Origin of the sequence: Paraburkholderia silviterrae (assembly GCF_004353915.1) — a bacterium.
Lineage (GTDB): Bacteria > Pseudomonadota > Gammaproteobacteria > Burkholderiales > Burkholderiaceae > Paraburkholderia > Paraburkholderia silviterrae.
In genome coordinates this window covers 57672-115342 of sequence record NZ_SMRP01000012.1, presented here as the reverse complement: position 1 = coordinate 115342, position 57671 = coordinate 57672, and the positions used below count along the sequence as shown (strand labels likewise).

The following is a 57671-nucleotide window of genomic DNA, read 5'->3' as shown; positions in this document are numbered from 1 at the left end:
CCTGCCGGTAACGCGAGGTCAGGTCGAAGTTCTCGCCCTTTACGTCGAGACACGCAACCGAGTCCGGAAAGGTGAGCAGATTCGGGATCACGATGGCCACGCCCTTGCGTGAGCGTGTGCGTGCGGCCACCATCACGAACTCCGTGCCACGAAAGGTCAGATACCTGCCCTTGTACCTGCCGACGATGATCGAGGGATCGCGGTCATCGTCCCGGCGGCTCCCCCCGCGGTTTCCCCTGTGGCGCCTGCGGCCGTTCGCCTCGTCGAGCAGGCCGTAGCGTCGAATCTCGTAGCCGTAGGCGAAGCGTGCATCGCCGTGCAGCTCGCGCTTCGGTTTCGTGACCAGCGCCGCGACGATCGCCGCAACCGGCAGCAGCGGCACGATCACCGATACCACGGTGGCCATCTGCAGCGAACGTTTCACCGCCTTCACGTCGCCCCAGGCATGCCAGTAGTCCCGCAGCGTCCAGAGGCCGATCGCGGAGTCCGGCAGCTTTTCCAGCTTTGCGAACACCAGCGCGCCCACGAACTGGCCCGCGACCGCGAGACCGGCCACGATCACGAGCGCAAGCAGGGCAGCCGCGATGATGCGCTCAGCGAGCGTCGCGGTTTTCAGCAGCACTGCGCTCGCGCATACGCCCCACAGCAGGCACGCGACGACGACGAGGCCGGCCACTGCGCCGATCTCTCCCGGATCGGTGATCGCGTCGAGATGAAGCAGGCGGGCGGCACCGGACACCACTGCGCCGGACAGCACGCCCAGCACGCCGGCTATGAGAAGACGGGCCTTCATGCTGACGCCCCCACAGATCCCCGATGAACATACGTATTGCCCGCCCGTGGCAGATCCCAGCCGTTCAGGCGTTCAACGCCCTCGTGGGCGGCCACCGGATTGCCGTTACGGATGGCCGCCTCGAGGAGTGCGAGCGCCTGGCGCTCACCGTCGGCCATCTCCGGCGCGCCAGGATCCGGATCCACCGTCTCCCCCAGCGGCGGCACAAGGCACGTCAGCTGCTGCAAGAACTGGTTGGGGCTCGCGGCAAGGATCGCCACATGCAGTTCGCGACGTGCGGCGGCGTAGCCGGCCAGCGAGGTCGACACCAGCCGCGCGGCGCTGGCCACCATGATCCGCGCGCGTTGCCGCGGGCTCGCATGTCGCGCCACCTCAGCTGCAGCAACCGGCTCAAGCACGCGCAGAATCTCGGCGAGGTCCACCACGAAGGACGGATCCGTTGCGCGGGCGAGGCGCCAGGCCACCACATGCCGGTCGACGATCTGCCACTGCCGCTCATCGAGCACGCGTGAACCCACCCTCGTACGCACATCGACCACGCCGCGCGCGACGAGCTGGTTGACCGCCTCGCGCAGCAGGGTCCGGCTCACGCCCAGTTCCTGGGCGAGTATTCCCTGCGGTGGCAGCGCGCCGTTCGCATCGCACATGGCCGGAATCTGCCGCGCCAGGCGATCCGCTGCGGCGTGCGTCTGCCGCTCCAGGGCTTCGAGGCCGGCGTGTGCGTCGCCGTTCATGATGACGGGATCGTTTGCGACAGCTTTCATGCATCCCCCCGCAGCAGCTTCATTTTCGTGACCGGATCGAACCAGATTTCCGTCAGGTCCCGGTTCTCCATGAATAGCACGACGTCGACCGTCGTGCGGATCTCGCGCATCAGGTAGTCAAACGGCAGCGTCTGTCCCACCGGACTTTGCTTCACGAGCGTGGCGATGCGTGCCAGCGCCGCGATCGAGTCGTTCGCGTGCACCGTCGTCAAGCCGCCCTGGTGGCCGGTGTTGAGCAGGGTCAGGTAGTCCCACGTTTCGTCACCGCGCAGCTCGGCCAGCAACACGCGATCGAACTTCATTCGCAGCGTCGCCTTTACAATGCGCCGCGCGGAAATCGCCTCGCTGTAGAACAGATGCACGTGGTTTCGATGCAGCGGCAACGGCAGTTCGTGGGTATCCTCGATCGTCGCGAGGCGCGCCTCGTGCGGAATGATCGGAATCAGGTCGGCCAGTGCCTTCATCAGCGTGGTCTTGCCGGAGCCAGTACCGCCCACGAGCACGATGTTCAGCCGGTTCAGGACGGCGAGCGTCAGAAACCGCACCACGTCGCGCTGCGCAAGCGCGTCGAGCATGTCCTGCTGGAACTGCGCGAGTCCATACGCATTCAGCGCGCGGGCCGGATCGAAAACCGCGGTGGCCCGGCCAACATCGATGCCCTCCGAGCCAGCCCGTGCCGTCGCCGCCTCGATGTCGCCCTCCGTCAGTGCCCCACCGCCGTTCAGTCCACCCCGGACCACATCACGGAACCGGTCAAACCGTCCTGCGTCCGCCCATTCCTGCACCGAATAGCGCGTCGAGCTCGGCACACGGATCGTCATCGACACCGTGCCCGGCTCGCACGCGGGCGGAATCACGATCTGGCCGCGCTCGCCGTCGGGCAGGCGCACCGGCTTTTCCGGCTCGGCCGCCGACAGCGCAGGCTTCGCCTTGTTGTAGATCGCCAGTGCCGGCGCGAACTGCATCAGCATTTCGAGCGACGCGTTCGGCAGCGCATGGCGTTGCCAGCCGTCGCGCGTTTCGGTCCAGCCTTCATACGGCCGGTTGATAGCCAGCTCCGTGACGCCAGGCGTTTCCAGCAATCCGGCGATGCCCAGTGTCCCGAGATGACTGCGTACCGTGACACTGTCGTCATATCGCATGTTCATAAGCACTCCGCATGAAGTTGGATCATGGCGTCGCCAGCTCGTACACACCGGAAAAGTCGACGTCGCGCGCGACGAAAATCGTCGTCATCGATCCGTATTTCGAATAGGCGGTCGGCGGCACGTTGATGGTGTTGCGCAGCGCTTCGGCCGCCACCTCGCCACCGGCATTCGTCGTGTTGTTGAACTGGATGCCGTTGCTGCCGCTGCCCGAGTTCGCTGCAATGGTCGACAGCGCCTGACCGGCGTCGCTGATCAGGCTGACCATCATGGCGCCGCCAAACCGCGTCCAGAAGTGGTTGTCGACGTAGGCGGGCAGGCCACTGCCGCCGAGCGCATCGGCCGCCGGCGAATCGAGCTCCACCTTCACGCCATCGGGCGTCGTCAGGCGCGTCCAGATCACGAAGATCCGCGCCTGACCTTGCATCAGCGCCTGGCGCTGCTCGCCCAGCACCTCCGATCCCCGCTCGATTAGCAGCACCTTGCCGTTCGCCGAGTAGACGTCCTTCGACACGTGACAGGCGGTCATGCCCGGGTAGTCGGTGACGATCTCCGCGCCCTGCACGCACGGAATCGTGGTGCCCGCGATCAGCAAAAAGTCGCGCGACGGCATCAGTTCGGCCTTGACCGTCGCCAGCTTCGACGGCTGCAGCTTGCCGTCCAGGCCATCCTTCGCGAAGTCGGGATGCTGGGCGGTCAAACCGGCGAGACCAGGCAAGCCACCCGCGCCGGCGGCACCCGGCATCTTCTGGTCATTGTTGAAGTTGAGCAGCACGTCCCCGTCGAGCTTGCGCTGCGCGGCCGTCTCGACCGCACTGGCTGCAGTCGCCGCGGCGGCACCGTTTCCGCCCGCGGCCGTCGCCTGCGTCGCGCTTGCGGCATCCGCATGGGCCGGCGTCGAAAGCGCCGCACTGGCAGCGGCCGCCGCCGAGCCCATCGCAGCCTCCTCGGCCCGCTGCTTCTCGATCTTCGCCTGGTCGCGCCCAAAGTCGTGCCGGTCATCCGAGGGCTTTTCCTTTTGCGCTTCGACACGGGCCGCCTCGGACTCCGCATGCTGCTGCGCCGACCAGCGTTTGATCGCGACACCCACCGCAATCGCGCCGAACAGCATGACCAGCACGATCCCGAGGACAATCGGCAGCAGGCGGAACGGGCTTTTGCGCTTCGTGCGGCCAACACCCGGCACGCCGCGCTCGCCGATGCCGGCCGGCTCGACCGGCGACGGGTTCAGGTTGATTTCGTCACTCACCACTCGCCTCCTTCTGTTTCACGAGCCGCACCGTGTCCGGAATCGTCGTGCCTGTCGGGTTCAGCTGGCCGTCGGGCCGGTATGCGTTGTTGCGGATGCCGAGCACGGCATCGCCCACGCGCAGGTTGAAGCCCGGCGCCGTGTCGTGCACGACGAGCACGGGTCCGCGCACGTCGTCGGGATTCACGAGCGCTTCCTTGCCGTCCGCGAACACGCGGTAGATCTGCGGCAGGTCGCGGCTCGTCCTGAACTCGAAGTAGGTAAAGCGGCCGTCATCCCACAGCGCGGTCGGCGCGAGTGTCGTATCGCCGTGCATGTCGTAGTTGAAGTTGCCCGTGCCCGGCGCGCTGACGGTCTGCGCAAGCAGTGCCCGCGCTTCGGCCGAGCGCACGGCAGCGGCTGCCGACTCCTTCGCACGCGTGTCCGGGTAATCGAAGGTCAGCGACCACACCGCCTGCTCGCGCCTGGTGACAGGAACCAGCTTCAGCACGTAGCGCCGCCGGTTCGTGAGCAGGATCAGGTTGGTAGCGGCCTGCGCAGCTTTCGGCTTGAAGAAGAAGCCGTTGCCAGCCGGCCCCGCGGACCAGGCCTTGCCGTCGCCCATGCCACCGCCGTCGATTTTTTCGCCTTTCTCGAAGATGAGGACCGTCGCCTCGCCTGGCCGGTACGCGATCCGGTACGTCTCGGTTGGGTCGTACACCGCGCACGCAACATGGGGGTCGCTCCCGCACGGGCCCGGTATCACTTCAGCCACAGCCGGTCGTGCCAGGGTGGCCAGCACGGCCGCGATCGTCAACACACCCGCCGGCGCGCGGAACGTGTTCTGGAACCGCGCTTTCATTGTCTCGCCCCTCCCTGCACATCCGACGGTGCCGACGGCGCCGACTGGGACGACGTGGCCGCCGACGGCATCGGCGCCACGCCGTCCGTCGTGCTGCTGCGGGTCCAGTCACGATCGACCGAGTAGCTGGTGACACGAAATCCGGTCGGATTGCGCACCTGCTCATCGCTTCTGGTCGGCAGATCGCCCATCTCATAGGTGATCGTCGCGACCCAGTACTCCGTCGTGGGCGGCGTCGGTGTCGAACTCCCCTGCGTCGACAGCGAAATGATCTTCTTCGAGAAGAACACCTGCGCGGTCGAGCCGACAAACGTAATCGCACCGGGTTGTGCCACCACGCGGTATTTGTCGGTCAGCACGTTTTGCGGCGCGTTCTTGCGGCTGTACAGCGCCGCGTACTCCGTCTGCTCGCGCGGGGAGTTCATCAGCGATACGGTGTCGTAGTCGTCCTGGATCGTGTACCAGTCGTACCGCTCGCGCAGTTCGACGTACTTGCGCAGTGCTGCGCGCAACTCGAGTTCACCGAATGTCACGGTCCCGCTGTGCGCGACGTCGATCACCTGCACGTCGCCGGTCGCGGTGTTGTCCTTGATGATCACTGGCGGTGACGGTCTCTTTAGTTGTACTAAAGCTGCTGAGCCAAGAATGGAAGCCAGCGCAACAAGCATGGCGCCACCCGCGACACGCCAGGCGATCTTCGTCATATTCTCCTGCAGCTGCTGCCGGGACTTCTCGAAGGAGAGCGCTTCCCTGAAAAATGTACGCGCCATCTCGCGCGGGTCAGCGTCGGCGAGCTTCGCCGCGAGGTCCTGCAGCGCAGCCGCGGAATTGGCGTCGGTCGCAGTCGCGGCTGGCTCAGCCTGCGCTTTGGCCGTCTTCCCCGGAATCCATTTCATTGCGCACTCCCCTGTGTCGCATGGTTCACGGGCATCCACGGCCCCTCAGGTTGCGTCGGCTTTGGCGCCGACGAGCACGCTGCAAGCAGCGCGGCGCTGCAAAGCACGACGATGAATTTCATTTCAATCTCCGGTTGAGTTGTACCGCCCGCCGTCGCTGGCTGCTCCGGCGGGCCGTCGCTCTTTACTTCGCGCGCACGAACTCTGACCCAGGCGTAACGAGATGGCCGGTCGATTTGTCGATCGTCATTGCATATTGAATCGCGGCACTGACAATCATCTTTCCGTCCACAACGGTGGCTGGCTGTTGACGCGTTATCGTTCCGACCTTGCTGCCGTCGTCGTTGTATTGATCCTCATGGTGCGAGACATAGAAATCGTTGCCGCTACCGTTTTTACTAATGACGATTTCGCTGTAGTCTTGCCCATTAACACGCGTCCATTTCCCAAGGTATTGGTCGCCGTCACTCTTGCCGCAGCCGAACTGCGTTAGAGCCACCACAACCGTGATTGCCGCCGTCACGAACCGGATTAACCTCATCGATTCCTCCTGGTAGTAGTCAAAATCACGCGCGCCCAAGCGAGTTGCCCGACGCACCCGATGATCCACCGCCGGCTCCGCCCGAGAACTTCATCGCCCTCATGACCATGCTGGCCGCATTGCCGATCTTACCGACCATCGAAGAGATGCCCACGCCACCTGCCAGTTGCGAGGCGAGAGACGGCATGCTCAACGACACCACGATGAACACCAGCCCCGCACCGATGATCTTTCCTTCAATCGCATAGGTCAGCATTACGTTATGCACGTCGAATGCCTTGGGCAGCACGGAAGTCATGAAACTCACCTCGATTGCACCAACCGCGCCGAACAGCGCGACGAGCAGGCCATAGTTCAGGCACTGCCCGACCCAGTTCTGGAAAAACTGGCGCGTTGCCGGAAACAGCGCAGCAACGACGAAGGCCGGACCGAGCGCGAGCAGCAACCCCAGTGCGAACTTCGCGAGGATGATGTAGGCGGCCGCAATCGCAAGGAACGGCACGCCGACCAGGAGGATGCAGATTGCGAGCACCGAGACCTCGATATAGAGGCCAATGTCGCTCCATGTCAGCCCCGCGTACATTGTCTTTATCGCGGATATATAGAGGTTCAACAGCGTATCCAGCCCGTTGCTCAGACTGTTGCCCCCCATCAATGCCGTACTCAGATCATCGCCAAGGCCGTTGAAGAACGGCACGACGTACTCGCTGTAGTAGCTGATGTTCATCCCGAGTGTGAGCACAGCAGCCCACCCCGCCGTCTTCAGCAGAAAGTCGGATATCGGGCTGTCGTTGTGGCCACGCCAGTACGACAGCAGGACGAGCAGGACGTAGAGGCTGAAGCACGCGGCGACCAGGGGACTGATCAGCGAGATCATCCGGGCCGAGCCGGTGTTGATCGTGTTCAGCACGTTCTGGTCGAACGAGTTGAACATATCGGTGAAGATCGTCAGTTGCGTGGCCATGTTCGCGCTCCGCGTTATTGATCGGCGTTGTCGTCGTTCAGGCGACTCTGCATGCCGTTATGCGCAGCCTGCTGTGCGAGCTCCTTCTCCGCGTCCTGAAGCCGCCCAGCGAGATCCAGCTGCATCTTTTCCGCGTTAATCGACGAAATCTCCGCCGACCACCGGTTCTGCAGATCGGCCTTTTCGGCCGGGTCCTGCGTCAGGTTCGACTGCTGCATCAGCTGCTGGATGTTGGTCAGCCGGTCGATCGACGCCTGATAGGCGCGCATCACCATCGCCTTGTTGGCAGCCAGCGTATCGTTCAGGCGCTGCTGGCCGGGCGTGTACGCGGTCATCCCCTCCTGGCTCTCGATGGTGCTGGCGAGGCCACTGATGCCGTTCAACTGCCCGCTCTTCACTTCGTCATAAACCGACTGCCATTGATCCGGCAGGAAGTTGCGCAGCGACGCGTCATTGAGAATGTTCCCCAGGCCGCGATTGCCGATCGTCGATGCGTACTGGTTCGAGATCAGGCTGTATTGCTGTTCCAGCTGCTTGACGGTCAGGATCGCCTGCCCGACCGCCTGCAGGTCGAGCACCGGAACACCCTGCGCGTGCGCGGTCTGCGTGGAGCAGAAAGCCGCGAGCACCGCAGCGCCGGTCAGTTTCCGAATGGTTTTCATCGTCATGCTCCGTGGCTGGACTGATGTTGCTGGCGAACCATCGCCAGTACGTCGAGGTCGTGCGGCACGATTGGCCAGTGCTGACGGTGAATCGCATCGAGATACGCCAGCGCCCCCGGGAAATCCGTGTTCTGCTCCTCCAGATCGGCAGGTGTAAGGTCGATGGGTCGATAGGGGTTGACCGGACGGGAACGAGACAGGGCCATTCGATCCACCGTGGCGGTCGCGAACAGGCCTATCGCCACGCCCTCAACCACCAGAGTGCCGAAATCAACATGGCTTCCGTGCCATGTACCGATGCGGGAAATGTGGAGCCTGTACATGCATGCAGCACCCACAAGGGCCGCAATGGCAAAGAGCAGGACTCCGAACCTGATGCGTCGCACACAGTTCTTCCTGTCCCACATCCGGTCGTGCTCATCCGCCCACTGCCTGAGCTGCTCGCGTGTGGCGGGCCCGATAGCCGACGCGAGATGCAGTTCGTCGATCGTCGTCATTCAACCTATATGAACGCGTCCCGTTTGCAACAGTTGTCTTGTGTTTTGATAGACAGGATGGGCTGCAGCTCTATATCCGGCCTTCTTGCAGCCGGTGTTGCCGCTGCTGGCCCCTATGAAATCCGCTGACTCGCGCCTCATTCTCCTCGCGAGCTCGGAGCTCTCGGTTGAATTCAGGTTTAGCAAGTCCCAGGTCCTACCTGCTCGTCATCACACTCGATAGCTGCGCAACCTTTCGACGTTCACCCTGTGTTAAACGTTGATCTTCTACCGCGAATGATCCGCCTAAGCCGGCTTCACGCTCACGTAGCACTTCTGGTACGGCCGGTCATGGGCGAGCACGGCCCAGATCGTCCGCGCGATCTTGTTGGCCAATGCGACGATCACCACATTCTTCGGCCGCCGTTTCTTCATCTGCTCGACCCATTCACCGGGTTCCTTTGCGTTCTCAATCACGCTACGCGCACCGTGGATCAGCAGTGTGCGGAGATACGTGTCGCCGCGCTTCGATATGCCGTGCAGGTTTACCTTGCCACCCGAGCCTGTCTGCTTCGGTACGATCCCGACCCACGCGGCGAACTCCCGCCCAGAACTGAACGCTTTCGGATCACCCATCATTGCAACTGCCGCCGTTGCCGTCAGTAGGCCGACGCCGGGAATCTCGCCAATGGCTTTCACCGACATGTCTTCCTTCTTCCACTCGCGCATGCGGCGCTCGATCTGCGCTACCTGCTCGTCCAGCTTTGCCAGTCCGTTCCACTGCTCGCGAAGCGTATCAATGACCACCGCGGGCAGGCGCTCAGAGATCCGTTCAAGTACCAACGGTATCTCCTTGTCCAGCTTGGCCCGGCCCTTGCTCATCACCTCGCCGTACTCCATCAGCAGTCCTCGCAGATTATTGATCTGCATCGTTCGGAACTTGATCAATTGCTGCCTCATACGGTGTAGCCCCAGCATCGCTTGCTGCATCTCGGTTTTTATCGCGACCGCCTTGCTTGGCTGCTGCACTGCCAGCCAGATCGCCTTGGCATCCGCCGCATCGTTCTTGTTACGTATGTTGAACGCCTTCACGAACTCTGCCGGCATCAGCTTCACCTCGTGACCCATCTTCATCAGTTGCCGGGCCCAGTGGTGCGCTCCACCGCACGCTTCCATCCCGATCACGCAGGGTGCCCGGTTCGCGAAGTGCTCGAGGAACTTTTCCCGCTTGATCGGCTTGTTCACAAGCTCACCCGTTTCCTGATCGACGTAATGCACCTGGAACACGTTTTTCGCGATGTCCACACCGACTGCTGTACGATTCATCACAGGATCCTCCGGTCGCTTTGGAAAATTCCGTATTTTCCACTTTGGGCACATCGATGCCGTTGGCCCGTGAGGATCCACCTTCCTTTGCTCACTCGGTCACGGGGTGGGACGCGTTCATATCAATTCTCCTCTGTGAGTTCCGTCTCGGGCGTGCGATTGCGCTTGCCCTTGCGGCGCGCCTGGAACAGCTGCATGCGCAGATCCGTATCGCCGTGGGCCTCGCGCGTGCACTCCTCCCAGATCGCCACGTTGTCGAGGCTGCTGGACAGCACCGCGATCTCGTCGTTCATGCCGCCCAGATCCAGCGTTGCAAACGCCGACTGGTTGCTCTGCTTGATCAGGAAGGTCCGCGACTCCTTCGAGAGCCGCTTGAGCGTGTCGAACTCGCGATCGGTCAGGTTCAGGAGCTTGTAGCCTTCGCGCGTCGCATCCGGATTCGGCAGATAGATCTTGGTCGCCGTCAGGTCGCGGATCTCGGCGAATACCGGACACTGGATCGCGTCTTCCGGAGACTGCGAATCCAGGATCATGAATTCATCGGCCTTGCGGCCCGTCTTCAGCGACTTGCGGATCAGCTCCTGCGTGGTCGGATAACTCGCCGGCAGCCAGAATTCGGCGATCACCGTCGCGAGCAGCCCGCCCTTCTTCTGCATCTGGTCCTTGAGGTACAGCAGGTGCGCGAGGACCGGCTCCGTGGCGGCATAGTCCTTCTTCAGGAAGTCCGTGACGTCGAAACCGATGCGGCGCACGTCAGCGATGTTCGTCAACGTGTTCGGCACGTTGTCCAGCGCCCAGGCGAATCGACCGTTAGTTGCGCCGCACCACTGGCTCAGGCGCAGCCACAGGCTGTTTTCCTCGCCCGTGTCCGGAATCGACTCCAGCAGGCGACTGAAAGTCCTGTGCTCGATGTTCTGCAGCTTCATCACCGTGTCGACGGCATGCTTGATCTGCCGCTGGTCGTCGGCGCTGAGCTTGCCGTTCTCGTCGCGGCAGCATGCGCCCACCAGGTCATACAGGTGCGCGAGGTTGCGCTTCGTCTCGGGCAGGCCGAACGGCGCAAGACCCGTCGGCTCGCCTTCGCGCAGCGTGTAGTAGAGCGCGCCCATCTCCTCGAGGAAGATCCGCAGGCCCTGATCGAGGTCGAGCGCGAAGATCTTCGGGTCGAAACGCTCGAGGAACGCGAGCAGCATCGTTTCGAGCGTTGTCTTGCCCGTTCCCGTCGAGCCGAGAATCAGCGTGTGGCCGGCCACCTTCTCGCCGACGCTGTCTTCATCCAGGCGTGAAGCGTGGCAGTTCAGGCTGAACAGGCTCTTCGCGACCGTCTGCACGGGCATGAGTGCCGAGCCATCACCGAGCGGATTGCCGCGCGCCTTGCCGGCCGAATAGGTGTGCATCGAGAACGACGACGCGAGACTGCGGGTCGACTTCGGCATCGGCCGTGGCTTCATCCTGAATCCCGGCACTTGGCTCATGTACGTGAACGGCGCCGACGCCGTCGCCTTCACGAACTTGAAGCCGCAGTCGTTCAGCGCACGGCTCGTCACGTACGCACCGTTACTGATCGCCTTCTCCGGCGTGTCGCCATACACGATGAGCGCACCGTGATAGTCGCCGAAGGCGAGGTCGCGCCCGGCGATCAGCGCGACCGCCTGTTTCAGCTCGTCAATCTGGTGCTTCGCCTTGTCTTCGACCGAATTCAGGTTGTTGATCTGGTCTTCGATCGCCTTCATCGCCTCAGCGGTGCTCAGACAGCCGAAGCTCTGCGTGAGGGTGAATTCGACCGGCAGCGACAGCAGCGGATTCGTCTGCCCCCAGCCGGCCTTCGGAAAATCCTTCAGGTCGTAGCAGACCGCGAAGCGCGTCGAGCGGTCGGTGCGGATCTCGACCGTGTCATAGTGGAAATGCAGATGCGACGTCGGGATCAGCTCGCGTCCCGTCGCCTGCGTGACCGGCACACGTTCATCGATGCCGTTCACCAGCTCGCCGATGAACTGGTATGGCTCGGAGAACAGGATGCCGTTGTGCCCGTACGTTTCCAGCAGTTGCGGATCATAGGACACGAGCGCCTTCGTCAGTCCTTCGCCCAGCTCCTCGAGCTCGCGCACCGTTTCGTCCAGGTCATCGCCCTGAAGGATCACGGTGATGTAGAAACTGTTCTCGAAGTGGTCGTGCTTGCGGAATCGCTGCAGGTACTTGTCGACGGCCTGCTGGATGAACGGGTTGTAGAAACGGTACTCGTCTCCGAACGACACGCGCCGCCGGCGGAAAGTGGTCCACAGCGACAGGCGGTTGCCCTTCTCCAGCGTCATCGCGGCCAGTTGACGGTTCCAGCTGTCGTAGCGGGCCTCGATCTCGCCGCGGCTGACCGATTCGAACGGCACGCCGTTCACGCGCAGCACCATCATGGCGCCGCCGCTGTCGATGCTCGTCGCACTGACCGACACCGGGCGACCGAAGCGCGGCAGCTTGTCCTCTGCGGCCGCGACGAGCCGGTTCAGCTCGTTGCTCACGCGCATGGCTCGTCTCCCGCGCCCGGCGCATCGTCTGCCAGGTTGCCGCTGCCGCGCACAATCCGGAACTCCCGCTCCGTCAGGCGAAGCATGTCGTAAAAGACGTTGAAGGTGGTCTTGCCCGCGCCAGGGCGCACGTGAATTATCGTGTTACCCACCTTGGCCGGCCTTGCACCGTCGGCGGCCGGCATGCAATCGCGGTTACTCATCTTCGTCCTCCTGTGCGTGCGAGAGCAGGCTGTGACGCAGCGCCTCGAAGCGCTCCAGGTCCCGGCCGTGCGCAAACGCGCGGGTGTACACGTCCAGATCGCGCCCGTAGCGCATCGGCGCGAGCGTGCAGGTCTTGCCGAACACCGATACGCGCCGGCGGTCGAGCCAGCAGAGGAATTCCAGCCAGGTCAGGCGCAGCGCCTGATCATCGGTCTCGCAGACATGGCGGAAAAACAGGAAGACCGGCACGCCGGCCGAGCCGATCAGCAGGCCGCCGGGGCCCAGCACAAAGCCGCCGGTCATGCTGGCGATCAGCGATGCACAGCCGATGATCAGCGCCGGGAACATCGGCACGCCGCCGATCATCGCGATCCGGTTCAGGCCCGCGTAGGACGGGTAAAGCGTACGGTCGTCTTCCATGACGATCAGCCGAAGAGGCCGAATGCCCAGCCGGCCAGCACGAGTGCCGAACCCACACCGGCCACCTTCGCAATGCCGCCGCCAAAGTCATGGATCCAGTCCGCCTTGTTGGTCCAGCACTGGATCCCGGTCCACAGCAGATACGAACCGGCGCAGATACCGCAAAAGCTGTAGAACCACGTCGTGAAAGTGTTGGCGGCCTGCGTGCCCGCGGCCAGACCGCCACCCGCGCAGGCGGCGCGAGCGACCATCGACATCACCACGCCAGCCCCAATGCGGCGTGCATGCATGCTGCGCATGCGCAGCAAGGCCACGGTTTTGGGAAAGATCTTCTGCATCTGTATGCTCCGTTAAAAATCGCCCAGGGCGTCCCAGGCTGGGTGGTGATAGGCCTGCCGGGCATGGTCTGCCCCGGTGGCGGCACTGGATGAGTCATCGGCCCGGCGCACGCGCGCCGGGTGCGCTGCCGTGCGCGCAACCGGCGCCGCGCCATCCGGCACGACAGCGATCGGTGGGACGACCGTGGCGCTCGCACCGATATCGACCGCATTCGCAGCCACGCGCTGGACGTAACTCGTGCCCCCTTCGTCCGCCCTGAAGCCGCGCGTGAAATTGCCGCTGTAGTAGCAACTGAGCGCTGCACGCACGGCGTCCTGCGGCGCGCGGCCGCCGGCGGCTGCGCGGGTGTAGCAGCCGGAAAGGATGACGCCGCCGGCGCGCAAGTTCGCACACGGGTCGAACACGGTTTCGCTGGTGAGGCCATAAACGCGCAGGTTCGCGCGGTTGACCTGTGCCAGGCCCATGCTGTAGTTCCAGCCAGCCGCCTCGAGCGCACGCGCGGTGGCGATGGCTTCGTCGCGGGTGCGCGGTTGCCGCACCAGTCGGCCGCCGACCACGCCGATTGCAAAGGGATTGAAGCCCGATTCTGTCTTGACCAGCGCCTGCAGGGTGGTGGGATAGACCGCAGGGGCGCACTGCTGCGCGAGCATCGCGAAGTCGACCGGCATCATGACAACCCCCATGCATGCGGGAACGCGAGGTGCGTTTTCATGCGTCACCTCGTCCGCGCCAGGTCCGCTGCGCGGCGCCCTCCGCGAGGGCAACCGCGATCGGGGGAAACTGGAGCGTCACCAGCACTACGGCCGCACCGGCCAGGGCCAGGGCGAGCGCCGCTGGCACCACGGCCAATAGCGATAGCCTCTGCACCCGCTGGGCAGCCCAGGGCACGTAGGACTCCAGAAACCACTGCATGCCACCGCAGCCCCACGCGATGAGCACGCCCAGCTGCATCAGGCCGACTCCGACCTGTTTCGCAAGGGGATGTCTAAATTGGTTGCGCATGGCTCACCAACCCTGGTTATCGCGCGGCCGGCCGCGCTGGTATGCCACATAGCCAATTGCAGCCCAGCCCAGACCCACGAGCGCGACAGCAATCAGATCGCGCAACGACGAGTGCCGCTGGATCACCCAGTACGCGAAGCCAAGGAACGATGTCGACATCAGGAACAACAGCAGCGCGCATACGCCCTTTCGAATCCACCTGAAAACCCTGCCCATAACGGTGTCCTCCGATCTGGTCAGATCCCACCGGCATACAGCCAGCCGGCGGTGCCCCTGCCTGCTACCCATCCTGTCCGGTCTCATACGCGCGGACGAAGCCGCGAGACAGCAACTCATGCTTCGGCTGGTCGAAGAAACAGCGCGTTGCCAACGAATCCGGAGTGTGAAAAGCATGCGGGTAGGCAGCGCGCAGGATCTCGATTTGCGCGTCGATCGCGTCTATACCCGCTAGCGATGCATTTAGTAGTGCTTTCTTTTCCGCGTTATTCAATGACATGTCATTGTCCTCCGGGGAAAATCAATCAGGGACGGCTACCAAAGCCGTACAAGGGGAGCGGCGGGATTGTAGTGGGGTGGCGACGAGGCGATCCCGAAGTATTCGGGGCGGGATTTTGCTTGCTTTTGATGCTCTACCAGACACGCTTATGGGCCTGTCGGCTGAGAGCGCGCGCCGAAGCATCGGACGCGCGAGTAGCGCGGCCGCCACGACAAGCACGCGCAGGTTTGCCTTGGTCGCACAATGGGACCAATGCGCTACAATCCGCGTAGCCATTCCGGTTTTCCTCAACAGTTGCTGCGTAATGGTCAGGTTGATACCGGTGCGTCAACACTGGTATCAACCGCTTCTACCGCGACTCCAGAACAATCGACCCAATTTCCACGCTGATGCTTTTCGCGTCAGTGCAATACGTCAAGGCAGCCTCGATCGCCTTATCCAGCGCAAGCCATGTGCGCGTTGGGCCTCGCTGCGTTTGAATCTGGTGGATCTGCCGGGAATCGGTAAGCAACTCGATCTCCCATGCTTGGCCACTACCCAAAAAAATCCTGACCCGGTACGGCTCATCAAGCAGGCCACGCGCGATCTCTGCGAGCGTCACTCTCATCTCTGTTTCGGTCTGTTCGATCAAAACAGGCTTTTTGCTGGATCGCGCGGAAGACATCAATCTGAAATTATCAAATTCGAATTTTTTTATCAAAATCCATATTTGATTTTTTACACCAGACAGAGGCCGGCGTCAAGTGTCAGACGAATAGACTTGGCCCATTTGCCGATCCTTCTGACAAACTCCGCAACACCGCGCCAATCATCGACGATCGATCGCGGCCCGAAGAATTGGCGCGCGTCTCGGCTTGACTATCGTTCCGCTACTTCCATAGTGCTTGAGTTATCTCCCCCAGGCACCACTCCTCCATTTCGGCCCTTCGAGCACGCAGCTCGACAATCAACTGTGCACTTTTCGACCTTTCCTCCACTTTCGCGCGCGCTGCTAACCATGCGTCCACATCGCTTGGCAGTCGATATTGCGAACAAACGATTCCATCCATCCCAACCTCTTGATGCGCCTCCAATTAACTAACCAGCCAACATGAAGCTGTCGGACCTCATGATCAACCCGAACTCAACCAACTAGGTCGAAGGGCCTTACAACTTTTTCGCGATACCGACAGTCCACGCGAATGGTCTGCGGCCTAGTCCAAAAAACATTAAGTTTGTTGCAAGCAGATTTAAATGTTAAGCGTTGGGCGTGCGTCCTCATCCGGCTCACGTTGAAATAAAGCGCCACGAAGAAGAATTCGCCGTAAAGCCGGTCACGCAAGGCCCGTACTATGCATATGCGATCGAACCAAACACGCATACCCGGCGACGTGTGCTCGACGCACCCTGAAAAATCGATGGCGAAGTTGCGTTACCTGGACGAAGGAACCCATCGATCGGTACAAAGCTGGGAGATCTACTGACCGGCCACCGCGAGTCTTGATTCCCGTGAACACTAGCTGAGTGGTAGTTTAATGGCTCATTGATGGCCAAATCGCCACTCGATTTACCCCTTGTCAACACGGGTGATTTACGGTAAGCAGACGATGAAGTCTTCAAATTACCTATTCTAGCAAGCCTTTTTCTGTCGCTATAGCCAGAGATTTGGTAATACTTGCCGATCCTAATTTTTTATCAATCTGGGCATAAATCCGATACACAGTCTTGGAGGATAGACCTAAGCTTGATGCCACATTTGCAGCTGACCCTCCAGCGCTGACAATGCGAAGCACCTCTATCTCCCGGGGTGTCAGCTTATAAATGGAAGCAGCTTCGTTGCGGATGTTTCGTACCTCCCAGCTCAACAGCTCAGTTGCAAGATCTCGCAACAAGAGCCGCTTTGGCGCCTCCAGCATTGTCTCAACTGCTGCCGCATTTGAACCCGCAATCTGGAGAACTCCGATCAGTCCTTTTCTAAGATGTACCGGGAATACTGCGACGTGGCCAAATCCATACTTCGGCGCATCGATCTGACTCCAATGGAGCTCGCTGACCTCGAGTTGTCTATCGGTGGCAGGAGACACACTACGCTTCGCATATTCGAGTACAGGGTCATTCATGTACCAGACGCGATGAATATATTTGTGCATCCATCCCGGATGACAGCCTAACAGACATCTCTGATTGCTAATATCGTCTGTTTTCTCCTCGACGTGAATCCATCTATACAGAAAACTCGTGCCACCAACATCCTCTATAACAGCGGCGACAAACTCATAGAGTTCGCTTTCATTAGCGCAATCCCGCACTCCATCGATATTCTGACGTCTCGTTACTGCACTTCCGGCTTCACCTCGAGTCACATCGGATTGCCCTAGTACGTTAGCCAATGTGTGGTATTGTGAGCGTAAGTGCTCTCCATAAGGATCGGCTGCGCAAAACTCTGCCAGCCGCGTATTTTTTTCAAATGCAAAGAGTTGGCTAAGTGTCATCCCGCCATACTGAGAAATCTCGTGCTCGAGTAACAGCGCGCTGGATCTTTCGCCGCGACCCCATAACCGAAGATTCACCACATCGCGGGCAATTCTTACGTTTGCTTCGTACAAGACGGGGGCACGAGAGTCATTGGCTCGCGTCATCGATCCTGCTCTAGAGAGGCAGCGGTGATCACTGGCACAACTTCACCTTGCGCACTGATCCCTTGGTACTGACGTAACCAGGATAGCTGATCCACCCCGTCAACCCCGTCGACAACTACTGACATTCCGAGGTTAAGCGCGACGTGGACAATTCCTTCAAAGACGATCAAGGTCGGGCGATCCTTTCGCGCGTCGCGCACCAACTTGCGATCGATCTTGATTCCTGCAAACAATTGACTTGACAGCAGAGAAAGCGACGCAGCACGAGCGCCAAATGCTCCGACGATCACTTGGATACCTTCAGCTCGTAGCGCCTTCAGCCTCGTCTTGAGTAGCTCTCCTCCACCGTGGATTTCACCCTCAGCTAGCTCCATATGCAATGCAGTTGGATCGATATCAAAAACTCGCAGCCAACGCAAAGCCAATGAAGCGATATCTCCTTCTATTAATTGGGATAACGATACCTTAATTAAGAGATATTCGGGCGCGCGGCCGCGCGTGCGCCAAACACTGAATTGCCGAAGCGCTGATTCCATCGCGACCGCGCCTATTTGCGGACCGAAGCCTGTACGCTCAGCGAACGGGAGAAATTCCTCTGCAGTCAGCAATCCTCTCTCTGGGTGTTGCCATTTTAAAATAGCCTCCACACCAGCCTCCCGCTGCGTCGCGGCGTCAACGATCACTTGATAATCAAACAAGAACTCCCCTTCACGAATGGCATATTGCAGTTCCTGTTGCCGTTCGATTTCGTGCATTGCACGAGTCGAGAGGTCCATGGTGAAATGCCTGTAAGCACTGATACTGTCAACGCGGCGTGCGGATTTCGCCGAGTACATTGCCAAATCAGCCTGAGTGAGCAGATCAAACTCTGACGTCGCTTCGTCGTGCAGTGTTGCAATTCCCATGCTCAAGCAAACTACGTAACTATCCCCACGCAACCCAAACGCGATTTTGAATTCCTTAACAACTTCTTCAGCAATTTTTTGTGCAGTGTTCTGAGATTCGTCAGAATCCACGACTATAGCGAACTCGTCCCCGCCAATTCTCGCTATGACGTTCGCAGCACCCGCGATTGCGGATAATCGTCTCGCAACACTCTTTAGCAATTCATCGCCGTAGTTGTGCCCTAATAAATCGTTTATCTTTTTAAAATTGTCTATATCCACGTAAATCAAAGAAAGCGCACCATATCGGTACAACCTTTCGATACGGGCCTTTAGTAGAGACATTAAGTAGTGTCGATTCGGTAGCCTGGTAAGGACATCAATCTCAGCGAGATATTTCATTTCACGCGCTAACCGACGCATCGTGGCCTCACTGGACACTAGCCTCCCAACGATAGCACTTATTACAAACGCGGAACCTACGAGTACACTAGTCAAGATCGATGCAAAGATTACATAGCGGTACGGGAACTGATGTACAGACTCAGTAGACGCCGAATAGGCGGCCTGAATCTGCACGTAAGCGAGCAACCAGGTTGAAATGGTTATGGCAAGAGTAGTCAACCAAATAGCCAACAACGGGCGAAATTGGGCGCCCCTTTCGACGCTGGCCATCAGTGCAAATTACCTTCTGGTTTCGAGTTTTGCTGCGCATTTAGAACGCGCATCAATTCATCAGGTGCCTCATCGTCCTCGTCTTCCGAATCAATTTTTTTCGTGTAGAGACGATCGATACCCAATTGAGTAAATTCTGCTCTGACTGGTGCGTCCAAACAATTTTCTTCGTCAAAATAGGAAATCACTTGCGCCGCCTCGTGAAACGTTCCACAACAAACTACCTGGTCTCCTCCACGAGAGCAGGTAGTCTTAACTATAGTTATGCTATCCAGTGATTTTTTCTGGAATTTGTATGTAATGCGCGCATTTTCTGCGGTCTCGACTGAAACGCTAATTGGGAATTCCATTTTATGCCTCCCAAAAGGAATTTTTCGCACAAAAGCTTTCAGCGCCGCATCAAGAAATGCGCCCGTTTCAGCTTCACACCTTGTCATCGAGCTTACAAGCTTAGTGGTCCGGGCAACTTGGTCGAGGGTAACTCGCTCGTCGCACAACCCTGCGTCGACTGCTGCCCTATATCCGCGCAGTATATTTACCCAGTTATTCGATAGAGCTTGCAGTTCTAACGGGCTTTGTCCTTCGAATAATTCCGTGCAGGCAATCGAATCATTCGATAATGTCGGCGGTTTAACCAAATCAAAATATGTCAAACTGATCGCCAGCATGCATAGACCAAACGCGACGAAAACAACGCCAGGTGGATATATGGCATAGCCATAGTTGACCGCATAATCGATCACGGCCAAACTGAAGAAGCACACGCCAGCCAGACAAAATCCAAACGCTATTCTGCGATTTCCAGTGGCGTAACGTCTACCGTCCGCAAAAAGCACCATCACCCTGATCGCTGCGACCACCGTTTGCGCAATGTGCAAAAAAAGCAAAGGCCCGGCTTTAGGGTATTCACCAAAGAAATATTTATGTGTCCCATATATAACGGTATTCGTGACAAGCAGAAGCGCCAATAAACCGAAACTAAACGCATAACAAAGCCAGACCGCTACCCTCTCACGTTTCCGCTCGGTTACCTCAACAGCAAAATGATAAAATGTTGCTGGAATAAATAGAATGAATGCGTAACCTGTTTTTGCAATAAAAACCGATATGTCTAGTGAACCAGAGACGAAGAGAAACACCCATGCGCACTGCCAAGCAAAAGTGGCAAGGCTTAACAGGAGAAATGGAAGACAAATACGCATGGGCTTTCCAACTGCAACAACGTACAGCCCATAGGATAAAAAAATGGAGGAAACAATTGCAGGCAGCGCAGCGTACACGGTTCTCGCTTATGCATATTTGCTGTGATGGTCTTTTAGACTGCCAACGGCGTAATCTCATGTCAATCGATTCGAACAAAATTTAACATTTATTTAACCCATTTTGCATAGGTATTAAATGCCGAAACTTTTTCAGACGAGAAAATATTGCCGCTATTAATAGATGTGGCACCGCGTAGACCAGGTTGGCATTGCTATTTGAATCGGAGCGTTTACACACACATTGCGTGCGGCCTGTTTCATTCGATATTCGTAGACCACAATGAAACTGTCACCGGTGCGACAATAATTGTTCAGTGCGCCATCTCTTACAACGAGGTCTAGCAAACCACGTTGTTCCCGAATCATGGCCTGTCCACGGAACGCGAATAGGACGCGAAGTCACCGGCGCTGGCGAAACGCTCGATGGTCCGGTTTCCAACAAAATGACCGTGGCAAGGGTGTGGCCAATAGGCACAGTCGCCAGCAGGGCGTAATCCGGGTTCGGTGCAACCTTTCCTGAAGACGCATTTCCGCGATCTCGATCTGGAGAGCGAGCGTCGCGGCGACCGCCTCGTTTTCACGAATCGCGAGCGCCACGTCGTCTTGCAGATGTGCCTGATCGATGCCGATCTGCGTGACCCGTTCATGGTGCTCTCCTCTACCTTGGACCGAACTACCTGTCGTAGAACGGGCGCTGGGATCGGGCTGGCCATTTCATTGTGTCCCACACCCCAAAATGTCTGTGTCCAGCAAATAACTTCTGGATTGGACCGGAAGCCAATGAAGTGCGCGAAGTGCTCCGACGGGGCAAACTCAGCGGCGCCAAGGCCGCGCAGATACTGGACCTCGGTACCGGGGGCGACGCGGCCATTCCCTATGCGAGCTGGGCCATCCTGTGCGCGGTCGCCAGCCTTGGCCGCATCTGGCAGGCGGCCGGTGGTTCACCGCTCGCCGATGCTCCGCCGTCTTCAAGTGGCCCCCCCTCGCCCGACGAGCTCGCGGATGCATTTGGACGGGCCGAGGAATTCATCGAACGAATCTGGACCGGTCAGGACGCCGCTTCGGTAGCCACCATCGGCAATTGTCGCGATTCACTCGTGCGGATGAAACAGGCCCAGCATGCCATGTCCACACGCGAGCAGACAGCCGGGTTCGATCACGCCCGGTTGCAGTGCGTCGCAATCGTCGGCGGTTGTCGCCAGCGGCTACCTCTGTCTGGAATAACGCGACGACAGCTAATACTGGCCAAGGGGAGATGCATGAACAGGTCTACAAGGTGAAGGCGTAACCGGTGGTCGGCCGCCGCCTCGCTCACTTCGGGTGCGCGTCGATTACCTTCTTCATGCGCGAACACACGTGTGTGCAGAAAGTCTCAGCGAGCTGCCGGTTTGCCGTGAGGATGTTCTCAGTCGTGAGCGACTCACGCGAGACGCCAACCCTGGCCATTTGCCGCTGGTGCAGCAGACCCGTCACAAACGTGTGCAGTAGTTCTTTTCGGATATGGGCGTCCGCCGCCTCATAGAACTCCCTGCCGGCGTCAGCCTCCGAACGGACTTTGGCGGCTGCAATTTCGGCTTGGGCTTTCTCAGCCTCTCGTCGCTGCGACTCTGCGTTTTGACGGGCGCGTGCTTCCTCCTGCGAATGCTGGGACTGTTGCGATTGAACAGCCAACATCTTCTTTTCGGCGCCACCAATGCGGTAGTTCCCTTCGAGCGACTTGAAGAGATAGCCCTTGGGGCTGATGGTGACCTTGCCCTGCGTCAACCTGGTCTGCGTGTATTCGATGGCCTGCACAAGGCGTTCATCCGTCCAGGTGTGCCGATTATTTGCGAGGCGCAGAAAGTCCAGCTCATCAAACGCAAACTCGTTATGAAGCACGAGGTACATTTCATCCGGAATGCCTGCGCGCGCGGCATCAGCGCCCTGTTTCTTCGTGAACCGGAAGCGCAGCTTCATCTTGTCCGCGGACACGCGCGCGGCGTTCGCTTCCCAGCTAACCTCAAAATCCGACTCTTCGTTGAGCTGCTGCACGGCAGGCTCAAGGAAATGCTTACGGAACTCCTTGAAGACCCTACGCGATACGCCGACCTTTCCTGGCCATTCGAGAACGTCTTCGTACGCGAACCACTCGGTTACGCCATGGCCCTCGCATGGAATGAGGCGATCATAGACTGCGCGCGCGAGCGATAGCGTAAACTTCGCAGCATCGCGCAGGCTGAGCCAATGAGCCTTGTACGGGCTAATGAGATATCGAATCACCCGCCCTGAGAGCAGGATGCACACCACGTTTCTCTCGATGTAACAATCGCCAAGCAGACTTATCGTGCCCCACGAGTCCTTCTCGGTCAGTTCCTCGATTGAGGGGGCTGTCATGATTTCAACGCGGGCCTTCGCGGCGGCACGCATCTGGGTGACGAGATGGCTGTGGTTGCGACTGTCGTAGCGCATCAGCCACTTGAAGTAGTTGATGTCCTCGGAAAACGTGTAGACCTTGTCGTCGATGAGTTCGTCAGGCGCCTTCGATGCGACGATGAAGTATGCGGCGTCGAGCACGCGCCGCGCGGCGATACCAAGTCCGCCGACACGGGTGAAGATGTTGTTTCGGAGATACCCAATGTCCCTGTCTGCCTGGTCTATCCGCGCGTCTTTCCCGGACATGTCGTCGTAGATGTCCAAGGCAAGTTGATGCGGCGTGGCGGGAAGCGTCGGGTTTTCCATTCGTTCTTTCGGCTCAATGCCGGCACTCTATCAGCCAAGCAGCGGCTGTCAACACAAAAACCGCCCCTAATATTCGGCACTTTCACGCACAAAAAGCACCCCTTACCTTCTAGCTGACAGCCCAAAAACCGCCCGACGTTCTCACAATTTCCGCCCATCCAAACCCAATTCCTGCCAGCTACGTCACAAAAAGCGTCCCGGCCTTCACAAAAACCGTCTCTATCCACAGGCTTTTGCTTTGATAAGAAAGGCTTTTCTCGTTCCTGTTTGTAGGTTTGCTGGTTTATGTTTACAAAAACAGACAGACACAAGCCCCACCAACGCGAAAAATCCCGCCATAAAATAAAGGCCGCATCACTGTAACCATTTGATTTCAATGAATAAATTAGCCTGACGAACGGCACACACAAAAACCAACTCGGGGGCGGTTTTTGTGCTGACAACTTTCTCGCTCGGTCTTGGCGAAATGTGAATGGGTCACCGCGCGCAATGGCTTCATCCGAGGTTTACCGCCAGTGACGCGTGCTACGTCTCATCGCGAACACGCGATTTAGACGTGAAATCAACCAACTGGCGCAGAATCTTGATGTTTCAGCTAAAAAATTAGGCTCAATACAACCCTGTTTACACATAATGATGTATTCTGCGCTTTATCGTCAAAAACACGGAGAAGTGCAGAATGGATGCAGTGGCTACCACCCTCCCTATTGAAAGCCGTCGCACGACGCTTCGCGAGGTTGCAGAGTTCGCCGAAAAACTCGCACCGTTCGCGGACAACCTGCGCGAACAGATTCTCGCGCCGCGGCCGCGCAAGACTGCTCCCATATTTACTATCAGCGAACTGGCAGACATGTGCAATCTGTCGCGCCAGCAGATTCAGTATCTGGTGACGAAGTCGGACCAGGGGCTTCCGTCAGGCACGCTCAACGGCACCGGTCGCAGCCGGACGTTCACGCTTGCCGAAGTGCGCACGTGGGTGAAGATGGCCTCGGACATCTATCAAACGCGACTTGCCGAACCGGACAGCAATTTTCGAGGGCGGGTGCTGACGACGGCTCAGCTGAAGGGAGGTTCTGCGAAAACCACGACGACCGTCTGTCTCGGACAAGCCTTGTCGCTGCTCGGGCGCAAAGTGCTCATCATCGACCTGGACCCGCAGGCTTCTGCTTCGGAATTGTGCGGGCTGTATGCAGAGAAGGAAATCAGCGGTGAGGACACCGTCCTCCCCTACATCTATGACCAGTCCATCGAAGGCGGGCTGAGTTCGAAGGTGCAAAGCACATATTGGGATGGCCTAGACATCATTCCGGGGCACACGTTTTTGTATGGCGCTGAGTTTCTGTTGCCGGCCCGGCAGAAGACGATGAAGGGTTTTCGGTTCTGGTCGGTGCTTCGTGAAGGCCTCGAGCCGCTGCGTTCGCAATACGACTACATCCTGATGGATACCTCGCCGTCGCTGTCGTATATGAACCTCAACGCATTGCTCGCCGCGGACGCACTCGTGATGCCGATGGTTCCGGAGAACCTGGACTTCATCAGCTCGATGGCGTTCTGGCGTCTCTTTTCAGAAGTCGCGGGCGACTTTCTCGCGTACGAGGAAGACAAGGTCTATGAGTTCATCTCCATCCTTCTTTCCAAGGTGGATTACGGCAAGACTTCATCGGCCCCGGTGGTTCGGCAATGGGCTCAGACAGCTTACGGGAAATGGTTGGACCCGTTCGAAATTCCGGCAAGCTCAGTGATGAGTGGTGGGGCCCTCTCGTTCTCCACGGCACTGGATATCACGAATACGCATTCGACCGCTAAGTCGCTTCAGCGGGTGAAGCAACCATTGATGCTGTACGCGCGTTGGCTTGACGACATGTTCGTCAAGAATTGGAAGGGGGAGGCATGAGCAATATTCGCGAGCAGCTATTGGCCAAGACTGCAGGCCTGGCGTCGCCGGCGGAGATGACGCCGGTGAGGAAGGATGCTGATAAGGGTACTCGCAGTCCGCAAACCATGCCGGGACTTACCAGCGCCTTGACGGCCGCGCAGATCCGTATCCAGGAGCTTGAGGATAAAGGAGTAGGGACCGACTTGCGGGTCAACGAGGTTTCGCCGAACCCATGGCAACCCCGCCGCGAATTCAATGAGACGAAGCTGCATGAATTGGCTCGCTCGATTGAAGAGACCGGGCTACTGCAATCGGTGCTAGTGCGTCGAGTGGGCGATGACGCCTACCAACTGGTAGCCGGTGAGAGGCGTTGGCGTGCACATAAGCTCCTGAATCGGGAGACCATCAAGAGTGTGGTCATTGATTGCACTGACCAGGATATGGCCGCGCTCGCGCTCGTCGAGAACGTGACACGGGACGACCTCTCCGATTACGAGATTGCGTTGTCGGTCCGCCGCGCGGAGAGTGAGTTTCCCAATAAGACACGTCTTGCCAAGACGATGGGCATTTCCAGAAATGAACTCTACCGATACCTTGCCTTCGATGAGCTTCCTGACTTCGTTAAGCGTGACTTGGACCTGAGGCCGACGCTCTTGCAATCAAATCAGGCACAGGAGATTGTGAGCGCGTTGAAGAAGACTGGGGATGCCGGCGTGAAGGCGCTAACGGAGTTGTGGCCGCAGGTGGTGGCAGGTGACCTCCTTGAGTCCAAGGTCGCGCCTGCGATTCTCGCTGCAGCGACTCGCGGGGTGTCGACTCGTGACGTGGCGGGCCGGAGCATTCTCAAGATTTTCTCTGGGAATGTTCAAGCGGGCAGCATCACGAAAGATGTCGCGGGGCTGACATTTAAGTTCAAGGCCGGTGTAATTTCCGAAGAGCAGGAGCGCGCGCTCAGAGAGACAGTCGCGAAGATGTTCTCGGTTCAGCCGGAGTAAGGTCTGTAAGACTAAGATAAACAGCCTCGCAATTCGCGGGGCTTTTTTATTGCGGCGCCGATTTCATCACGACCGCGTGAGTGTTCGGACCCGAACACTTTTTTCGTGGAGAGCGGAGGTGCTCGCAGGCTTTGCTCCTCATCAACCGGCGGAGGAAATCGGTTGGACGGCAAGGTGTTCGGAGCCGAACACTTTTTGGCCGCTGAGACGCGTCCACCTCGCGCCGACGAAGGTGCTCGGATCCGAACACTTTTGCGCGACGAGTTGCGTGGAGTGGGTTCCACATCGACTAGCAGGGGGCTCTGGGCGGCAAGGTGTTCGGAGCCGAACACGTCTGCCAAAAAAGTGAACAGCCAGACACGAGGTCTCACTGTTCGGGAGAGACATTCCTATTAATGGACGAAGCGGCGATAGAGCCGCTGAATCTGCTCGAAAGTGAAGGTCCATGACTCCTCCAGTAATCCCGCCATCCTGACTTCAGACCGAGTTTGAGACGGTCCTTCAAGGTCAGCACATCGGTTTGCGTGTTCATGGTTTGGTCCTGAAATATGCGCTCATTGCTCAGATGGGCAAGTCTCCTGACTTGCCGCTTGATGCCTTAGTGACGTTTGATTCCATGTACGAGGTGCCTTTGTGCGACACACGAAGCTGCCGCAATCACTTGAGAATGCCACGTTCTTGAGAACGCTCAGTACCTCAAGCTTCCAGCCTTCCACCCGGTGGCAATGGACCTGGGTGCATTCATGTGCGAACCCAAGCCCTAAAGCACTGAGCCCAATCACGACGAATAGAACAGTTGAGTAGCCTAAGACGATGAGCCGTTCAGCCGGCTCCATCAATTGTTTCTTGATGTCTCCGTGAGATTTTCCTGCTCCGTTGTTTGAGCGAGCACCGGCCGCTTTTTTATTTGTTTTGGCCATGATTTTTCCTTGCTAGGTAAGACCCCTGTCCGAAGACTGGCTTGCATGACGCGCACTGCTGCGCGAGGTGCCTCCGCACGCCCTTCGCCACACTTGGGCCACGGATGCAGTCGCGCGCAAGATGCCGCAGCATCGAGGAAGTCGCCAAGCTCTTCGGTGACGCCTCCTGATTTTCCCTTTGGGCGCCCCCGGACCGTAGCTATACGGTCTTGCAATCAACCTGCTCGAGCTGCAGGCTCTCGTCTTCGGCGAGACGGAGCAGCGTGGACGTCAAAGGCGGGTACAGGGCCGCCGGCGCGAAGTCATCGCCCGTGTGGTTGCCGCCCTTGCTTAGATGCTTGTCCTTCGCGGTGGTCGTCGAAGGCACGACGATGGCTGAGGGCAGCGCCATCGCACGATGACGCGTCGAAGTCGTGGTCACGGTCGGCCCAGTGAGCTTGCAAGGCGCTAATCACTCGCTCCTGAACGACAACCGCGCGCCACTTGTTCCCCTTGCCCAGGACAGCCAGCTCCCGCAGCTGCATCTTCCAGCCGCGGCGCTCAACCACCGGTCTGAGCTTGTCGTGTGTGGTGCTTGCCGCTTCCGCCTGGTGCACCCTGTCGGCAGCACGGCAGCACGGCAGCACGGCAGCACGGCAGCACGGCAGCACGGCAGCACGGCAGCACGCCGCCCATATTGTGCATCGACACCCGAGGGCTCCGGGGCAAAAGCGGTCAACCCAGGGGCGCGGCGGTGTAGCGCGCGCGTACCCGCTCGAAGATTTCTCGTCATTGGACAGTGTCGCCCGAGATGGCCGGCAGTGCCTTCTTGATGGCTCCTTCAGCGCGACGACGGGGAACGCTACCGTCAGCCAGGGATTGCCGCCGACATGGCGAACGGCAGTCAGTCACTCGAACAGGCCACGTAGCACAAGCGCAGGATATGGTTGGGTGTCAGCGGGGAGCGGGCCGGCAAACGGGCGCTAGCCTGAGGAGAGGCGACGTGCTTTGGACATGCCCACCCAGTCAAGCGACGGGGTGGCGAGGAAGTCCTTGTAGCGTTTGCACTCGTCGGCGCTCACGCCAGACGTGGCCTTGCGCTCGATACATACGCACTACAGGAGGAAGCGTTCCAGTTCCGTCTGATAGCGGCTTTCGGTCTGCTCGAGGTCGCGATAGTGGCGCAGGTAGGCCCGGATGGTATCAAGGTCATGCCAAACGGCAATGAGACAGAAGCCCCGTGCAGTTGGGCCGCTCGCGCCCGTTCAGGTCTCACGATGCCGCACCTGTGTCCTGAGGGCACTCAGATATCTTCCGGACCGAGGCCGACGAGCATCAAGTCTACGCGCGGCGTTCCCGGTTTGACCTTGATCGGGTCCCCAGTGTCGCAGCATTCATCTTCGGCCACTTCTTCTCGATGGCGCCCGCCTCAGAGGCGCCGATGAGTTGCACGGGCACAAACCAGTTTGGTCCGTCCTGCTCGATGTAGGCCTTGAATAGCGACGATGCGCCATAACCGGCACTGCTCTGGCACCGTGCCTTGTCCGCCCGGGCAGAATACACCGGTGACAGCGGCCCGCCGGGCATCCCCGCCGCCTTCATAACATCGCATGATAAGACCCTAATTTTTTGCGCTTTAAGCGATCAACTGCGTCCCAACGCTAGCGCCAGCATCGACGGTATCCGCGCGTGATGACCGTCCGTGGGCGGCTGGGGAACGACGAAGGTTTACGCCCTAAGGTATTTGAGGAGGTTCTGCTCGCTACTGGGAATGAGCTCCGTTTTGCACGAGGCGTACGCGTGAAACATCAACGAAAGACAATCGATTCGGCTCAATTCCTTATGCAGCGGGACATTCGGAAGAATTTAGGGTCAATGTTTCACGAAAAAATACATGCGCAGCGGCGAAAATTGTCGAGACACCTGCCGATCTCCCTCATGTGCATCGCCTGAGCAATATTCGTAACAAACACTACGTAATGCGTAATCTGGTTATTCGTCTGCGGACAAAGCTGCCGAATGATCGCAGCGACCGCAGTCAGCCGTTCACTCGACAGTCTCAAAGAAGTGAAGCCGCGCTTGGCTCGAAGTTCCTCCTTCCATTCACGCTCATGCTCTCTTTGGAACGCACATCCCTGGACGGCGACAATCAGCCTGGCCGGCGCGTTGCCTCACGGGATGCTTTTACTCCCGATTAGTTGTGACCGTCCGGTTGCTTTGCGATGAATGCTGGCGCCCCAATCCATGTTCACATGGAGCGTCGGCACGCCGATACGCGGATGCTGCTCCGGCAAAGTATGGACATGCTGGGAAAATTGACGCCTGGCGAAGAACCGGGCTGATGCGGTGTTGGTACGCACTTGTCTGGGCTATTTCGGCAAGCCTCTACTGTCGCTGTACTGCAGATCGCGCAGCCGAAAACCGGAAAGCGGCGACAGTCGATACCGGTCAGGTGCAGGCCCGTCGCGCCTACATATCCTTCTCGACTGCCGCGGCCGGTGTCAGCAATCGAAGGGCAGCAGGCCCTGCGTTGGAACGGCGAGTGATTTGCTTTCGATGGCACGTTCGAGGGCGCTGACGCGCACACCGATGAGCCGGATACGACGGTCGAGAAGCACACGCTTCAGGCATGCCCCTGCGGCGCGCCTGATCGAGGCGGCGTCGGCCAGTGCTTCGGGTAACGACAGGTCACGCGTCACGACCTTGAAGTCCGCAAACTTGATCTTCACGCCGACCGTCCGTCCACTATAGCCCTTTCGCGCGAGGTCGCCCGCGAGCCGCTCGCAGAGTGCCGTCAGCGCGGGCGTCAGGACGGCGCGGTCTTTGTGCACGTGCATGTCACGCTCGAACGTCGTTTCGCGGCTCATCGACTTCGGCTCCGACGAGACCACGACGACACGCTCGTCGAGGCCGCGTGCGATCCGTGCAAGCCACGCTGCGTATTTGCGCCCGAAGTGCTCCTGCAACAGCCCCAGGTCTGCCGCGGCGAGATCGCCGACCGTGTAGATGCCGATGCTGTCCAGCCGCTCACTCGCCCGGGGCCCGATACCATTCACCTTTTTCGCGGCAAGTGGCCAGATACGCGACTCCAGATCGGCCATCGCCAGTATCGTGAGCCCGTCGGGCTTGTCGAGCTCCGAGCCGATCTTCGCCAGCAGCTTGTTCGGCGCGATCGCGATGGAGCAGGTGAGGCCCGTCGCCTGCCGCACGGCGGCCTTGATCCGGCTTCCAAGCGCACGTGACTCTCCCTCCAGATCGGTTAGGTCTACGTAGATTTCGTCAATGCCACGGTCTTCAATGCGATCAGTGAACGTGTGCACCGCGTCCTTGAAAAGGCGCGAATAGTGGCGATATGCGTCGAAATCCGTGGGCAGGAGGAACGCATCGGGTGCCAGCTGTGCTGCCTTCATCATCCCCATCGCAGAAAACACACCGAGCGCGCGCGCCTCGTAGGTGGATGTCGTCACCACGCCGCGGCCGACGTAATCACGAAGCCGCGCAAAACGGCGCGTGCCATCTGGCAGGGTTTCCGGCACGGCATTGCGGCCACCACCGATCACGACGGGCTGTCCGCGCAGCTCCGGGTAGCGCAGCAACTCGACGGACGCGTAGAACGCGTCCATATCGAGATGGGCAATACGCCGCGGCCGGTCGCCCATCACGTCGTCCTTTCCGCAGCATCACCGGGGAAGCCGATCGGCGTCCTCGCGTTGCGCTGCCCCTGGTCTTCCCGGAACTGGCTCGCGCAGGAACGCCGACGCGCCTCCGCACTGCTGCAGCCCGGCGGATAGAAGCGCCTGCACTTGATCAGCGCAGGTTCGGTCCTCGCACTGCCAGCACGGATGCTCATCGTCGTTCCCTTCAATGAAAATTGCGACTAACAGTCTGCAGCTGCCCCAGCAGACCACTCACATCCACGAGCCGGTTCGCGACGAGGTGCCTGACTTCGCCTTCGCGTTGCCAGACGCCGTAGACGGCCAGCAACGAGGAGCCCAACGCCTCGCGCCGGTATTTTTCGAGGATGGACTCCCAGACGATGATGTTGGTGGTCCCAGTCTCGTCTTCGAGCGTCATGAACATCACGCCGTTGGCGGTACCCGGGCGCTGGCGCACGGTGACGATGCCACAGGCCCGCGCGAGCTGGCCATTACGATAGCGCATGAGGTCTTCCGAAGGCACGAGTCGCATCTTCGCGAGTTTCGGGCGCAGCAGGGCGAGGGGATGCCGGCCCAGTGTGAGGCCTGTCGAGCGGTAATCGCTCACGAGCTCCTGGCCTTCGGTCATTGGCGCGAGCACCGGGGTGGCATCGTCGTCGGTGGCGCCACGCAGCAGGTCGCGGTCCGGCACTGCCGCGACCGCCTGCCAGAGCGCTGCGCGCCGGTCGCCCGCGAGCGAGCACAGTGCGTTGGCGGCAGCGAGCACTTCGAGATCGCGACGGTCGAGCTGCGCACGGCGCGCCAGGTCCGACACATCGCGAAATGGCCGCACCGCGCGCGCCATCTCGATGCGTGCGGCCGCCTCCTCTTTCATGCCGCGGATCAGCGACATGCCCAGCCGCAGGGGATCGTGCGTCGTCGGACCTTCGATCGTCGAATCCCAGTTGCTTACGGTCACATCCACCGGTAGCACGCGTACGCCGTGGCGCTTTGCATCCTGGACGAGCTGGCTCGGCGAATAGAACCCCATTGGCTGTGAGTTGAGCAGCGCACACGCGAATACCGTTGGCTCATGGCACTTGAGCCATGCGCTCGCATACACCATCAATGCAAAGCTCGCGGCGTGACTCTCCGGAAAGCCATATTCACCGAAGCCCTGGATCTGCGCGAAGATCTGCTCGGCGAACTCGCGCTCGTAGCCGCGCTCGAGCATGCCGTTCACAATGCGGTCGTAGTAGACACCGAGTCCGCCCTTGCGGCGCCAGGCGGCCATCGCCCGGCGCAGCTGGTCCGCTTCGCCGGCCGAAAAACCGGCCGCGAGCATCGCGACCTGCATCACCTGCTCCTGGAAGATCGGCACACCGAGGGTGCGCGCGAGCGCCTGCTCCATCTGCGGGCTCGGGAAGGTCACGGGCTCGAGGCCCTGCCTGCGCCTGAGGTACGGATGCACCATGCCGCCTTGTACCGGGCCTGGCCGCACGATCGCCACCTCGATCACGAGGTCGTAAAACTGGCGCGGCTGCAGTCGGGGCAACATGCTCATCTGCGCACGCGATTCGATCTGGAACACGCCCACCGTGTCCGCACGGCCGATCATTGCGTAGGTGTCCGGATCTTCGGCGGGAATGTCCTGCAGCTCGAATACTTCGCCGCGCTTGTCCGAGATCAGGTCGAGCGCACGGCGGACCGCCGACAGCATGCCGAGTGCCAGCACATCTATCTTCAATAATCCCAGAGACTCGAGATCGTCCTTATCCCATTCAATGACAGACCGGTCAACCATCGCCGCATTCTCGATCGGCACGAGTCGCGAAAGCTTGCCGCGGCTGATCACGAACCCGCCGCTGTGCTGCGAGAGGTGTCGGGGAAAACCGAGGAGGAGGGCGGCGAAGTGCGCCCACTGGATGATGAGAGGCGCCTCCGGGTCAAGCCCGGCTTCCGAGAACCGGCTGAGCAGATCCTGTTTCGAATCGAACCAGTGATGGGCCTTCGCCACCTTGTCCACGATCGCGGGATCGACTCCGAGCGCCTTGCCTGCCTCGCGCAGTGCGCTGCGGGGACGATAGGTCGTCACGGCCGCGGCGAGTGCCGCGCGGTCGCGGCCGTACTTTCGATAGATGTACTGGACGACCTCCTCGCGCCGCTGGTGCTCGAAGTCAACATCGATGTCGGGCGGCTCAGCTCTTTCGCGCGAAATAAAGCGTTCGAAGAGCATCGACGAGCGCGCCGGATCCACCTCCGTCACGCCCAGGCAATAACAGACCGCGGAATTCGCGGCCGAGCCGCGTCCCTGACAGAGGATGCCTTCGTTGCGCGCAAAACGGACCAGGTCGTGCACGGTGAGGAAATATTGCTCGTACTTCAGGTCGGCGATCAGCGCGAGCTCGTGCTCGATCTGCGCCTGGACCTTGTGGGGAATGCCCGCCGGCCAGCGGCGGTGCGCGCCGATCCAGGTCTCCTGTCGAAGATACGATTCGGGCGTGAAGCCGTCGGGCACGAGTTCATCCGGGTATTCGTAGCGCAACTCGTCCAGCGAAAAGGTGCAGCGCCGGGCGATCGCCACGGTCTCGGCGAGGGCGCGGGCAGGGTAGAGGTTGGCCAGGCGCAGGCGTGAGCGCAGATGCTGCTCGGCATTCGGCGCGAGGTCGTAGCCGCACTCGGCAACCGGCCGTCCCAGGCGGATGGCGGTCAGCACATCCTGCAGGGGCTTGCGCGAGCGCACGTGCATGACCGGCGCGCCGGTGGCGACGACGGGCACGCCATGACGCGCGGCCACCTGTTCGATCACGCCGCGGTGGATGTCGTCCATCGCCCGCGCATGAAGCGTCAGCGCGACCCACGCACGTTCACCAAATGTGTCCGCGAACCACGCCATCTGGGCATCGAGGCGCGCCTTGTCGGCCGGATAGTCGGGGCTCAGGATCGCGATGCAGTCCGGCAATCCCCTCAGATGCGCCTGCACCGGATCCGGGTGGTCCAGGTCGCGCGCGGCCAGCCGGTAACTGCCCTTGTCCGCCCGCATGCGCCCGAGCGTGATCAGCTCGCTCAGGTTGCCGTAGCCATCGCGCGTCATCGCCAGCGCAATGAAGCGCAACGCGGGCGAACCGTCGGCATTGGTGAGACCGAATTCCGACCCGACGATCAGGGGTATCTCTGCCTTCTTTGCCTCGACATGCGCGCGAACGACACCGGCCAGCGAGCACTCGTCGGTGATGGCGATCGCGGCATAGCCAAGCTGCGCCGCGCGCGCGGCGAGATCGTCCGCATGGGACGCCCCGCGGAGAAAGGAGAAGTTGGAGGCGCACTGCAGTTCAGCATAGTCCGGCAGTGCCCCGAACGCGGGCAGGGTTGCCATGGCCTAGCCGAACAGCCCATGAAGAAACCACCGGGGTTCGCGTTCATCCCGGCTTCTGACGCGCTCCCGGTATATCCAGTAGTGCAGATGGTTTTCCGCCTCGGCGACGAAGTAGTCACGCGTGACGACAGCCCCGTCCTGCCAGCCGCATTCGATGCGCTCACCCGGCGAGACGATGCGCAGCGGTGTTCCGTAGAACGGCCGGTGCCCACGCATGATGAGCTGGACGGGTGCGTCGAGCAGCCAGGCCGGCCGGGGCAGATCGCGGGGAGGGTCGTGGCGGGCGCGCGGCGTTTCACCCGACGTTGGCACCCATTGCGCGGCGACCTCAGGACGATAGTCCGCCACCGGGCCAGAACGCAGCACGTTCTGTGCACCCAGTCGCGCGACCAGCAGTTCCATCAACCGTGCGTGATCCTGGGGTGAGCCACCCGGCTCCGGAAACAGCGATTCGCTGGGCGCTTCAGCCTCCCGGACATCCTTCGCCTCAAGGCGAAGGGCGATGACTGGTGCCGCGAGCTCGACGCGCGCGAGCCGCTCCTTCAGCAGTCGCACAAGATGCTCTTCGTGCCACGTCGGCTCACCCAGCGCCACCTCGAGCTCCGTCGGGGCAATCGCATCGCGGCCGCGCTCATGTTCCAGCAGGAGGACAAAACGGGCGACGGCGAGCTGGCGTGCCGCAAGCCAGCCGGTCATCTGGAGCGTCAGCCGTCGCGCAGCGAACAGCGCGGCCTCCACATGCTCGATCCGGTCCGGCAGTTCGACCCGTGCATCGAACGCCGGCGGCATGGCCAGCCACTCGTGGACCTCGGGTGCCGCACCTGTGGCGCGGTCGAGCGCGTCCAGGAGGGCCGTGCCGCAGCGCTTTTTGAGCCCCGCGCGTGGCAAACGCATCACGTCCGCCATCGTGGTACAGCCGAGTCCGTCAAACCATTCAGCGTACCGCCTTGCCGCCGGCAGGGCGCTCACGGGCACACGGGCGAGCGCGCGACGCTGCGAGCGCTCGCTGAGCGCCACGCCGCCGCCCGTACGTGCGAGCAGCCACGCCGCTTCAGCCGTCGCGGCGATCGATGTCACGCAGGTCACGCCAAAGTCGGCAATTGCGCGGCGAATACGTTGTCGCAGCGAGCGCAGGCCGCCAAACAGCCGCACGCTTGCGGTCACATCGGCCAGTACCACATTTTCGTCTGCCATCACGACGTTGGGGGTGAACTGGAGCAACGCGAAAGCCACCCCCTGCATCGTCGTCTGTTCGCGCGCCGTGTCGCGCTCGCGGATATGCGCGTGCGGCGCGAGCGTGAGCACGCCGCCGCGGCGCATGCCCTCGACCACGCCCAGCGAACGCGCTCCGGCATCCATATCCAGCACACGACCCTTGTCCAGCACAACGGTCCCGGCCTCAGACGCTGGCATGTGCCAGGTCGGGCAAAAACTCTCGATGGGCAGGCGCGGGAGATGAACGCCGATCCAGTGGTGCATTGCGATTCAGAAGGACTGGAGAAGGTGACAGCGGTACAAAGACGGGATCGTCCCGATGAGGGCCACGACGTTTGACGAAGGAAATGTTCACGCCGCCCGGTGTGGGTGCCAGCGCGATCCGTAACGGCGCGGGTGACGTCGCGCTTGCCGCAGCCATCGGACGAAACAGGAAGAAAAGCGTCTCGGCGCGCTGTGCCGCGAGGTGCAGCCGGCGCAGCGCATCGGGGTGGATCTGGGATTGCCAGAAAAGCACGGCGCCCGCTGTGCCAGCACGCAGGATCTGCTCTGCCGCCCAGAGCGCGTCGGCGGTGGAGGCGGGTTTCAGGACATGGATGTTTTCCTGTTTCAGCCCCCACCAGGTCAGCGCCGCCGGCTGAAGCCGGTGCGGTGGCTGCACCGCAAACACAGGCCGTTGGGCGACCGCCGCAAGCGCTGGCTGCAGGAGCCGGAGTTCGCCGCAACCCGGCTGCGGAAGCATCACCTCGGTCAGGGAACCGGTGGGCCAGCCGCGTCCAGGCAGCTCGGAGTCCAGCGGGTCGTGGCCACTGGTGATCGCCCGCCCGCGGGCGACGGCCAGCTGCGAGGCGAACCAGAGGTCCGGGTGAATTGCCTCGGCGCGCACGTTCAGTTGACCCATCACGCCCCCGAAAAATACTGTATGGATATACAGGTATCATACTGGCTCGGTGGCAATCTGTCACGAAGCCATGAGGCGCTTGCGCGGATAAGGGAAAACCCTTAAAATGGTTTTTGTCTCCTCCATGTCTCCACGATATGGATTCAGCCCGCCCATACCGGCGGGCTTTTTGTTTTGGGGCGGCGCAAGTGGTGGCGTGATATCAACGGCGAGACCACGGCTTCCCGGCCATGGGGGTCTGGGTCGGTGTACCCGCGGACGCATTGTGGTGCCGGCAGACGTACTGCTTCTTGAGCCGCGAGCCGTCGCGGTGAAAACGTTGATCGCCGGGCCCAAAAGAAATGGCCAGTGAAGCCAGCATACGCACGGCATCAGCGGGTCAGATTGACGATGACGGCCCGCCAAACGACTCGCCGGCATCGGCGCCGCAGCCCGCTGGGAAGGGGAGGGTAGCCGCCCGGCGTACTCGACAGCGACACCGCGGTCGAAAGGCGCTAGCCGTCCCGGAGCAGCCCTTCAGCGATGTCACGCGAACGTTCGCAACAGACTTGCAAACGGTCATGGGTTCCGCCGAAGGACTTTCCAGATCTGGGCCTGCGTCCGAGTCAATCCGCACGGTCTACTTAGGACCCACGTAGACGACTAACCGGACACGTTTTCCAAAGCGCTACCACGAGTTTCGATCCCGAAGCGCATCACCACGAACGCCGCAGCAATAAAGCAGGCCGCGCCGAAAACGAACACGCCGTCGCTCTTCCAGACCGGAAGAATCAGACCGACGATCGTCGGTCCGATCAGTGCGCCAATCCGTCCAACGAACGAGGCGAAACCGCACCCCGAAGCCCTGGCTCTCGAGGGATACAACTCCGGGGTATAGGTATAGAGCACGGCCCACATGCCAAAAGTGAAGAACTGCATCAGTGCGCCAACTGCAATCAGTGTGGACTGATCTGGATTGAGGTGCGAAACACGTCCAAACGCGAAGATCATCACCGCTGCACCCACCAGAGTAATGACACACGTTACTTTGCGTCCCCATCGTTCAACCGCCCATGCTGCCCAAAGAAATCCGGGCACGCCACCAAGCGAAATATAGATCGTAAATAGCACCGACTTCGTTACGGCGAGGCCGGATTGTTCGAGGAGTGCACCGAGCCAAGTGTTTAATCCATAGAAGCCAAGGAGTGCGAAGAACCAGAGAGAGCCAACCGTCAGCGTTCGGCTTCGGTAGCCCTGCGACCACAATACCTTTAGACCTTGTTCGTCGCGCATTTCAATCGACATCTGCGTCGTTTCCGGCAACGTCGTCAGACCCAGACGCGACATCACTGACCGCTCGATCCGATCGACGATTTCTTCTGCCTCCAGATGGCGGCCTCGCGATTCAAGCCAACGAGGCGACTCTGGAACATACCGGCGTACCACGAACAGAAATGCCGCGGGTAGCGCTTCGATCAGAAACAGTGTTCTCCAGCCGTATACACCCAGTACAAAGTAAGAGAGCAATCCTGCGGAGATGAACGCGAGGGGCCAGTTGCCGTCCATCATTGCCAGGTAGCGGCCCCGCGACTTTGCCGGAATAAACTCCGACAACATAGTCTGGGCAAGCGGAAGCTCCATCCCCATTCCGATACCGAGGATCAGCCGGAAGATGCCAAGGGAAGTCGCATCCGCAGCGCTGGAGCACAGCAGGCTGCCCACGCCCCACACGATCATGCTGACCTGAAAAACCGGTTTGCGTCCGAACCGGTCTGCAACGGCACCCGAGAACAATGCGCCCATCGCCATTCCTGCGAAGCTCGCGCTACCCAACATGCCTGCCTGCGCGCTGGTCAGACCGAACTCGCTTTTGATGGAGCCGAGAACAAAGGTCATTGTGGCCAGGTCGATGTTATCGAAGAAAAACGCCAGCGCGATGACTACGAACAGCATGCGGTGGTAGGCACAAACGGGAAGCCGCTCCAGCCGGCTTGCCGCATTGCCGCCGACCACTTCCATCCCGGACATCTTCATACATGTCTCCAGTTTCCGTAGATCAATTGAAAAGTATCGACACCGTATCGATGGTGTTGACACAATCACTATCGAACTCCAAAAGAGCTGTGACTCACGTAAAGATGCCGTTGAGTATCGCGCCTACGCCAACTTGGAAATGACTGCTTTTGCCTACTTGAAGCGGTTTTTGTCGAACGCCTCTGCCGGCAAGCCGGACACGGTCGCGCCAGACGCGAACGGGTACCGTAGATAAGGCGCCCGCGGTTGGCCCGGTGGCGAGTATTGGCCGTCCGCAAGAATGCGCTTCTTGGCTGTCATCTCGTCGATCACGCATCGGATCGCGATGATCTGGTTAGCCGCACCTTCCTCGATCGGTGTGTAGTCTTTTTCGGGTCGAAATTTGTCGAGTGCCTGGTTCTGGTGCGCTATGACGTCCTTCGCCAGATGCGTGACGTGCGCCCGGCAACGGGCGATGACGCTGTAGTACTCAAGGCTGGTGTTTTGCCCTTTGGGTGCTTTAAGTAACGCTACCGGACGATCGACTTCGATCGTCAGATGCGGGTTGGCTTCGATCGCGCGAGCAAATTTGCCAAACCGCGAACAGTGAATCAGCAACGCGTCGCCAACGAACGTAAAGCTTTGAGCCGTGATATACGGATACGGCTCGTCGTGAACGGCAGCCCGGCAGATGAGTTCGTCCTTCAGGAATTTCTCGATGGCGGGCCAGTCGGTCCACGCAAGGTCGGTGCGGCGCATCTCGGCGCGCAAGTAGGTTGGGGTCATGTCAATGTACAGGCGAAGGGGTGAATGAAATGTTGTCGGCGCGTCCAGGGCCCACACCGATGCCGACGATCGGGCACCCCACGCTCTGCTCGATAGACCGAAGCAGTTCTTCCAGACTGGCCGGAATGGTGTGCGGTCGCGAGTGGATATCGAGAGGAGGGAAAGTGGGGTATTCGGCGATAACGGGGCGAAGTCCCGCCGGCCCAGCGTGATACTCGGCAATTACGGGAACGACGCGCTTCGGTGTCTTGCTGAAGTACGTCAGGCAGTCGCACTTGTTGATGAATAACTCGTCGATCCCGTGACGTGCAACGACGTGCCGGATCTGCGGTAAGTCGAGAAGGCCAATGCGCCGCGGGCGGCCGCTTCCCGTGCCATATTCTCCCGTCAGGACACGAAGGCCCATACCGACGTCAAAGTCGTCGCCGGAGGCGAACAGCGCGTCAACATTGATCCTCTCACGCTCTTCATCGCGGCCAATTCCGTTTGTCGCAGCGTCCGCGCAATATCGTGCTGACCGTGCGCCGCCAAGCTCCGCGGCGAACGGACCGGCTCCGACTCGAGATACGACCGCTTTGAGAATACCAATCGACTTTCGATGAAATTTGCAGGGCAAGTCGCCGCCTACGTATGCATAGGCGGGCCCCGTATGGCTGGAGGTGACGAACGGCTGATCGCCCTGAACCACATCCAGCATCACCGACTGCGCGCCTTCGAAAAGCACCCGTGCCCCATTCTCAACCTTGCCGGAGAGAAACAGATCGTCATCCGAAACAAATTTCCGGACAACCTTCCACGCCGATCTGGTCGATGCCAACAGCTTCACCCATGCGGCCTCGGTCGATTCGTCGAGTGTGACGTGAAATCCATTCGAATCCGAATTCGCCTGCATCAGGCTGATGGCGTTATCTTCGTCTGCCAGCATGTCGCGCAACTGTACCGTGGTACGGACTCCCCGACGCATGCGTGCTGCGAGATCGGCATAACACGGTCCAATACCGTTGCCTGTCGTTCCGATATCTTGTCCTTGCGCGCGGTCCGCGAGAATATGGATTGGTTGAACAACGACGCAGCGGTGGCTGATGAACAACCGGCCATCGAGATCGGCGCCCTGGGCGCTCAGCGCCGAAATTTCTGCGGCAAGCTTTTCGATATTGACCACGCATCCCGAGCCGATGTATAGAACCTTGCCCGGATGGAACGCGCCCGAAGGCACCTGCATGAGCCTGGCGCACCCATGGGGCGTGTCGACCGTATGACCGGCATTGGCGCCCCCATTGAAACGCGCAATGATGTCGTATTGGTCCGCAAGGATATCGACGATCTTGGCTTTGCCCTCGTCGCCATATTGCAGCCCGACCAATACATCCGAGTATCCGGAACCGCCTTCCATTTTCATCCCTCCAGCGCGAACGTCGCCTCGACTTCGACCGGCGCATTGAAGGGCAGGCTTGCCACACCGATTGCGATTCTCGCGTGCGAGCCACGCTCACCGAAGATCTGCGTGGTCAGTTCAGACGCGGCATTGATCACGGCGGGCGCGTCGGCGAAACCCTCAGATGTCGCGACAAACCCGCCGAGTCGCAATACCCTCCTGATCCGGTTCAGATCCCCGTCTGTTGCGTGATGCGCCCATGCCAGGATGTTGATCACGCAAAGTCGCGCGGCAGTCTGCGCGTCGGAGACCGACACTGCGTCGGGGACTTTGCCGCTGAACAATGTCTTTCCGTCGCGCACGGGCAACTGCCCCGAAACGATCAGTTGATTGTCGTAAACGACATAGGGACGAAATGCAGCGGCGGGAATAGCGAGTGTCGGAAGGGTTATTCCAGCTTCGCGTACGCGATCGTAGATGGTCATCACAGCTCCTGTGTTAGCCGCCCATGCGGCGTTCACGATCACTATGAACAACTCATGTATCGCTGGCACTCGCGACAATGCCGAGTTTCGTCGCGTTCACGCCATTCTGGCGATGGCCGAGAAGGATTAGTGGCCCTCCTGGTCGACGCCCGTGCCACGGAAGTATTCCGTAGGGCTACTGCCTAGCGCCTTGCGGAACATCGCACTGAACGCGCTTGGACTGTCGTAACCGAGCTCCGCGGCGATTTCAGTGACCGGGCGACCGTTGGCCAACATCTGCACGGCGGCAAGCAGACGGGCCTGCTGCCTCCACCGCGTGAAAGTCATGCCCGTTTCTTCGGGGAACAGCCTGATGATCGTGCGTTCACTCGCTCCGACTACCTTGCTCCAGGACGTGACCGACGTCTCTTCCGCTGGATTCGCGACGATCCAGCGGCATATGCGCGCGATGCGAGCGTCGGTCGGCATCGGCAGATGAAGCGATTCGATCTGCAGCGGCTTGATTTCATCAAACAGCAGTTCGACCACACGACCATCACGCCCGTGTTCGTCATAGTCGAGCTGCATCTTGACGACCGCCGCAATCAACTCGCGTAGCAGAGGCGAAACTGAAATCACGCAGCACGCGTTTGAAGCGAGCGGCGGGCGTTGCGGGTCGAAGTAGAGCGTGCGCATCTCGATGGGACCGACCGCCTGCATGCAGTGGCGTACCCGAGGCGGCACCCAGACCGCGCGCTGCGGAGGGACGATCCAGGATCCTCCCTCAGTGGTGACGAGGATGGAACCCGCATATGCGTAGATCAACTGGCCCCGACGGTGTTCGTGATAGTCGATGAAGAACCTGTCTGGTAGATCGCGAGCCATCCCTCCTACTGGCCGCTCGATGAATTGATAGTCGTCCCGGTCTTCACTCTTTCCAAACATGGCGTGTCCTCAATCAAGGTTGTCACTTGCGCGCGGGCATGCCAAGCGCGGCGCCAGTAATTTACGGAGTGACGCGGACGCCCGAATGTTCGCTTACTCCTGCAACCCACTTCAATGAGGTACAGCATGCCGGTTTACCGCTCGTTTGATCAAGAGGCTTTGGATCAGCAGTACAACGTTCGCGCCGGAATTCCCGACCATCTGGAGATATTCGCCCGATGGTCGAGAACAGGCGCGGAGTTTCGCCGCGAACATGCGGTGATCGAAAATGTACGCTATGGCGTCGATGAAAAGCAGACGCTGGATTTTTTCCCCGCGAAGGACAAGGGACGTCCCGTCCTCATCTTCATCCACGGCGGCTACTGGCAATCACTTGACAAGTCCGACTTCAGCACGGTGGCGCTGCCTTACCTGCAAGCGAACATCAATGTGGCTGTCGTGAATTATCGACTCGCGCCGTCGGTGAGAATGGGCGATATCGTGCTGGACAACATTCGGGCGATCGACTATCTCTACCGAAACGCAGTTTCTCTTGGCCTCGATCGCAACGAGATTTTCGTGTCGGGCAGCTCAGCGGGTGGCCACTTGACTGCGATTCTGGCAGGCACCGACTGGACGAAGCATGACCTCCCCGAAGACGTCGTCAAAGGCGCTTGCGCTATCAGTGGTCTTTACGATCTCGAACCGATCCGACTGTGCTATCTCAACAAGGCTGTCAGACTCGATGAGCAAGAGGTGGCAAATTTCAGCCCCAAGTTCCATCTACCATCGACGGCTCTGCCGTTCATCCTGACCGTCGGCGGGGATGAATCCGATGAGTTCCATCGGTTGCAGGCAGAGTACCAGACGCTTCTCAACGACCACGGTCTCGACGTGCAGATCGTGCGTCAACGTGACGGGCACCATTTCGATGCCGTCGATCGACTCGGGGAGGTCGGGGGAGCGCTGTCACAGGCCGTCATCAACATGATCCTCGGCTAAATTTGGCGGTATAGAGCGGCCGGTTGCTCTGGGCGATCTGTCATTCGCGAAACATGAGCGGAGGGCCGCTTTTGGCCAACCTCGGAAGTTCGACGCGGAGTACGACCGTGCGCCGCACCATCATCTGCCAACTTCCGTAGTCGACCCGTTGCGGCCCGTCGACCCGGCGCGACATTTACGGCGGCTTTCAAGGTACAACGGCCGTTCGTTGATTGACATAGGGAGACGGGAGTTCGGCTGAAACGGACCTTCGTCGCCGTGCGATGGGACCGGCAGTTGAGTGCCTGGTCACCCACCGCAGCAACGCCCGCCGCCGAAGCATTGCGAGTCCACTTTATCTCGGTGCTAACGTGTCCGTTCTGTGCCATCGTCTGCCGGAGTCATTGCTCCAGATGGCCAGCGACTGCCTCGATACACAATGCATAGTGGACAGGAAGCGGCGTACTTCGACGAAATGCTGTTCTGAGTTGCCGTACCGTTCGTAGCTTGACAGTGCGGGGAAATTAGCAATTACACTTTATTGACGAAGCGTGCATCGTGCTTGGCGCATATCCAGTCTGCGTCCCACACCAGTGCTCAATCTCCCACAGTCATTTTTTGCATGGGAAACAAGGGAGCCCCTAGCAGCGCACATTCGAAGGTCGGCACAGTGAAGTGAGCATCCCACCCGGGCTCGTTGCCCGCGATTTTTGCGTCACGCGAGTACATCGTTCTGGCCAACGATCGATCGCCGAAAGAGTTCGGCGAGCCGTGACGCGGCAAGCGAAAGCGGGTTGTCACGTAAGGTCAGAATACCGAGCATGAGCCGTGGCAGGGACATGTCCAACGGTATGCGGGAGATTTCATCGGCATACGGCGTCACTTTCATCATGCCGGCTGGGCAGATCATCAGGACATCGCTACGGGTCAGCAGATTCCAGCTCACGCCAAACGTATTTGTCTTGATGATTCGTCTGGGAACCGCAAGCCCGCTTTCATGTAGTTCCGCCATGAGGTAGCTGTGCTGGCTTCCGGCGGACAGGTGCATCAGCCACTCGCACTCTAGAAGTTCTTCCCATTTTGTCGCGTGTTCCAAAGGGTGTCCGCGCCGACAAGCGACCATGACCTCCACGGCCTTCAGCGGTTCGAAGCTGAAATCACTCCCCATTGTCTCGGTCACCGGCGTAGCCACGGCAAAGTCCACAGCGCCCTCCCGCAGCGCGGGCAAAACCATGGGCATCAGTCCTTCTTCGAGCGTGAGATCGGCCAGCGGCATGCTGCGCCGGAAAGACCGGATAACTTCGGGCAGGACACTGAGAAACACCATAGGCGTCACAGCCACTGCAACGTGGGCTTCGTGGCCTCCCTGAAGCTGCCGGATATCCTGCCGGGCGAGCGTAAGCTGGTTCTGCGCCAAGCGGGCGCGCATGGTGAGCTGGTGGCCGCACTCGGTTAGCGTGATGCCCCGCGAACTACGCACGATAAGGGGCGCGTCCAGATCTTCTTCCAACTCCTTTACCGCCTTCGTGATCGCACCCTGACTTAGGTGGAGGCTACGCGCGGCGCTGCGGATACTCCCGGTTTCTACTAGACGCAGCCATGCCTTCAGATGGTGATCTTTCATTTGTGGTTCCGTCTCCGAACACTGCATTTTGTATCTTCTGCCGACTACCAGAAATGGTCATCAGCAAGAATTTATAGTCTTTCGGTATTCATTCTAGTCCACTAGTCTCTATCGAACAGCTAATGCAAACACCTTTGCATGCGCTCGGAAGATCGGGAGACAAGATTCGTGAGCAAGGAACTGTGGCGCTGGAGCGCCGTTAAGCTGGCAGAGCAGATCAGACGTCGCGAGATATCCTGTCAGGAAGCCGTCGCCAGTTGCCTGGCGAGGCTGGAACAGGTGAATCCACAGATCAATGCCGTGGTGGAGATACTGGCCGACCAAGCCATGGAAACGGCAGTGAAGGCGGATGAGGCGCTCGGGCGGGGAGATCCGGTCGGCCTCCTGCACGGCGTGCCGATTACTGTGAAAGTAAATGTAGACCAAGCCGGTTGCACCACAAGCAACGGCGTAAGTGCCTACCGGCACGTCGTGGCTCAAGTGGATAGCCCAGTGGTGGCGAATCTGCGCAAATCCGGCGCCATCATCATCGGGCGCAACAATACCCCGGCGTTCTCTTTCCGCTGGTTCACCGACAACGATCTCCACGGCCGTACCGTCAATCCATGGGACCCGATGCGTACCCCCGGTGGTTCCAGTGGCGGCGCGGCAGCAGCTGTAGCAGCCGGGATTGGGCCAATTGCGCACGGCAACGATCAGGGTGGATCAATTCGCTACCCCGCATACGCCTGTGGCGTGTTCGGCCTTCGCCCGAGCTTGGGTCGCGTGCCGGCATTCAATCCGTCGGAGGCAAGGGAGCGTCCCGTCGCCGCACAGATTGCCTCCGTCCAGGGGCCGCTGGCGCGCAGCATCGCAGACCTTAGACTGGGTCTTGCAGCAATGGCGGCGCCGGACTTCAGGGATCCCTGGTGGGTTCCGGCACCGTTGGAAAGTCCAGCGGTACATTTTCCTGCAAGAGTGGCGGTCTGCACGTCGGTGCCGGGCTATGCGGCAGACAATGCGGTCGTAACCGCCGTCAGGCAAGCCGCACATTTGCTTGAACAGGCAGGCTGCACGCTCGAAGAAGTTGCTCCGCCTCGACTGCGTGAGGCTGCGGATCTTTGGCTGGCGTTGTCGCTGAATGAAACCAGAGCGGGGATGCGGCAAGCCGTAGCGGATCATGGTGACGAGCCCATCCAGAGGGCGATCGCAAGCATGGTCCGCCAGACGCCAGAGTTGGAGATAGGTGGATACATGGACGCATTGTCGCTGCGCTCCACCTTGTTGCGCGAGTGGCTGGCGTTTTTCGATCGGTATCCCCTGTTGTTGATGCCCGTCTCATGGCAGCGTCCATTCCTGATTGATGCCGACCAGCAGGGTGACGACGCAATGCGCCGAATCCTCGACGCGCAAAGCCCCTTGCTTGCCACTGCGATTTTGGGCCTGCCCGGCTTGTCCGTGCCCACCGGATTGGTGGACGGCGTCCCGATGGGTGTCCAGTTGGTCGCCGGGCGTTTTCAGGAAAGCCTTTGTTTGGCGGCCGGCGAGGCCATCGAAGCGCGCGCAGGTGTTGCGGTCCCGGTGAATCCCCATTTTTCGACGCATCCGTAAACCTGTTCCAGTGCAAGGCCAGCGCAAGGGATCTGCAATCCATGTCAGGAGAGCAGTATGAATATCAACGAACGGAAGTAAGCGAGACACCGGATCCGACGCTGGTTCGCTAATAGCAATTCATAAAATGTTCAAAACAGATGGAGACACAATGCTCAAATTCTTTATTGGAATTGGCATTCCTTATATCGGCGTGATTGGCATGCTGCCGTGGATTGCCTCCGTGGATACGTTCGTGCTGGGCGTCCCCTTTATCTATGCGTGGATCTTTGCGTGGTTCGTACTGACGTCGGGCTGCCTGCTGGCGTGCTGGTGCCTGTTCGACCGCCACGCCGACGATGCGTATCCCCAAAACAGTTGAATCCGCAGGAGCACTCACATGTCGACCGCCGTCTTTCTTGGCTTCATTGTTTTTTCGCTGTATCTCGCGATACGCTCGAAAAAGGGGCGCGGCGCACAAAGCGTCCACGACTTCTTCGTCGCGTCGCGCCAGTTTGGCGCATTCCTCGTGTTTTTTCTGGCTGCGGGGGAGATTTACAGTATCGGCACGATGGTCGGCTTTCCAGGCGGCATCTATGCCAAAGGTCCGAGCTACGGCATCTGGTTCCTGGGCTATATCCTGCTGGCCTATCCAGTAGGCTATTTCATCGGACCGAAACTATGGCAAGCCGGCCAACGCTTCAACGCCATCACCTTGGCGGACCTGTTTAAAGGTCACTATAAGAGCCGGACAGTCGAACTCGTCGTGGCGGTTTCGTCAATTCTGTTTCTGCTCCCTTTTGGGCAATTGCAATTCACAGGGTTGATTGCCGCTCTCAAAGGCTTGGGTTGGGATTTCCAGCCGTTGTATTTGGTCATCATAGCGGCTGCCCTCGCGTTCACCTATGTCGCGATCTCGGGAGTGCGATCGTCCGCCTACGTTGCCGTTCTGAAAGACGTGCTGATGGTCGTCGCCATCGTGATCACCGGGCTCGCTGTCTCCAGGGCGACTGGTGTCGTCGAGGTATTCCACGCAGCGAGTCTTCATGTCAGTAATCGCATGAACACCGAGCAATTACGGTTCTCGATGAGTACCATGCTGTTCCAGTCGCTGGGGTTCTATGTGATGCCGATCGCCGTGCAGTTTTTTTTCACGGCAAAAAGCGCGAACACGATCCGGCGCACGCAGGTGGTTATGCCACTGTACATGCTGATGTACCCGTTTTTGGTCATCGCCGCGTACTACGCGATCAGCGAGAATCTGCACCTGGCGTCGCCGAACGAGGCATTTTTTGCAGCTGCGATCCGCTTGCTGCCCGGCTGGCTGCTGGGCTTGGTGGCGGCCGCCGCATCGCTTTCCGGCTTGCTGGTCCTGACGGGGCTCTGCTTGGCTATCGGCCCGATTGTGACGCGCAATCTATTGCCGCATATGCCCGAAAGCAAGCAAAAAGCCAGCGCGAAGATGGTGATTGTCTTCTATCTGCTCATATCGATCTCGATGACGCTGCTGACGCCAAATCTGATGCTCACGCTGATCAATACGACGTATTACGGTGTGACGCAGTTTTTCCCCGGCGTGATGGTCATTCTGTTTTCTCTTCGAGTCAAACCAGCCGCCGTTGCGTTGGGTATTTTGATCGGCCAGATCCTGGCGGTAATCCTCTACACGACAAATGTCGATCTCGGTGGCTTCAATCTGGGGCTGCTTTGCCTGGCCGTCAATATCGCCGTCACTGGCGCGCTGAACTATGCCATGAAGCAGACCAGAGTCCATGCGTTACGTTAGATAATCAGCCGTTCAGTCAAATAATCAGTCTTCGATGTGATAAGCAATCCGAAGTAAATAGCATTAACGCATCGTTGTACCGGCAATGCGTGCCTCATCGTGACGACCGATCGGGAGGTGCTGGAAAAGGCGCATCGGATGACTGTTACACACGAGTAATCACTGACCGCATGGCGGCGCGAAAGGTATAGCGATGCAATGAGGAGTAGTCGTACCCGCCATGCAATATCCGGCAGTAATCGCTCGCAGCGCCGCTTGCAGCAAGGCTCTGCGGCTCCGCAGTTTTCACACAGCAGAAGAATCCGAAAATTGTTGATCGATTTTGTTTTTGCCTATCAAACCACCAGAAATTGCATGGAGGGCACGATTAATCCAACTCCCAGTTGAATACTCATCTCGTTGCCAACTGCCACCTACGATTTCACCTTCACACTTTGACAGGGTGTCCACCAGAGCGGCAGCAGCCCCCATTGCCAATAATAATCCCCTGGAGATCATTCGATGAAAAAGTCGCTTCTCGCTCTTGCAGCACTGAGCGTATTCGCAGGCGTTGCTCATGCGCAGAGCAGCGTGACCCTGTACGGTATCATTGACGAAGACGTCAACATCACCACCAATTCGGGTGGCAAGCACCTGTACAACCTGTCGAGCGGCGCAATGCAGGGCACCCGTTGGGGCGTGCGCGGCACGGAAGACCTCGGCGGTGGTCTGAAGGCTATCTTCGTGCTCGAAAACGGTTTTGACCCGACTACTGGCAAGCTGGGTCAAGGCGGTCTGGAATTCGGCCGTCAAGCCTACGTCGGCCTGTCGAGCCAGTTCGGTACGGTCACGCTGGGTCGTCAGTACGACTCCGTCGTCGACTACGTCGGTCCGCTGGAAGCGGGCGACCAGTGGGGCGGCTACATCTCTGCTCACCCGGGCGACGTGGACAACTTCAACAACTCGTATCGCACGAACAATACGGTCAAGTACACAAGCGCAAACTACGGCGGCCTGACGCTCGGCGGCACATACAGCTTCGGTGGCGTGGCTGGCAACTTCTCGCAGAACCAGATCTGGTCGTTGGGTGCTGGCTATACCAACGGTCCGCTGGTTCTCGGTGTGGGTTACCTGAACGCACGCACTCCGTCGAGTCCGAACGGCCTGTTCGGCAACGGCACGACAGCGACTGGGACGTTGCCGGTTACGACGCCTGTTTATGCAGGCTTCCAGTCGGCTAACACGTACCAGGTGATCGGTACGGGTGGTGCTTACACGTTCGGTGCGGCAACCATCGGTGCAACGTACTCGAACATCAAGTTCATGGACCTCGGCTCAAACGGCGCGTCCGCCTTCCAGCGTGGCGATACGGCCACATTCAACAACGCCGAAATCAACTTCCGGTACCAGTTGACGCCGGCCCTATTGCTGGGCACAGCGTTTGACTACACGAAGGGTAGTGAGGTTGCCGAAGCAAACGGCAAGAGCAACGCGGGCGCGAAGTACTACCAGTTCTCGGCGGGCGCAGACTACTTCTTGTCGAAGCGCACCGACCTGTACCTCATCGGCGTGTACCAGAAGGCTTCGGGTACGGATTCGACTAACCACTCGGCGGTCGCAGCGATCACCAACCTGGCGCCGTCGGCGAACGACCGTCAGTTCACGGCTCGCGTCGGCATCCGCCTAAAGTTCTAAAGTGACGCCTTAGTTAACACAGCGAAGTCTCAAATCTGAAACGCAATACCCTGACTTGTTTAGGGTATTGCGATGGAAAAGCGACACCAACAACTGAAGAGCGGCTGGCGATAGGATCGATTCACTCTGTGCACTGATTTTCCCGGATTGTGGTCAGCTTGTCTGAATGCGAACGCGTCATCGCCGATCGTTTAATGTCGGCTGGGCGTCAATGGGCCATGCGCATGCATTGGTCAGAAACTCGCAGCGGTCTACGTCTCCGTGGCCGATACTCGAATTGCGGTTATCAGGACACGCAACATCGTGTGACTCAGTTCGTTCGGAGAGGGAGCTAGGAGAACGACGGCAACGGCCGACGACGCGCCCGACATGATCCCCGTGCCAAGGTCCGGTGTCCGGGTGGAGCCGACATTCGAATGTCCGCGTGAAAGCGCGCGCCAATGGCCGTAGATGGCCGGCTACTGCCCGACGCCGCGTGCACAAAGAGAGCGGGCGCCTTGATTGCTGAAGCGTGAGCAGAAGCCTAGCGCGCGTCGAGCTCAGGCGGCGGTGTGCGCATGGGGTCGTCGCGAAATCGCGCATAGATCACGGAATCGACGAATTGCTCGATCGTGATCTTGGCATCGGCAAATAATTCCGCTGCCGCCCAATCTGCCAGTGCAAGTGCCGGATAACCCTTTACCCGATGCGAAGGGTAGACGAAGCCGTCGGGCCGTTGCCCCTCCGGCATCAAGAGCATGGCTTCGCGCATGCGTAATCCAAACCACTGACAGGCTTCATGGTCGCGCTCGGAAATCGCGTCCTGGAATCCGAGCCGGCTGCTGTGGTCCTCGCCGAGGTTCCACAGGACAAGTGGCCGCGGGAACTGGATTGAGGCGAGGACACCGACTTCCTCGGCGTTCCGGGTGATGTGAAATCCATTCCCGGCGCCGCGATTATTGAGTACCAGTTGGCTCTCCCACGCTGCGACCAGGCTGTCCATTCCGAGATAGACCCAGGTGAAGGGCAGCTTGCCGTCGTCTCCGACCAGTTCTATGGGCGGACCAAACCGGTGCGCCCTGAAAGGCGACGCGGTCCCGACGTACCGAGGATCATCTACCGCCCGCACGAAAATCCTGTCGGCTTCGTAGGTGTAATTCTGCTCGCCGAGCGCTTTAAGGATCTGCCCTGCAGTCGGGACGAGGCCCTCCAGTTCGCGTGGCAACTGGCATTTCACTTCTTCTTTGTTTGACATCGGCGCCTTGGTCATTCCGAGCCAGCTGCCTCCATCCTGGCCAGCGTGCTGATTTTGGCCAACCGCTGCTTCACGGGTAGCGAGAGCATGCGGGTTTGCTCCGGCGCCACGTGCTCACGGTCCTCGAACGGCATCCCGGCCAGAACTTCGGCCGGTGAAAGCTCGTTCAGTGCGTCCTGTTCGGACATGAAAAAGGTGTTGACCTGTATCCGTGAATTGCCTTGAAGGATCTGAAGCAAGGCTGGCAGGTGCGAAGGAACGTCGCCCACGAACTGCCACACAGGATAGGCGCGACCGTTCTTCTTTCCGATCGGAACCACGCTGTAGAACTGCGTGTGGTCTCCACGGTAGAGCGTGCTCTTCGACATGCCGGTACGTCCTATCACTTCCTCAGGGCTCCATCTAGCGACCGGCAAACGGGACGCGCCAGCACCGCCTGCGTGTTCGTTGTCCTTTATGAGCCAATCGGCGAGCCGGGACGCGACCTCCTTGCGGGTCGCGATGCTAACGAGCCCCGCTTTGGCTTCGGCTCCGGATTTCGCTTTGAGCCGCGCCAGTACGCCTGCCAGCAGGTCCGCTGCGACCTTGTCAATCAAGGCGTGCGCATCACCGACGTACTGCCCGTTCACAAGCGCCCGCAGGTCCGCTTTGGAGTCCGGCTTTCGTTTGGTTGCCAGTTCCATTTCCACTCCTGTTCAGCAATTCAGGGAAGGTGCCGACGGGCGAGAGTATGCGGCACTCGGGGCGGACACGGCGGCCGTGAAAAAGGGCAGGTGGGGCAGCCCGCAGTGCCCCTGCAAGCAAGCTTCAGCCTGGTTGCCCTGGATCAGCGTTTCCGGTCCATGCCTAAAATCATAGCATGTTTTCCCATTTTTCCCGGGATTTCCCGTTTTTCCCAAGCCCCCCAACCGTCCTTGGGTATTGGTTGACGCTTGAAGTCTCCGCCGGATATGACAAAATGTCACTCCAGATCGTCTGTTGACGGGACATTTCGTCAAAATCGCCATGAAACCAGCTGACCTCTCATATGCGCTGGCCCGCCTCGGCTGGACCCAGGCAACTTTCGCGGAATATTCGGGCTACGATCGCCGCACCATCAGTCGATGGATTAGCGGCGAATCGGCCATTCCGTTGCTCGTTGACCGGCATCTCGATCTGCTGCTGGCCATTCGTGACCGTCTGCCCTGAGGGCCTTTTTCCCCCACGAGGCGCATGAAGCACGGCGGCTGTTGCCGTCGGAGCCGCTAGCCTGATCTTGGCAGTGGATCTGTAATGTCGAGATTCGCATGGCGAACAGCGTCACGCGTCATGCATGCCGAGCGAGTCGGTGATCCGGACGCCTGCTGCGTTGCTGGGCGACGGACTCCCAGAGGAGGGCAGGTGGCTTCGGCGCGAATGCGAACGGAATATAGTCGTCCTGTTGCTACTTCTCGAGCCGTAGTAGGTATCGGGGAGGAGCGGCCATCCCGTACCGTCGATCGACGACAGGTCATCGGCCGAAGCGGTCATTGGTTGAATGACGTATATCGTTCTCGCCGAATGACCGCTGTTGTGGGAAGCCCCAAAGCGCACCGGAACCCGACTCGCTCCGTGGGCGCCCAAACGAGGGCAGTATCCGGTTACTAATTCATAGTGGGTTCGCATACAACAGGTAGAGCTTACAGACACCCACCATGTAACGTTTGAGGAACGCCAGGGGCTTTGCACGCCCATCCGTCGATCGTCTCGTCACTCCCGCAACTCTCGAATGTTTTTTCATTCGGACGCAGGGTCGAATAGCCGCCGGCGAATGGCTTACTCTTCGAGAACGAATAAGTTATATTTATCGGATAGTTGCAAATGTTTTTTATTCTAAAATCAGATTCGCCATCGAAGTTTGCGATTTGAATGCATTTGTTTGCATCAGGAGATGAAGACTGAGCAGTTGCCGAGCAAGCATCAAAAGCGAGCATCAGAAAAATAAATAGTCTCGGCGATACAAAAATAATCTTCATGACGTCACCTCAATCGCTGTTTCCCGTCGTTTTCGCGTATAGCTAAACATTCGAGGCGCCGGAAGGGGGCGCCTCGTTACGAAACTGAATGGAATCCGACAAAAACGGTTGTAGTTCTCTTCAGGCCTCAGTGGAGGCCACCCGCATTGACCGTTCCAGTGACTGGCGCACTATCGTTCGGCGCCGTATGAATCAATCCATCCGGAGAATATGCTCCCCCTACTTGTGCGTCCGCCTGTCTCGTATCAGCATGCGGATCATAAGAAGCGCCACCAGACAAAGCATTATAATTTTGATTAATCGCCCGGCCAGAGGTAGTTCCCGATCCATTCGTCACATTTTGAGCATATGAAGTCGATACGGTGAGTACCGAAATGGCGAAAACTATTGCAAGCTTGCCAAACATACAAACCTCCATCAAACGTCAAGATATTCGCATACCCAATAAGGTGCGCTTTTCATTATCTGCAGCTATTGCCCTCCATCATCGTTCTGTGGCTTGTTACCTGACGCAGATATTGCGTCCCAAACGTTGCGGTGTCATGCCTCATTTGGGGTAGAGTGCGGTGGTTCTGTGTGTGGCGTCGCACATTGCGTTTTCTATCAGTTTGTCCGCCGCATAGACGATCAAGGCAGTTGAATAATGTGAGACTCACGAGTCAGTACAGATGATATTGCGCGGTCGCATGGCGCGGCTGGAATTCAGGCGATCCACAACCGCAGCGACGCGGCCAACGAGACTAAACTGTATTGCCAAGTCGATTTTGAAGCGCGAATTTGTCTGGGGATATCGCGCAGTCGCTAGTGTGTCGACACTTCAGTCGACGTGTTGTGCTGCGATCATTTCATCTCGTTGGGTCGGTGATACGGGGCGTTGCATCGGTCGGTGGATTGCGTTTCATGCAACGCACGCCGCGACCGCAACAGGCAAACGGAGCACGCTATGAGCAGCATTGACACGGAAGTGCTTTCCACGTTGATTCATCTGATCTACGCCGCATCGACTGACCAGTCGAAATGGCGCAACTTTCTTGACCGATTCGCGACAACGGTCGGTGCCGAAGGCACGGTGCTCTTCATGCACGATTTCAGTGATTCGACGGTCGTGCTGCGGGACGGCGAGAGCGCGCTAATGGAAAACGTGCGTTTTGATCCCGCCTTCATTGCGTCTTACGCGACCTACTACGCGCGGTGTAACGTCTGGGCCCAGGCGGAGGACAGGATGCCGGCCGGCCGGGCTATCACCTCGGAGATGCTCGTACCATTCTCGGCGCTGCAGCACTGTGAGTTCTACGGCGACTGGCTGCGGCCGCAGAACCTCGCGCACGCGCTCGGCGGTGTGGTGTTGAAGACTGGCAATCAGGCGATCAAGTTCTCTGCGTTGCGCTCGCGGCACGCAGGCATGTTCGGCGATGACGCGCTGCGACTCTATGCGGCCCTGCTGCCGCATCTGTGTCAGGCATTCGATATCCACAAGCGGTTCCGCGCATTGCGCGCCGCGAACTCGGGGCAGATGCGCGCGCTCGACGCGATTCCGATGGCGGTCTGGATGTGCGGTGCCGATTGCAAAGTGCTCTCAGCGAACCTCGCGGCGCGCGCAATGACCGATACGCCCCGTGGGCTCCGCGTCAATGCGCTCGGACGCTTACATGCGGAACTACCGGAAGACGATGAAAAGTTGCAGCGCGCGCTCGCGCGGGCCGCAGGCGTGCGTGTGCAGCAGCCGCGCATTGGTACCGCGCTCGGGCTTGCGCGCCTGTGCTCGGTTACTCGGATTTCAGCGATGGTGACGCCTGTTCACGAAGCGACGGCGGATATCGATGCGGAAACGGCGGTAATCGTGTTCGCGTCGGATCCGGACGACGGCCTGACCACACCAGAAGAGTTGCTTTGCAAGATCTACGGGCTGACCCGACACCAGGCACGGCTTGCTGGCTGGCTGATGCGCGGCGAAGGCCTCAAGGCATATGCGCAGGCTTACGAAGTCGCGTACGACACTGCGCGCTCGCATCTGAAGCAAGTGTTCGCGAAGACCGGCGTGAAGCGGCAGGCGGACCTGGTCCGTTTGCTGCTGTCGAGCGCGGCGCTGATTATCCGGTCTGAGGCAGACGCATGGCGCGCGCCGGTGCAGATAGGCTAATGGGGCAGACGATGCATTGCGCACGTCGTTAATCGCTGTCCATTCTGTGGGGCGTTTTCTTAAAGTTGGCGGATTCTGGAGCCGTGCCTACAATCGGCAGGAGGACGAACGGTGGTCGGGCCGTTCGCTCATTCATTTTCGCAGGCTAAGCCGGCGGACAGCTGCGACCGCGACTAATCGCGTACGAGCTTTCCCCAACCACGATGCCCCTCTATTCAGGGGATTTGTCGAAGCGACTAGTATCGTTTTGGGAGTCTCTTCGAACCCCGAAGCTGCCATTCGATTGGCGCACGGTCGAGTGGCCGGAAAGGGTCGGGAAGACTCATTGGATGGCAGTGACAAGTGACATTAGCCCACGCCTGTTTGCGAACGGCAGCAAACCAACCTGCTGCCGACGTAGCGCCGCATATTGCCGAACGTCAGCATTGGCCGAATTGCGCGCTTAGCGCGTCAGTCAGGTTCTGGAGTACTGCAGCCGTTCAAATGGCAGGTTTCCCCGCTCGCTGAACGACAGGTTGTGGCTGGCCGCTGCTATGCCGCGCGATCAACCGCGCGCACCCGATCGCGCCAGGCGCGGCCCAGCACGGTTCCGCGGCAATGCCTTGTCCTGCAACGGCAGGCGTATTCGCTGAGGGATTTCGTTTTCGATGGAACCGCGCGCGCGTAGTCGATGAAGCGCTCCTCGCCGGGCGCAATGTTGCGGATGGCCTCGATGTAGACGCGGCCGCCTTCCTCAACCGCGTCGCAGTTCGCGGTGCAGGCGTGGTTCAGCCACCGCGCGCCGTTCCCGCCGCGCCCGCCATCGATCACCCGCCCGTCGGACAGGCCGAACAGGAAGGTATGGCTCGCCTCATCGCGTCGCGCGTAGTGACGCGACGCTTCCCGCCAGGTGGTTACGAGTCCCCTGTATTCGATGTCGCAACGGATGACAGATTTAATATGTTCTCCGTCTGGCAGTGATCCAAAGAGCCGCCCCGCATCATCAACCTGACCTTGGAGGCTGCACGGCAGGGGAGGGTGTTGCAACTAACAGTCGAGCGCCCTGTATTCAGGCAACGCCTGACGGCGGCCACGAGCGCGTGCAGAAATGGGGGTTTGCCGGACCTGAGGCCGGTCCCCGGCGCGCAACGTTCGTGAAGGGCCGTCATCCAGCGGGGCCGTCTAGAGAAGCCTGAGGTTGTGGATCTGTCCAATGGACGGCGGCCGTTCAATGATCAGTCTGGCGACATATTCAACCAGCAGTGCGCGCAGGATGTTTGCAGGTACGTTGGCCACGACCTGTGACGGAACGTGAATGATGAACTTTTCCGGTGCGGAAGCGAGACTGTTCGCAGGTGGTTGGCGCCGTTGTACACAGCATGGGTATCTCGCTGCGAACAAGTACAGTGGGAAGTGTAACGAGGGCGGGGCAATGCCGGAGGAACGTTAGCCCCGGCCTGGCATGCCCGCGGCGGCGGTGGGCGCGTATAGTTTGCGCCGGCAGCCACGCGGATAAGGGTACCGGTTATGGGAGGCACATTGCCGCCTTCAACGAGGATAGTCAATCGTTCGGTGATGACGGGTGGACTAACGATGACGCTTATGGATGAAGAGACGAAAGCGGAACTGCTGGCTTTCCTGGTGGTGGGGCAGCTTGTGGCATTGGCGCGCAGTGGTGACTGGCTGAGGACGGACCATCTGATCGAGTCATCCTGGATCTGGCTGAGTTCGAACGGTGCGCGATGCGGCTGGCTCACCCGCGCCCGGCTGGTTGCCGCAGCACGGGAGCTGGCTCCGCAGGTGCATGACTGGCCTTTTCCGAAAGATGAAACGGGTCTTCTGCGGCTTTTCAATCTGCAGTCGGGCTGGTTCCTGGATTACCGGAGCGAAATTGTGCAAAGGTTGCACGCCTTCTGTGCAGAATATCTGGAGCGGCACATCACGGGCTAGTCAGCCCACAGATGCCAGCGATCGCACGTCTCTGGCGAGGCGAGTGCCGGCAAATGGATCGTTGCGCCAGTCGACGCCCCTGGGCTTGCGCGGCAACTGACCGGTCACGCCTTTGACTGCAAAATGCTCGAGCGACTGCCCGGCGCTCGTCGCCTGTTGAAGCCACTGCGGTATTTCGCCCTTGCCGTCCCAAGTTTCCCCTGCGGCGTTGCAATAACGTGTTTCTCCCTGCCGTCGCTGATCACGTGCGATTGATTCAGCGAGATCGTCGGGTTCGATACCGAACGCCGCCATTCTCCGACGCAGATAAGCCACCATGCTGTCCCGTTTGCGTTCGTCCACGCTTCTTACCCTTCCAGTATCTAACTCCGCCATATGCCGGCTACCAGGATAGTTATGCGGCGCGCTCGAAGCGCTTCGACACGTGTCTCCAGAGCGTGGCGGCGATTGTAGCGGTGCGTTGCGCGGCTTGCATATTGCCGCGGACCCTGATGAACCATTTTGCCTCTGTACCGCTGCGAGCATTGCCGCCATGTCAGTTGTGGAAATTCACACTGGCATATATACCGCGCGGGCAGGTGAGTCATTCACGACGAAACACTGTCTGATGGGCAATCGCACCTGATGAAGTGCGAGTGCTTCCGTGCGGGGCTCTCACAATCTCGTCAGCAGGCAGGCATTCCGGTCGCAGATAAAGGTGGCGTGTCGCTCGAATTCTGGTCCAACGGTGTGCATCGACTAGATATCGTGTGCTCAGGCATTCAGGGGAAATTCATGCATCCGTGATGCGTTAACGCGAAGCAGACGAGTGGATTTCCGGTAACAGTAACCAGCGAGGAAGGATCGAACTGATCCAGGGACCGCGCTCAAGCGCCAATGCCGGGGCTTTCAGTTTGCACGTGTGGATCGTTGACGCCATAATCAGCGTCGCGATGATGGCGTCAATCGTGACGGGCCATAACGAACTTCGATGTGCCAGGGAAGTTTCAGGATCGCATGAATCGAATACCCGATAAGGAGAGGTGGCAATGGTTACTCTGGATGCGATCAACTTGAAGATAGCAAAACTGCAGAAACAGGCGGCAACAGTCGCAGAAAAACAGGCGTCGACCGGACTGACCAAAATCCGTGATCTGATGCACAAGCACGGACTGAGCGTCGCCGACATCGAGAGCTTTGTCGGCAAGAAGCACGGCAGGAAATCGTCCGCTTCGGCAGCCGGCGGTGTGGCGAAAGCGCCTCGCGCGAGTGGGTACCACGTTGCACCCAAATACGCCGATCCGAAGACGGGAGCAACGTGGACTGGCCGCGGGCGGGCGCCGGCCTGGATCAGCGAGGTGAAGGATCGTTCAAAGTTTCTCATCGACGCAGGTGAGAAAGTGAAGACCACCAGCGCGAAAACCGCTGCCGCGAAAAAGGCGGTAACGAAGCGGGTAGCAGCGAAAAAAGCCGTGTCATCCGTAACGACCAAGGAGAAGGCACCTGCGCGAAGCGCTGCTTCACGGGCG

General features: G+C 59.5%; 54 protein-coding genes (2 of these 54 cut by a window edge). 12 read left to right on the top strand and 42 right to left on the bottom strand.

Features of this window, described 5'->3' with window-relative positions; all coding sequences use genetic code 11:
• From EYW47_RS22895 to EYW47_RS22785, 23 genes are all read right to left on the bottom strand, one after another.
• Nucleotides 1–793: the beginning of a type IV secretory system conjugative DNA transfer family protein gene (locus tag EYW47_RS22895; RefSeq protein ID WP_133197123.1), read on the bottom strand. 1541 nt of this gene lie to the left of the window's left edge; 793 of the gene's 2334 nt are visible here — the first part of the coding sequence; the start codon lies at nt 791–793; its stop codon lies off the left edge, out of view.
• On the bottom strand, nt 790–1557 hold the full coding sequence (locus EYW47_RS22890) for a FadR/GntR family transcriptional regulator (RefSeq protein ID WP_240763860.1): 768 nt from the start codon (nt 1555–1557) through the stop codon (nt 790–792). The genes EYW47_RS22895 and EYW47_RS22890 overlap by 4 nt, the downstream gene beginning before the upstream one ends.
• Nucleotides 1554–2705 (bottom strand): ATPase, T2SS/T4P/T4SS family, encoded by a 1152-nt coding sequence (locus EYW47_RS22885; protein WP_133197122.1) that lies wholly within the window; start codon nt 2703–2705, stop codon nt 1554–1556. The genes EYW47_RS22890 and EYW47_RS22885 overlap by 4 nt, the downstream gene beginning before the upstream one ends.
• Nucleotides 2706–2727: 22 nt before the next feature.
• Nucleotides 2728–3951, bottom strand: a complete 1224-nt coding sequence (gene virB10, locus EYW47_RS22880; RefSeq protein ID WP_133197121.1) for a type IV secretion system protein VirB10 — start codon at nt 3949–3951, stop codon at nt 2728–2730.
• The gene (locus EYW47_RS22875; RefSeq protein WP_133197120.1) at nt 3944–4792 is read right to left on the bottom strand and encodes a TrbG/VirB9 family P-type conjugative transfer protein; all 849 of its coding nucleotides are present in this window, start codon (nt 4790–4792) and stop codon (nt 3944–3946) included. The genes virB10 and EYW47_RS22875 overlap by 8 nt, the downstream gene beginning before the upstream one ends.
• Nucleotides 4789–5688, bottom strand: coding sequence for a VirB8 family type IV secretion system protein (locus EYW47_RS22870; RefSeq protein WP_133197119.1), 900 nt, complete (start codon nt 5686–5688; stop codon nt 4789–4791). Before EYW47_RS22870 ends, EYW47_RS22875 begins: the two co-directional genes overlap by 4 nt.
• Nucleotides 5689–5872: 184 nt before the next feature.
• A complete protein-coding gene (locus EYW47_RS22865; RefSeq protein ID WP_240763859.1) occupies nt 5873–6298 on the bottom strand; it encodes a hypothetical protein in 426 nt (141 codons plus the stop codon).
• Nucleotides 6255–7193 carry a TrbL/VirB6 family protein gene (locus EYW47_RS22860; protein WP_133197118.1) on the bottom strand — a complete coding sequence of 313 codons (939 nt, stop codon included), beginning with the start codon at nt 7191–7193 and terminating at the stop codon, nt 6255–6257. The genes EYW47_RS22865 and EYW47_RS22860 overlap by 44 nt, the downstream gene beginning before the upstream one ends.
• Before the next feature lie 14 nt (nt 7194–7207).
• The gene (locus tag EYW47_RS22855) at nt 7208–7855 is read right to left on the bottom strand and encodes a type IV secretion system protein (RefSeq protein ID WP_133197117.1); all 648 of its coding nucleotides are present in this window, start codon (nt 7853–7855) and stop codon (nt 7208–7210) included.
• Between the two features lie 2 nt (nt 7856–7857).
• Nucleotides 7858–8352 carry a hypothetical protein gene (locus EYW47_RS22850; protein ID WP_133197116.1) on the bottom strand — a complete coding sequence of 165 codons (495 nt, stop codon included), beginning with the start codon at nt 8350–8352 and terminating at the stop codon, nt 7858–7860.
• 285 nt (nt 8353–8637) lie between these two features.
• Nucleotides 8638–9657, bottom strand: a complete 1020-nt coding sequence (locus tag EYW47_RS22845; protein WP_133197115.1) for an IS110 family RNA-guided transposase — start codon at nt 9655–9657, stop codon at nt 8638–8640.
• 122 nt (nt 9658–9779) lie between these two features.
• Nucleotides 9780–12176: a VirB4 family type IV secretion/conjugal transfer ATPase gene (locus EYW47_RS22840; protein WP_133197114.1), complete on the bottom strand. Its 2397-nt coding sequence runs from the start codon at nt 12174–12176 to the stop codon at nt 9780–9782.
• Entirely contained in the window at nt 12167–12379 is a 213-nt protein-coding gene (locus tag EYW47_RS22835) for a hypothetical protein (RefSeq protein WP_133197113.1), read from the bottom strand. The genes EYW47_RS22840 and EYW47_RS22835 overlap by 10 nt, the downstream gene beginning before the upstream one ends.
• Nucleotides 12372–12800 (bottom strand): VirB3 family type IV secretion system protein, encoded by a 429-nt coding sequence (locus EYW47_RS22830; protein ID WP_133197112.1) that lies wholly within the window; start codon nt 12798–12800, stop codon nt 12372–12374. The genes EYW47_RS22835 and EYW47_RS22830 overlap by 8 nt, the downstream gene beginning before the upstream one ends.
• Nucleotides 12801–12805: 5 nt before the next feature.
• The gene (locus EYW47_RS22825) at nt 12806–13138 is read right to left on the bottom strand and encodes a hypothetical protein (RefSeq protein WP_240763858.1); all 333 of its coding nucleotides are present in this window, start codon (nt 13136–13138) and stop codon (nt 12806–12808) included.
• Between the two features lie 12 nt (nt 13139–13150).
• Nucleotides 13151–13810, bottom strand: coding sequence for a lytic transglycosylase domain-containing protein (locus EYW47_RS22820; protein ID WP_133197111.1), 660 nt, complete (start codon nt 13808–13810; stop codon nt 13151–13153).
• 37 nt (nt 13811–13847) lie between these two features.
• Nucleotides 13848–14141 (bottom strand): hypothetical protein, encoded by a 294-nt coding sequence (locus EYW47_RS22815; protein ID WP_133197110.1) that lies wholly within the window; start codon nt 14139–14141, stop codon nt 13848–13850.
• Between the two features lie 3 nt (nt 14142–14144).
• Nucleotides 14145–14357 (bottom strand): hypothetical protein, encoded by a 213-nt coding sequence (locus tag EYW47_RS22810; protein ID WP_133197109.1) that lies wholly within the window; start codon nt 14355–14357, stop codon nt 14145–14147.
• A gap of 64 nt (nt 14358–14421) precedes the next feature.
• Entirely contained in the window at nt 14422–14637 is a 216-nt protein-coding gene (locus EYW47_RS22805) for a hypothetical protein (RefSeq protein WP_133197108.1), read from the bottom strand.
• 349 nt (nt 14638–14986) lie between these two features.
• Nucleotides 14987–15268 carry a hypothetical protein gene (locus EYW47_RS22800; RefSeq protein ID WP_133197107.1) on the bottom strand — a complete coding sequence of 94 codons (282 nt, stop codon included), beginning with the start codon at nt 15266–15268 and terminating at the stop codon, nt 14987–14989.
• Nucleotides 15269–16241: 973 nt separating this feature from the next.
• A complete protein-coding gene (locus EYW47_RS22795) occupies nt 16242–17222 on the bottom strand; it encodes a helix-turn-helix transcriptional regulator (protein WP_165976655.1) in 981 nt (326 codons plus the stop codon).
• 29 nt (nt 17223–17251) lie between these two features.
• Nucleotides 17252–18541, bottom strand: coding sequence for an EAL domain-containing protein (locus EYW47_RS22790; RefSeq protein WP_165976654.1), 1290 nt, complete (start codon nt 18539–18541; stop codon nt 17252–17254).
• Nucleotides 18542–18813: 272 nt separating this feature from the next.
• Entirely contained in the window at nt 18814–20094 is a 1281-nt protein-coding gene (locus EYW47_RS22785) for a histidine kinase N-terminal 7TM domain-containing protein (RefSeq protein ID WP_133197104.1), read from the bottom strand.
• A 767-nt stretch (nt 20095–20861) separates the two neighbouring features.
• Between EYW47_RS22785 and EYW47_RS42580 the strand changes: the two genes are divergently transcribed.
• On the top strand, nt 20862–21356 hold the full coding sequence (locus tag EYW47_RS42580; protein ID WP_338117836.1) for a hypothetical protein: 495 nt from the start codon (nt 20862–20864) through the stop codon (nt 21354–21356).
• A 31-nt stretch (nt 21357–21387) separates the two neighbouring features.
• Here the strand turns inward: EYW47_RS42580 and EYW47_RS22775 are convergent, their stop codons facing one another.
• The gene (locus EYW47_RS22775; RefSeq protein WP_133197103.1) at nt 21388–22794 is read right to left on the bottom strand and encodes a replication initiation protein; all 1407 of its coding nucleotides are present in this window, start codon (nt 22792–22794) and stop codon (nt 21388–21390) included.
• Between the two features lie 679 nt (nt 22795–23473).
• On the opposite strand from EYW47_RS22775, the gene EYW47_RS22770 reads away from it, so the two are divergent.
• A complete protein-coding gene (locus EYW47_RS22770; protein WP_133197102.1) occupies nt 23474–24688 on the top strand; it encodes a ParA family protein in 1215 nt (404 codons plus the stop codon).
• A complete protein-coding gene (locus EYW47_RS22765) occupies nt 24685–25665 on the top strand; it encodes a ParB/RepB/Spo0J family partition protein (RefSeq protein WP_133197101.1) in 981 nt (326 codons plus the stop codon). Before EYW47_RS22770 ends, EYW47_RS22765 begins: the two co-directional genes overlap by 4 nt.
• 554 nt (nt 25666–26219) lie before the next feature.
• Here EYW47_RS22765 and EYW47_RS22760 read toward each other — a convergent pair.
• The 11 genes from EYW47_RS22760 to EYW47_RS22710 all read right to left on the bottom strand — a co-directional run bounded on the left by EYW47_RS22760 (nt 26220) and on the right by EYW47_RS22710 (nt 41253).
• Nucleotides 26220–26585, bottom strand: a complete 366-nt coding sequence (locus tag EYW47_RS22760; RefSeq protein ID WP_133197100.1) for a hypothetical protein — start codon at nt 26583–26585, stop codon at nt 26220–26222.
• Between the two features lie 199 nt (nt 26586–26784).
• The gene (locus EYW47_RS22755; RefSeq protein ID WP_133197099.1) at nt 26785–27006 is read right to left on the bottom strand and encodes a hypothetical protein; all 222 of its coding nucleotides are present in this window, start codon (nt 27004–27006) and stop codon (nt 26785–26787) included.
• 2059 nt (nt 27007–29065) lie between these two features.
• Nucleotides 29066–30223 (bottom strand): DNA polymerase IV, encoded by a 1158-nt coding sequence (gene dinB, locus EYW47_RS22750; protein WP_133197098.1) that lies wholly within the window; start codon nt 30221–30223, stop codon nt 29066–29068.
• Nucleotides 30224–30425: 202 nt separating this feature from the next.
• Nucleotides 30426–33575, bottom strand: coding sequence for an error-prone DNA polymerase (locus EYW47_RS22745; protein WP_133197097.1), 3150 nt, complete (start codon nt 33573–33575; stop codon nt 30426–30428).
• Nucleotides 33576–33578: 3 nt separating this feature from the next.
• Complete coding sequence (locus EYW47_RS22740; protein WP_133197096.1) at nt 33579–35054, bottom strand: Y-family DNA polymerase; 1476 nt, start codon at nt 35052–35054, stop codon at nt 33579–33581.
• A complete protein-coding gene (gene imuA, locus EYW47_RS22735; RefSeq protein WP_133197095.1) occupies nt 34975–35691 on the bottom strand; it encodes a translesion DNA synthesis-associated protein ImuA in 717 nt (238 codons plus the stop codon). The genes EYW47_RS22740 and imuA overlap by 80 nt, the downstream gene beginning before the upstream one ends.
• A 642-nt stretch (nt 35692–36333) precedes the next feature.
• Nucleotides 36334–37704: an MFS transporter gene (locus EYW47_RS22730; RefSeq protein WP_133197094.1), complete on the bottom strand. Its 1371-nt coding sequence runs from the start codon at nt 37702–37704 to the stop codon at nt 36334–36336.
• Nucleotides 37705–37857: 153 nt separating this feature from the next.
• On the bottom strand, nt 37858–38469 hold the full coding sequence (locus EYW47_RS22725; protein WP_205710133.1) for a pyridoxamine 5'-phosphate oxidase family protein: 612 nt from the start codon (nt 38467–38469) through the stop codon (nt 37858–37860).
• Between the two features lies 1 nt (nt 38470).
• Entirely contained in the window at nt 38471–39862 is a 1392-nt protein-coding gene (locus EYW47_RS22720) for an adenylosuccinate synthetase (RefSeq protein WP_133197093.1), read from the bottom strand.
• Between the two features lie 2 nt (nt 39863–39864).
• The gene (locus EYW47_RS22715) at nt 39865–40329 is read right to left on the bottom strand and encodes a RidA family protein (RefSeq protein WP_133197092.1); all 465 of its coding nucleotides are present in this window, start codon (nt 40327–40329) and stop codon (nt 39865–39867) included.
• A 126-nt stretch (nt 40330–40455) separates the two neighbouring features.
• Nucleotides 40456–41253 carry an AraC family transcriptional regulator gene (locus EYW47_RS22710; protein WP_133197091.1) on the bottom strand — a complete coding sequence of 266 codons (798 nt, stop codon included), beginning with the start codon at nt 41251–41253 and terminating at the stop codon, nt 40456–40458.
• Nucleotides 41254–41379: 126 nt separating this feature from the next.
• Between EYW47_RS22710 and EYW47_RS22705 the strand changes: the two genes are divergently transcribed.
• The gene (locus tag EYW47_RS22705) at nt 41380–42234 is read left to right on the top strand and encodes an alpha/beta hydrolase (protein ID WP_133197090.1); all 855 of its coding nucleotides are present in this window, start codon (nt 41380–41382) and stop codon (nt 42232–42234) included.
• 694 nt (nt 42235–42928) lie between these two features.
• On the opposite strand, the gene EYW47_RS22700 is transcribed toward EYW47_RS22705, so the two are convergent.
• On the bottom strand, nt 42929–43837 hold the full coding sequence (locus EYW47_RS22700) for a LysR substrate-binding domain-containing protein (protein WP_133197089.1): 909 nt from the start codon (nt 43835–43837) through the stop codon (nt 42929–42931).
• Between the two features lie 168 nt (nt 43838–44005).
• On the opposite strand from EYW47_RS22700, the gene EYW47_RS22695 reads away from it, so the two are divergent.
• The 4 genes from EYW47_RS22695 to EYW47_RS22680 all read left to right on the top strand — a co-directional run bounded on the left by EYW47_RS22695 (nt 44006) and on the right by EYW47_RS22680 (nt 48866).
• Nucleotides 44006–45427, top strand: coding sequence for an amidase family protein (locus EYW47_RS22695; protein WP_205710132.1), 1422 nt, complete (start codon nt 44006–44008; stop codon nt 45425–45427).
• Between the two features lie 151 nt (nt 45428–45578).
• Nucleotides 45579–45788 (top strand): DUF3311 domain-containing protein, encoded by a 210-nt coding sequence (locus EYW47_RS22690; RefSeq protein WP_133197087.1) that lies wholly within the window; start codon nt 45579–45581, stop codon nt 45786–45788.
• 18 nt (nt 45789–45806) lie between these two features.
• Nucleotides 45807–47192, top strand: a complete 1386-nt coding sequence (locus EYW47_RS22685; protein ID WP_133197086.1) for a sodium:solute symporter family protein — start codon at nt 45807–45809, stop codon at nt 47190–47192.
• A 501-nt stretch (nt 47193–47693) separates the two neighbouring features.
• Nucleotides 47694–48866 (top strand): porin, encoded by a 1173-nt coding sequence (locus EYW47_RS22680; RefSeq protein WP_133197085.1) that lies wholly within the window; start codon nt 47694–47696, stop codon nt 48864–48866.
• A 523-nt stretch (nt 48867–49389) separates the two neighbouring features.
• Here the strand turns inward: EYW47_RS22680 and EYW47_RS22675 are convergent.
• A complete protein-coding gene (locus EYW47_RS22675; protein ID WP_133197084.1) occupies nt 49390–50115 on the bottom strand; it encodes an RES domain-containing protein in 726 nt (241 codons plus the stop codon).
• On the bottom strand, nt 50112–50783 hold the full coding sequence (locus EYW47_RS22670) for a hypothetical protein (protein ID WP_133197083.1): 672 nt from the start codon (nt 50781–50783) through the stop codon (nt 50112–50114). The genes EYW47_RS22675 and EYW47_RS22670 overlap by 4 nt, the downstream gene beginning before the upstream one ends.
• Nucleotides 50784–51078: 295 nt before the next feature.
• Here EYW47_RS22670 and EYW47_RS22665 point away from each other — a divergent pair, with 295 nt between their 5' ends.
• Nucleotides 51079–51288 (top strand): helix-turn-helix domain-containing protein, encoded by a 210-nt coding sequence (locus EYW47_RS22665; RefSeq protein WP_133197082.1) that lies wholly within the window; start codon nt 51079–51081, stop codon nt 51286–51288.
• 470 nt (nt 51289–51758) lie between these two features.
• Here the strand turns inward: EYW47_RS22665 and EYW47_RS22660 are convergent, their stop codons facing one another.
• Nucleotides 51759–52094: a hypothetical protein gene (locus tag EYW47_RS22660; RefSeq protein WP_133197081.1), complete on the bottom strand. Its 336-nt coding sequence runs from the start codon at nt 52092–52094 to the stop codon at nt 51759–51761.
• 127 nt (nt 52095–52221) lie between these two features.
• Nucleotides 52222–52500, bottom strand: coding sequence for a hypothetical protein (locus EYW47_RS22655; protein WP_133197080.1), 279 nt, complete (start codon nt 52498–52500; stop codon nt 52222–52224).
• Nucleotides 52501–53037: 537 nt separating this feature from the next.
• On the opposite strand from EYW47_RS22655, the gene EYW47_RS22650 reads away from it, so the two are divergent.
• Entirely contained in the window at nt 53038–54234 is a 1197-nt protein-coding gene (locus EYW47_RS22650; protein ID WP_205710131.1) for a helix-turn-helix transcriptional regulator, read from the top strand.
• Nucleotides 54235–54765: 531 nt separating this feature from the next.
• Here EYW47_RS22650 and EYW47_RS22645 read toward each other — a convergent pair.
• Nucleotides 54766–55260 carry an SET domain-containing protein gene (locus tag EYW47_RS22645; RefSeq protein ID WP_240763857.1) on the bottom strand — a complete coding sequence of 165 codons (495 nt, stop codon included), beginning with the start codon at nt 55258–55260 and terminating at the stop codon, nt 54766–54768.
• A gap of 555 nt (nt 55261–55815) precedes the next feature.
• Between EYW47_RS22645 and EYW47_RS22635 the strand changes: the two genes are divergently transcribed.
• Entirely contained in the window at nt 55816–56163 is a 348-nt protein-coding gene (locus EYW47_RS22635) for a hypothetical protein (protein ID WP_133197077.1), read from the top strand.
• Here the strand turns inward: EYW47_RS22635 and EYW47_RS22630 are convergent, their stop codons facing one another.
• Entirely contained in the window at nt 56164–56505 is a 342-nt protein-coding gene (locus EYW47_RS22630; protein ID WP_133197076.1) for an H-NS family nucleoid-associated regulatory protein, read from the bottom strand.
• Nucleotides 56506–57191: 686 nt separating this feature from the next.
• On the opposite strand from EYW47_RS22630, the gene EYW47_RS22625 reads away from it, so the two are divergent.
• A protein-coding gene (locus tag EYW47_RS22625; protein WP_133197075.1) for an H-NS histone family protein crosses the window boundary here: on the top strand, nt 57192–57671 show its 5' portion. The gene runs 126 nt beyond the window's last position; the window shows 480 of its 606 coding nt (coding positions 1–480); its start codon is at nt 57192–57194; the stop codon falls past the right edge of the window.

Bases quoted from the DNA above. Each gene is read 5' to 3' on its own strand.
- EYW47_RS22740 (WP_133197096.1), bottom strand. From the start codon at position 35,054: ATGCACCACTGGATCGGCGTTCATCTCCCGCGCCTGCCCATCGAGAGT.
- EYW47_RS22765 (WP_133197101.1), top strand. From the start codon at position 24,685: ATGAGCAATATTCGCGAGCAGCTATTGGCCAAGACTGCAGGCCTGGCG.
- EYW47_RS22725 (WP_205710133.1), bottom strand. From the start codon at position 38,469: ATGACCCCAACCTACTTGCGCGCCGAGATGCGCCGCACCGACCTTGCG.
- imuA (WP_133197095.1), bottom strand. From the start codon at position 35,691: ATGGGTCAACTGAACGTGCGCGCCGAGGCAATTCACCCGGACCTCTGG.
- EYW47_RS22820 (WP_133197111.1), bottom strand. From the start codon at position 13,810: ATGATGCCGGTCGACTTCGCGATGCTCGCGCAGCAGTGCGCCCCTGCG.
- EYW47_RS22855 (WP_133197117.1), bottom strand. From the start codon at position 7,855: ATGAAAACCATTCGGAAACTGACCGGCGCTGCGGTGCTCGCGGCTTTC.
- EYW47_RS22810 (WP_133197109.1), bottom strand. From the start codon at position 14,357: ATGGGCAGGGTTTTCAGGTGGATTCGAAAGGGCGTATGCGCGCTGCTG.
- EYW47_RS22825 (WP_240763858.1), bottom strand. From the start codon at position 13,138: ATGCAGAAGATCTTTCCCAAAACCGTGGCCTTGCTGCGCATGCGCAGC.
- EYW47_RS22660 (WP_133197081.1), bottom strand. From the start codon at position 52,094: ATGAAGATTATTTTTGTATCGCCGAGACTATTTATTTTTCTGATGCTC.
- EYW47_RS22815 (WP_133197110.1), bottom strand. From the start codon at position 14,141: ATGCGCAACCAATTTAGACATCCCCTTGCGAAACAGGTCGGAGTCGGC.
- EYW47_RS22860 (WP_133197118.1), bottom strand. From the start codon at position 7,193: ATGGCCACGCAACTGACGATCTTCACCGATATGTTCAACTCGTTCGAC.
- EYW47_RS22705 (WP_133197090.1), top strand. From the start codon at position 41,380: ATGCCGGTTTACCGCTCGTTTGATCAAGAGGCTTTGGATCAGCAGTAC.
- EYW47_RS22875 (WP_133197120.1), bottom strand. From the start codon at position 4,792: ATGAAAGCGCGGTTCCAGAACACGTTCCGCGCGCCGGCGGGTGTGTTG.
- EYW47_RS22775 (WP_133197103.1), bottom strand. From the start codon at position 22,794: ATGGAAAACCCGACGCTTCCCGCCACGCCGCATCAACTTGCCTTGGAC.
- EYW47_RS22685 (WP_133197086.1), top strand. From the start codon at position 45,807: ATGTCGACCGCCGTCTTTCTTGGCTTCATTGTTTTTTCGCTGTATCTC.
- EYW47_RS22870 (WP_133197119.1), bottom strand. From the start codon at position 5,688: ATGAAATGGATTCCGGGGAAGACGGCCAAAGCGCAGGCTGAGCCAGCC.
- EYW47_RS22675 (WP_133197084.1), bottom strand. From the start codon at position 50,115: ATGACCAAGGCGCCGATGTCAAACAAAGAAGAAGTGAAATGCCAGTTG.
- EYW47_RS22690 (WP_133197087.1), top strand. From the start codon at position 45,579: ATGCTCAAATTCTTTATTGGAATTGGCATTCCTTATATCGGCGTGATT.
- EYW47_RS22845 (WP_133197115.1), bottom strand. From the start codon at position 9,657: ATGAATCGTACAGCAGTCGGTGTGGACATCGCGAAAAACGTGTTCCAG.
- EYW47_RS22680 (WP_133197085.1), top strand. From the start codon at position 47,694: ATGAAAAAGTCGCTTCTCGCTCTTGCAGCACTGAGCGTATTCGCAGGC.
- EYW47_RS22710 (WP_133197091.1), bottom strand. From the start codon at position 41,253: ATGTTTGGAAAGAGTGAAGACCGGGACGACTATCAATTCATCGAGCGG.
- EYW47_RS22790 (WP_165976654.1), bottom strand. From the start codon at position 18,541: ATGAAATATCTCGCTGAGATTGATGTCCTTACCAGGCTACCGAATCGA.
- EYW47_RS22655 (WP_133197080.1), bottom strand. From the start codon at position 52,500: ATGTTTGGCAAGCTTGCAATAGTTTTCGCCATTTCGGTACTCACCGTA.
- EYW47_RS22745 (WP_133197097.1), bottom strand. From the start codon at position 33,575: ATGGCAACCCTGCCCGCGTTCGGGGCACTGCCGGACTATGCTGAACTG.
- EYW47_RS22885 (WP_133197122.1), bottom strand. From the start codon at position 2,705: ATGAACATGCGATATGACGACAGTGTCACGGTACGCAGTCATCTCGGG.
- EYW47_RS22850 (WP_133197116.1), bottom strand. From the start codon at position 8,352: ATGACGACGATCGACGAACTGCATCTCGCGTCGGCTATCGGGCCCGCC.
- EYW47_RS22670 (WP_133197083.1), bottom strand. From the start codon at position 50,783: ATGGAACTGGCAACCAAACGAAAGCCGGACTCCAAAGCGGACCTGCGG.
- EYW47_RS22635 (WP_133197077.1), top strand. From the start codon at position 55,816: ATGGATGAAGAGACGAAAGCGGAACTGCTGGCTTTCCTGGTGGTGGGG.
- EYW47_RS22835 (WP_133197113.1), bottom strand. From the start codon at position 12,379: ATGAGTAACCGCGATTGCATGCCGGCCGCCGACGGTGCAAGGCCGGCC.
- EYW47_RS22760 (WP_133197100.1), bottom strand. From the start codon at position 26,585: ATGGCCAAAACAAATAAAAAAGCGGCCGGTGCTCGCTCAAACAACGGA.
- EYW47_RS22715 (WP_133197092.1), bottom strand. From the start codon at position 40,329: ATGACCATCTACGATCGCGTACGCGAAGCTGGAATAACCCTTCCGACA.
- EYW47_RS22890 (WP_240763860.1), bottom strand. From the start codon at position 1,557: ATGAAAGCTGTCGCAAACGATCCCGTCATCATGAACGGCGACGCACAC.
- EYW47_RS22830 (WP_133197112.1), bottom strand. From the start codon at position 12,800: ATGGAAGACGACCGTACGCTTTACCCGTCCTACGCGGGCCTGAACCGG.
- EYW47_RS22730 (WP_133197094.1), bottom strand. From the start codon at position 37,704: ATGAAGATGTCCGGGATGGAAGTGGTCGGCGGCAATGCGGCAAGCCGG.
- EYW47_RS22720 (WP_133197093.1), bottom strand. From the start codon at position 39,862: ATGGAAGGCGGTTCCGGATACTCGGATGTATTGGTCGGGCTGCAATAT.
- EYW47_RS22650 (WP_205710131.1), top strand. From the start codon at position 53,038: ATGAGCAGCATTGACACGGAAGTGCTTTCCACGTTGATTCATCTGATC.
- EYW47_RS22840 (WP_133197114.1), bottom strand. From the start codon at position 12,176: ATGCGCGTGAGCAACGAGCTGAACCGGCTCGTCGCGGCCGCAGAGGAC.
- EYW47_RS22700 (WP_133197089.1), bottom strand. From the start codon at position 43,837: ATGAAAGATCACCATCTGAAGGCATGGCTGCGTCTAGTAGAAACCGGG.
- EYW47_RS22770 (WP_133197102.1), top strand. From the start codon at position 23,474: ATGGATGCAGTGGCTACCACCCTCCCTATTGAAAGCCGTCGCACGACG.
- dinB (WP_133197098.1), bottom strand. From the start codon at position 30,223: ATGGGCGACCGGCCGCGGCGTATTGCCCATCTCGATATGGACGCGTTC.
- EYW47_RS22805 (WP_133197108.1), bottom strand. From the start codon at position 14,637: ATGTCATTGAATAACGCGGAAAAGAAAGCACTACTAAATGCATCGCTA.